This is a genomic window from Sporosarcina sp. BP05 (assembly GCF_014282005.1).
Taxonomy (GTDB): domain Bacteria; phylum Bacillota; class Bacilli; order Bacillales_A; family Planococcaceae; genus Sporosarcina.
This window is the reverse complement of record NZ_JACFTD010000008.1, coordinates 57672-113444: the sequence shown is the minus strand read 5'-3', so window position 1 is coordinate 113444 and position 55773 is coordinate 57672. Positions and strand designations below refer to the sequence as shown.

General features: G+C 43.6%; 68 protein-coding genes and 2 other annotated features (2 of these 70 running past the window's edge). Of the genes, 1 reads left to right on the top strand and 67 read right to left on the bottom strand.

Translation table 11 applies throughout. The annotated features are described in order from the left end of the window. The 67 genes from rpsI to H2672_RS11165 all read right to left on the bottom strand — a co-directional run. A protein-coding gene (gene rpsI, locus H2672_RS11495) for a 30S ribosomal protein S9 (protein ID WP_186671457.1) crosses the window boundary here: on the bottom strand, positions 1-165 show its start. The gene continues 228 nt to the left of window position 1, outside the view; 165 of the gene's 393 nt are visible here — the first part of the coding sequence; the start codon lies at positions 163-165; the stop codon falls past the left edge of the window. 19 nt (positions 166-184) lie between these two features. Beyond that, positions 185-622, bottom strand: coding sequence for a 50S ribosomal protein L13 (gene rplM, locus H2672_RS11490; protein ID WP_067204834.1), 438 nt, complete (start codon positions 620-622; stop codon positions 185-187). Between the two features lie 169 nt (positions 623-791). Next, positions 792-1538 carry a tRNA pseudouridine(38-40) synthase TruA gene (truA, locus tag H2672_RS11485; protein ID WP_186671456.1) on the bottom strand — a complete coding sequence of 249 codons (747 nt, stop codon included), beginning with the start codon at positions 1536-1538 and terminating at the stop codon, positions 792-794. Positions 1539-1551: 13 nt separating this feature from the next. Then, the gene (locus H2672_RS11480; RefSeq protein WP_186671455.1) at positions 1552-2349 is read right to left on the bottom strand and encodes an energy-coupling factor transporter transmembrane component T family protein; all 798 of its coding nucleotides are present in this window, start codon (positions 2347-2349) and stop codon (positions 1552-1554) included. Beyond that, positions 2349-3218, bottom strand: coding sequence for an energy-coupling factor ABC transporter ATP-binding protein (locus tag H2672_RS11475; protein WP_186671454.1), 870 nt, complete (start codon positions 3216-3218; stop codon positions 2349-2351). The genes H2672_RS11480 and H2672_RS11475 overlap by 1 nt, the downstream gene beginning before the upstream one ends. Beyond that, positions 3194-4039, bottom strand: a complete 846-nt coding sequence (locus H2672_RS11470; protein WP_186671453.1) for an energy-coupling factor ABC transporter ATP-binding protein — start codon at positions 4037-4039, stop codon at positions 3194-3196. The genes H2672_RS11475 and H2672_RS11470 overlap by 25 nt, the downstream gene beginning before the upstream one ends. A gap of 557 nt (positions 4040-4596) precedes the next feature. After that, positions 4597-4977, bottom strand: coding sequence for a 50S ribosomal protein L17 (rplQ, locus tag H2672_RS11465; protein WP_186671452.1), 381 nt, complete (start codon positions 4975-4977; stop codon positions 4597-4599). Positions 4978-5009: 32 nt separating this feature from the next. Then, the gene (locus H2672_RS11460; protein WP_186671451.1) at positions 5010-5954 is read right to left on the bottom strand and encodes a DNA-directed RNA polymerase subunit alpha; all 945 of its coding nucleotides are present in this window, start codon (positions 5952-5954) and stop codon (positions 5010-5012) included. A 133-nt stretch (positions 5955-6087) separates the two neighbouring features. Further along, positions 6088-6477, bottom strand: coding sequence for a 30S ribosomal protein S11 (gene rpsK / locus H2672_RS11455; protein ID WP_186671450.1), 390 nt, complete (start codon positions 6475-6477; stop codon positions 6088-6090). A 25-nt stretch (positions 6478-6502) separates the two neighbouring features. Then, positions 6503-6868: a 30S ribosomal protein S13 gene (gene rpsM, locus H2672_RS11450; protein WP_186671449.1), complete on the bottom strand. Its 366-nt coding sequence runs from the start codon at positions 6866-6868 to the stop codon at positions 6503-6505. Between the two features lie 24 nt (positions 6869-6892). Then, positions 6893-7006, bottom strand: coding sequence for a 50S ribosomal protein L36 (rpmJ, locus tag H2672_RS11445; RefSeq protein WP_067204807.1), 114 nt, complete (start codon positions 7004-7006; stop codon positions 6893-6895). A gap of 39 nt (positions 7007-7045) precedes the next feature. After that, positions 7046-7264: a translation initiation factor IF-1 gene (infA, locus tag H2672_RS11440; RefSeq protein WP_067204804.1), complete on the bottom strand. Its 219-nt coding sequence runs from the start codon at positions 7262-7264 to the stop codon at positions 7046-7048. A 422-nt stretch (positions 7265-7686) separates the two neighbouring features. Then, entirely contained in the window at positions 7687-8340 is a 654-nt protein-coding gene (locus H2672_RS11435; protein ID WP_186671448.1) for an adenylate kinase, read from the bottom strand. Between the two features lie 55 nt (positions 8341-8395). Further along, positions 8396-9688 carry a preprotein translocase subunit SecY gene (gene secY, locus H2672_RS11430; protein ID WP_186671447.1) on the bottom strand — a complete coding sequence of 431 codons (1293 nt, stop codon included), beginning with the start codon at positions 9686-9688 and terminating at the stop codon, positions 8396-8398. Continuing rightward, entirely contained in the window at positions 9688-10128 is a 441-nt protein-coding gene (gene rplO / locus H2672_RS11425) for a 50S ribosomal protein L15 (protein ID WP_067204796.1), read from the bottom strand. Before rplO ends, secY begins: the two co-directional genes overlap by 1 nt. Positions 10129-10161: 33 nt before the next feature. Continuing rightward, on the bottom strand, positions 10162-10344 hold the full coding sequence (gene rpmD / locus H2672_RS11420) for a 50S ribosomal protein L30 (RefSeq protein WP_186671446.1): 183 nt from the start codon (positions 10342-10344) through the stop codon (positions 10162-10164). Positions 10345-10358: 14 nt separating this feature from the next. Further along, positions 10359-10859: a 30S ribosomal protein S5 gene (rpsE, locus tag H2672_RS11415; RefSeq protein WP_186671445.1), complete on the bottom strand. Its 501-nt coding sequence runs from the start codon at positions 10857-10859 to the stop codon at positions 10359-10361. A gap of 22 nt (positions 10860-10881) precedes the next feature. Beyond that, the gene (gene rplR, locus H2672_RS11410; RefSeq protein WP_186671444.1) at positions 10882-11244 is read right to left on the bottom strand and encodes a 50S ribosomal protein L18; all 363 of its coding nucleotides are present in this window, start codon (positions 11242-11244) and stop codon (positions 10882-10884) included. 33 nt (positions 11245-11277) lie between these two features. Next, the gene (gene rplF / locus H2672_RS11405) at positions 11278-11817 is read right to left on the bottom strand and encodes a 50S ribosomal protein L6 (RefSeq protein ID WP_186671443.1); all 540 of its coding nucleotides are present in this window, start codon (positions 11815-11817) and stop codon (positions 11278-11280) included. A 30-nt stretch (positions 11818-11847) separates the two neighbouring features. Beyond that, positions 11848-12246 carry a 30S ribosomal protein S8 gene (rpsH, locus tag H2672_RS11400; RefSeq protein ID WP_186671442.1) on the bottom strand — a complete coding sequence of 133 codons (399 nt, stop codon included), beginning with the start codon at positions 12244-12246 and terminating at the stop codon, positions 11848-11850. Between the two features lie 30 nt (positions 12247-12276). Next, positions 12277-12462, bottom strand: a complete 186-nt coding sequence (locus tag H2672_RS11395; protein ID WP_067204781.1) for a type Z 30S ribosomal protein S14 — start codon at positions 12460-12462, stop codon at positions 12277-12279. 19 nt (positions 12463-12481) lie between these two features. Next, the gene (gene rplE / locus H2672_RS11390) at positions 12482-13021 is read right to left on the bottom strand and encodes a 50S ribosomal protein L5 (protein ID WP_186671441.1); all 540 of its coding nucleotides are present in this window, start codon (positions 13019-13021) and stop codon (positions 12482-12484) included. A 26-nt stretch (positions 13022-13047) separates the two neighbouring features. Next, entirely contained in the window at positions 13048-13359 is a 312-nt protein-coding gene (rplX, locus tag H2672_RS11385) for a 50S ribosomal protein L24 (protein ID WP_186671440.1), read from the bottom strand. 36 nt (positions 13360-13395) lie between these two features. Continuing rightward, positions 13396-13764 (bottom strand): 50S ribosomal protein L14, encoded by a 369-nt coding sequence (gene rplN, locus H2672_RS11380; RefSeq protein ID WP_186671439.1) that lies wholly within the window; start codon positions 13762-13764, stop codon positions 13396-13398. A 39-nt stretch (positions 13765-13803) separates the two neighbouring features. Further along, the gene (rpsQ, locus tag H2672_RS11375) at positions 13804-14070 is read right to left on the bottom strand and encodes a 30S ribosomal protein S17 (RefSeq protein ID WP_186671438.1); all 267 of its coding nucleotides are present in this window, start codon (positions 14068-14070) and stop codon (positions 13804-13806) included. A gap of 17 nt (positions 14071-14087) precedes the next feature. Further along, entirely contained in the window at positions 14088-14288 is a 201-nt protein-coding gene (gene rpmC / locus H2672_RS11370) for a 50S ribosomal protein L29 (protein ID WP_025783856.1), read from the bottom strand. Continuing rightward, a complete protein-coding gene (rplP, locus tag H2672_RS11365; protein WP_186671437.1) occupies positions 14278-14712 on the bottom strand; it encodes a 50S ribosomal protein L16 in 435 nt (144 codons plus the stop codon). Before rplP ends, rpmC begins: the two co-directional genes overlap by 11 nt. Before the next feature lie 2 nt (positions 14713-14714). Next, on the bottom strand, positions 14715-15377 hold the full coding sequence (gene rpsC / locus H2672_RS11360) for a 30S ribosomal protein S3 (RefSeq protein WP_186671436.1): 663 nt from the start codon (positions 15375-15377) through the stop codon (positions 14715-14717). Between the two features lie 3 nt (positions 15378-15380). After that, positions 15381-15725 (bottom strand): 50S ribosomal protein L22, encoded by a 345-nt coding sequence (rplV, locus tag H2672_RS11355; RefSeq protein WP_186671435.1) that lies wholly within the window; start codon positions 15723-15725, stop codon positions 15381-15383. A gap of 21 nt (positions 15726-15746) precedes the next feature. After that, complete coding sequence (rpsS, locus tag H2672_RS11350; RefSeq protein WP_186671434.1) at positions 15747-16025, bottom strand: 30S ribosomal protein S19; 279 nt, start codon at positions 16023-16025, stop codon at positions 15747-15749. A 60-nt stretch (positions 16026-16085) separates the two neighbouring features. Beyond that, on the bottom strand, positions 16086-16916 hold the full coding sequence (gene rplB / locus H2672_RS11345) for a 50S ribosomal protein L2 (protein WP_186671433.1): 831 nt from the start codon (positions 16914-16916) through the stop codon (positions 16086-16088). Positions 16917-16962: 46 nt separating this feature from the next. Continuing rightward, a complete protein-coding gene (gene rplW / locus H2672_RS11340; protein ID WP_186671432.1) occupies positions 16963-17247 on the bottom strand; it encodes a 50S ribosomal protein L23 in 285 nt (94 codons plus the stop codon). Continuing rightward, positions 17247-17870, bottom strand: coding sequence for a 50S ribosomal protein L4 (gene rplD, locus H2672_RS11335; RefSeq protein ID WP_186671431.1), 624 nt, complete (start codon positions 17868-17870; stop codon positions 17247-17249). Before rplD ends, rplW begins: the two co-directional genes overlap by 1 nt. 25 nt (positions 17871-17895) lie before the next feature. Further along, a complete protein-coding gene (rplC, locus tag H2672_RS11330; RefSeq protein WP_186671430.1) occupies positions 17896-18525 on the bottom strand; it encodes a 50S ribosomal protein L3 in 630 nt (209 codons plus the stop codon). A gap of 43 nt (positions 18526-18568) precedes the next feature. After that, positions 18569-18877, bottom strand: coding sequence for a 30S ribosomal protein S10 (rpsJ, locus tag H2672_RS11325; protein WP_067204744.1), 309 nt, complete (start codon positions 18875-18877; stop codon positions 18569-18571). Between the two features lie 249 nt (positions 18878-19126). Beyond that, positions 19127-20449: a Na+/H+ antiporter family protein gene (locus H2672_RS11320; RefSeq protein ID WP_186671429.1), complete on the bottom strand. Its 1323-nt coding sequence runs from the start codon at positions 20447-20449 to the stop codon at positions 19127-19129. A gap of 226 nt (positions 20450-20675) precedes the next feature. Next, complete coding sequence (gene tuf / locus H2672_RS11315) at positions 20676-21863, bottom strand: elongation factor Tu (RefSeq protein WP_186671428.1); 1188 nt, start codon at positions 21861-21863, stop codon at positions 20676-20678. 129 nt (positions 21864-21992) lie between these two features. Further along, positions 21993-24071, bottom strand: a complete 2079-nt coding sequence (gene fusA / locus H2672_RS11310; protein ID WP_186671427.1) for an elongation factor G — start codon at positions 24069-24071, stop codon at positions 21993-21995. Positions 24072-24121: 50 nt separating this feature from the next. Continuing rightward, positions 24122-24592, bottom strand: coding sequence for a 30S ribosomal protein S7 (rpsG, locus tag H2672_RS11305; protein ID WP_186671426.1), 471 nt, complete (start codon positions 24590-24592; stop codon positions 24122-24124). Positions 24593-24661: 69 nt separating this feature from the next. Beyond that, complete coding sequence (rpsL, locus tag H2672_RS11300; protein ID WP_186671425.1) at positions 24662-25084, bottom strand: 30S ribosomal protein S12; 423 nt, start codon at positions 25082-25084, stop codon at positions 24662-24664. Between the two features lie 101 nt (positions 25085-25185). Next, positions 25186-25434, bottom strand: coding sequence for a ribosomal L7Ae/L30e/S12e/Gadd45 family protein (locus tag H2672_RS11295; RefSeq protein ID WP_186671424.1), 249 nt, complete (start codon positions 25432-25434; stop codon positions 25186-25188). Between the two features lie 145 nt (positions 25435-25579). Then, positions 25580-29167, bottom strand: a complete 3588-nt coding sequence (gene rpoC / locus H2672_RS11290; RefSeq protein WP_186671423.1) for a DNA-directed RNA polymerase subunit beta' — start codon at positions 29165-29167, stop codon at positions 25580-25582. A gap of 129 nt (positions 29168-29296) precedes the next feature. After that, the gene (rpoB, locus tag H2672_RS11285; RefSeq protein WP_186671422.1) at positions 29297-32830 is read right to left on the bottom strand and encodes a DNA-directed RNA polymerase subunit beta; all 3534 of its coding nucleotides are present in this window, start codon (positions 32828-32830) and stop codon (positions 29297-29299) included. Between the two features lie 230 nt (positions 32831-33060). Further along, positions 33061-33663: a class I SAM-dependent methyltransferase gene (locus H2672_RS11280; RefSeq protein ID WP_186671421.1), complete on the bottom strand. Its 603-nt coding sequence runs from the start codon at positions 33661-33663 to the stop codon at positions 33061-33063. A 151-nt stretch (positions 33664-33814) separates the two neighbouring features. Further along, entirely contained in the window at positions 33815-34174 is a 360-nt protein-coding gene (rplL, locus tag H2672_RS11275; RefSeq protein ID WP_186671420.1) for a 50S ribosomal protein L7/L12, read from the bottom strand. 66 nt (positions 34175-34240) lie between these two features. Further along, on the bottom strand, positions 34241-34741 hold the full coding sequence (rplJ, locus tag H2672_RS11270; RefSeq protein ID WP_186671419.1) for a 50S ribosomal protein L10: 501 nt from the start codon (positions 34739-34741) through the stop codon (positions 34241-34243). 31 nt (positions 34742-34772) lie between these two features. After that, positions 34773-34920 (bottom strand) — a sequence feature (ribosomal protein L10 leader region). Between the two features lie 42 nt (positions 34921-34962). Continuing rightward, the gene (gene rplA / locus H2672_RS11265; protein WP_186671418.1) at positions 34963-35664 is read right to left on the bottom strand and encodes a 50S ribosomal protein L1; all 702 of its coding nucleotides are present in this window, start codon (positions 35662-35664) and stop codon (positions 34963-34965) included. Between the two features lie 120 nt (positions 35665-35784). Continuing rightward, a complete protein-coding gene (rplK, locus tag H2672_RS11260) occupies positions 35785-36210 on the bottom strand; it encodes a 50S ribosomal protein L11 (protein WP_067204710.1) in 426 nt (141 codons plus the stop codon). 168 nt (positions 36211-36378) lie between these two features. Next, entirely contained in the window at positions 36379-36912 is a 534-nt protein-coding gene (gene nusG / locus H2672_RS11255) for a transcription termination/antitermination protein NusG (protein WP_186671417.1), read from the bottom strand. A 161-nt stretch (positions 36913-37073) separates the two neighbouring features. Next, complete coding sequence (gene secE / locus H2672_RS11250) at positions 37074-37259, bottom strand: preprotein translocase subunit SecE (RefSeq protein ID WP_186671416.1); 186 nt, start codon at positions 37257-37259, stop codon at positions 37074-37076. A 52-nt stretch (positions 37260-37311) separates the two neighbouring features. Then, entirely contained in the window at positions 37312-37461 is a 150-nt protein-coding gene (gene rpmG, locus H2672_RS11245) for a 50S ribosomal protein L33 (RefSeq protein ID WP_082786457.1), read from the bottom strand. 198 nt (positions 37462-37659) lie between these two features. After that, complete coding sequence (gene sigH, locus H2672_RS11240; RefSeq protein WP_186671415.1) at positions 37660-38307, bottom strand: RNA polymerase sporulation sigma factor SigH; 648 nt, start codon at positions 38305-38307, stop codon at positions 37660-37662. A gap of 74 nt (positions 38308-38381) precedes the next feature. Further along, positions 38382-38897 (bottom strand): NYN domain-containing protein, encoded by a 516-nt coding sequence (locus H2672_RS11235; protein ID WP_186671414.1) that lies wholly within the window; start codon positions 38895-38897, stop codon positions 38382-38384. Next, complete coding sequence (gene rlmB / locus H2672_RS11230; protein ID WP_186671413.1) at positions 38894-39676, bottom strand: 23S rRNA (guanosine(2251)-2'-O)-methyltransferase RlmB; 783 nt, start codon at positions 39674-39676, stop codon at positions 38894-38896. Before rlmB ends, H2672_RS11235 begins: the two co-directional genes overlap by 4 nt. After that, positions 39673-40104, bottom strand: a complete 432-nt coding sequence (locus tag H2672_RS11225) for a Mini-ribonuclease 3 (RefSeq protein ID WP_186671412.1) — start codon at positions 40102-40104, stop codon at positions 39673-39675. Before H2672_RS11225 ends, rlmB begins: the two co-directional genes overlap by 4 nt. Beyond that, positions 40101-41501 (bottom strand): cysteine--tRNA ligase, encoded by a 1401-nt coding sequence (gene cysS, locus H2672_RS11220; RefSeq protein ID WP_186671411.1) that lies wholly within the window; start codon positions 41499-41501, stop codon positions 40101-40103. Before cysS ends, H2672_RS11225 begins: the two co-directional genes overlap by 4 nt. Next, the gene (gene cysE, locus H2672_RS11215; protein ID WP_186671410.1) at positions 41498-42160 is read right to left on the bottom strand and encodes a serine O-acetyltransferase; all 663 of its coding nucleotides are present in this window, start codon (positions 42158-42160) and stop codon (positions 41498-41500) included. Before cysE ends, cysS begins: the two co-directional genes overlap by 4 nt. A gap of 336 nt (positions 42161-42496) precedes the next feature. Beyond that, positions 42497-42714 (bottom strand) — a binding site (T-box leader). A 122-nt stretch (positions 42715-42836) separates the two neighbouring features. Further along, positions 42837-44300, bottom strand: a complete 1464-nt coding sequence (gene gltX, locus H2672_RS11210; protein WP_186671409.1) for a glutamate--tRNA ligase — start codon at positions 44298-44300, stop codon at positions 42837-42839. A 70-nt stretch (positions 44301-44370) separates the two neighbouring features. Continuing rightward, positions 44371-44847, bottom strand: coding sequence for a 2-C-methyl-D-erythritol 2,4-cyclodiphosphate synthase (ispF, locus tag H2672_RS11205; protein ID WP_186671408.1), 477 nt, complete (start codon positions 44845-44847; stop codon positions 44371-44373). Between the two features lie 162 nt (positions 44848-45009). Then, positions 45010-45693, bottom strand: a complete 684-nt coding sequence (gene ispD, locus H2672_RS11200; protein ID WP_186671613.1) for a 2-C-methyl-D-erythritol 4-phosphate cytidylyltransferase — start codon at positions 45691-45693, stop codon at positions 45010-45012. 37 nt (positions 45694-45730) lie between these two features. Continuing rightward, complete coding sequence (locus H2672_RS11195) at positions 45731-46834, bottom strand: PIN/TRAM domain-containing protein (RefSeq protein ID WP_186671407.1); 1104 nt, start codon at positions 46832-46834, stop codon at positions 45731-45733. A 187-nt stretch (positions 46835-47021) separates the two neighbouring features. Continuing rightward, complete coding sequence (gene radA / locus H2672_RS11190; RefSeq protein WP_186671406.1) at positions 47022-48398, bottom strand: DNA repair protein RadA; 1377 nt, start codon at positions 48396-48398, stop codon at positions 47022-47024. 79 nt (positions 48399-48477) lie between these two features. After that, positions 48478-50952, bottom strand: a complete 2475-nt coding sequence (locus H2672_RS11185) for an ATP-dependent Clp protease ATP-binding subunit (protein ID WP_222439374.1) — start codon at positions 50950-50952, stop codon at positions 48478-48480. A gap of 217 nt (positions 50953-51169) precedes the next feature. Continuing rightward, positions 51170-52258, bottom strand: coding sequence for a protein-arginine kinase McsB (gene mcsB, locus H2672_RS11180; protein WP_186671405.1), 1089 nt, complete (start codon positions 52256-52258; stop codon positions 51170-51172). Beyond that, the gene (locus H2672_RS11175) at positions 52248-52802 is read right to left on the bottom strand and encodes a UvrB/UvrC motif-containing protein (protein ID WP_186671404.1); all 555 of its coding nucleotides are present in this window, start codon (positions 52800-52802) and stop codon (positions 52248-52250) included. Before H2672_RS11175 ends, mcsB begins: the two co-directional genes overlap by 11 nt. A gap of 32 nt (positions 52803-52834) precedes the next feature. Further along, positions 52835-53305, bottom strand: a complete 471-nt coding sequence (locus tag H2672_RS11170; protein WP_186671403.1) for a CtsR family transcriptional regulator — start codon at positions 53303-53305, stop codon at positions 52835-52837. Positions 53306-53496: 191 nt separating this feature from the next. Then, complete coding sequence (locus H2672_RS11165; protein WP_186671402.1) at positions 53497-55203, bottom strand: hypothetical protein; 1707 nt, start codon at positions 55201-55203, stop codon at positions 53497-53499. Between the two features lie 225 nt (positions 55204-55428). On the opposite strand from H2672_RS11165, the gene H2672_RS11160 reads away from it, so the two are divergent. After that, on the top strand, positions 55429-55773 hold the 5' portion of the coding sequence (locus H2672_RS11160; protein ID WP_186671401.1) for a GNAT family N-acetyltransferase. 240 nt of this gene lie beyond the right edge of the window; the window shows 345 of its 585 coding nt (coding positions 1-345); the start codon lies at positions 55429-55431; the stop codon falls past the right edge of the window.

The window sequence follows — 55773 nt, the reverse complement described above, 5'->3', positions numbered from 1 at the left end:
TGTAATTACAAGTGGTTGTTTGATGATTTCGCGAAGTGTCGCGAATGGTACGTAGTCTTCTACGTCGCGTTTGTTGATGATAATTGTGCCATCTCCAGGAACTAGACGTACACGAGCTACTGAGCTTTTACGACGGCCTGTGCCGAGATATTGTACTTGTGCCAAGTTGTTTCCTCCTCTTTAATTAACCGCGAAGTACGAATACTTCTGGTTGTTGTGCTGCGTGCGGGTGATCCGGTCCAGCGTATACGTTAAGTTTTCTGTATGTTTGACGGCCTAAAGGACCTTTTGGAAGCATTCCTTTAATTGCAAGTTCAAGCATTTTTGTTGGGAAGTTTGTACGCATTTCAAGAGCCGTACGTTGTTTCATGCTACCCGTGTAACCTGAGTGACGGTAGTAAATTTTGTCTTTCAATTTGTTACCTGTAAGATGAATTTTCTCTGCATTGATGATGATGACGTGGTCACCTGTATCAACGTGAGGTGTGAACGTTGGTTTATGTTTGCCGCGCAAAAGTGATGCAACTTCAGAAGCAAGACGACCAAGCGTCTGTCCTTCAGCGTCGACAACGAGCCATTTACGCTCTACTTCGTGACCTTTAGCCATGAATGTTGTACGCATAATTTTATCCTCCTAAATGAATCTTTATTAGTTCCCGTTTTCTCTATCCCTAAACACAAGTTTACCTTCCGGGGCTTATTTGTGGGGTTATTGAAATACCATTACTCATCTTATACTGAATTCCACATTAAGTCAAGCGATTCCTCTAAATACGCCAGGAAAAGTTGCCTCAGTTCCTGTAGCTCACTTCTTCTAGATACAAACCGTGTGATGGCGCGGTTTTGACGTTCGCTTTACGGCTGCGAGATTCAAGTATTTGCTTGACGTCTGCCGGCGTTTTCCAGCCATTGCCCACGACAAGAAGCATACCTGCAATGCTTCTAACCATATTATATAAAAAGCCGTTTCCTTCAATTGTCATGATGAGATGATCGCCTTTTTTTTCGAGTGTCAGTTGCCTCACCGTTCTGACTTTATTGGATGTGGCGGTTTTTGATGAACAGAAACTGGTGAAATCATGCGTCCCAATTAAATAGGCAGCAGCTTCCTTCATCGCCTGAATATCAGGGTGCGACCTGCCAAGGTGAACGGAAAAATTACGCTCAAACGGACTATGCACTTCGTTATAGGACCACTTATAGACATATGTCTTACCAGTAGCAGAATAACGAGCATGGAAATCTTCGCTAACATATTCAACTTCAACCAACCGGATATCTGTAGGCAAAAGAACGTTCAACGCGAGCTTCCATCGATCTATTGGCAAGTTTAGTGGTGTATCAAAGTGAATCACTTGGCCATTTGCGTGAACACCCGAATCCGTCCTGCCGCTTGCGACCGAAAAAACCCCGTTATTTTTATGCATCTTCACTAACGCTTTATCAATTTCCAATTGCACCGTTCGCATACCGGGCTGTATCTGGTAACCAGAAAAAAGAGTACCATCATATGACACTATCGCTTTAACACGTTGCATGTGTATTAACCTCCTATGCCCTAAGCAGGAAAAGGACGACAACCAAAGCGGCAAGCAATACCATTATCGTCGTATCACGCCAATGCCACTTCAGCTGTCTGTACCTTGTCCTCCCCTCACCTCCGCGATAGCCACGGACCTCCATGGCGACTGCAAGGTCTTCGGCGCGTTTGAACGCACTCACAAAGAGAGGTACGAGCAAAGGAATCACTGCACGAATTCGTTGCTTAATGGAGCCGGTACTAATGTCCGAACCCCTCGCCAATTGCGCCTTCAATATCTTATCCGTTTCATCCATCAAAGTGGGAATGAAGCGTAGGGAAATTGACATCATTAGCGCAAGCTCATGAACAGGCAATTTCAATCGCTTGAAGGGCCCCAACAAGTCTTCCATCCCATCCGTAATTGATATCGGCGATGTCGTCAACGTCAAGATAGACGTCAGCAAAACCAATACAAGAAAACGAATGGAAATGAAAATCCCTTGCCTTACCCCTTCCTCATATATCTTAATGAACTTCCAATCAACAAGAAGTGCTCCTTCTTTTGTAAAAAAGATATGCATGAGCAGCGTGAAAATAATCAAGAATAGTATTGGTTTCAATCCGTTAAACAAGAAATACAACCGAATCCTTGAACTTAAGATAACGAGTAACGTAAATCCTAATAACACAGCATACGTTATTGTATTATTTGCCAGGAATACTCCAATAATGAAAAGAAAAACAAATGACAGCTTCGAACGAGGGTCGAGCTTGTGGACAAATGAATTGCCAGGAATATAGCGTCCAAAAATCATCTTTTCCAACATTAACGGCCACCTTCTTCCTTAGCGGCAAATGCAATTGCCTTCGCAAGCTGAGCTTCCGTTAATGCCAACCCCTGAAGAGGACGACCAATTAATTTCTCTACGTCACGTTGGAACTTCACCGAGCGTGGTAGGCCTAATCTAAAGGACGTCAGCTTCTTTTCATCAGCAAACACTTCCTGCGGCGTACCGGACATGACGGAACTGCCATTATGCATAACGATAATATTATCCGCATAACGTGCAGCATCCTCCATACTATGTGTCACAAGAATTGTCGTCAGTTTTTCTTCTACATGAAGACGATTGAAAAGCTCCATAATTTCAAGCCGCCCTCGCGGATCAAGTCCCGCTGTCGGCTCGTCCAAAACGAGTACAGACGGTTTAAACGCAAGAACACCCGCAATCGCAACCCGTCGCATCTGCCCTCCTGAAAGGTCGAAAGGTGACTGCTGGGCAACCTCTGGAGGTAGTCCCAGCAATTCTATCAGTCGATGTGCCCGTCTCCTTGCCTCTTCTTCAGGTACACCAAAGTTCATAGGACCGAACATAATATCTTTTTCAACAGTCTCTTCAAAAAGCTGATGCTCCGGAAACTGAAAAACGATACCTACATGCCTTCGGACCTCTTTTAGTCCTTTCGCTTTCGTGCCTGCAGTAATCGTTGTATCTCCGATTTTTACAATACCTTCTGAAGGCTTTAACAAACCATTCAGATGCATAAGAAGTGTCGATTTTCCTGATCCGGTATGTCCAATAATTGCAGAATAAGAGCCGGAACGTATCGTTGCATCCACACCCTGCAATGCCCTTTTCTCAAAAGGAGTATCTTTACCATACAAATACCCTACTTGCTGAAGTGAGATGTCCATAATTCATTCACCAACTCTTCTTCCGTCATATGCTCACCAACAAGCTCCATCCCATTTTCCCGTAACAAACTGGAAACTCTTAAAGCGAATGGCAAGTCCAAACCAATTTCCTCAAGTTCATTTCCCCGAGCAAATATCTGCTCCGGCGTACCAACCGTCAGAACTTTCCCTTTGTTCATGACAATAATACGATCTGCCAACAGCGCCTCTTCCAAATCATGTGTAATCGAAATGACAGTGAGGCCCGTCTTACGCTTTAATTCTTCAACTAAGTGAATGACTTCATTACGTCCCTGTGGATCTAGCATCGACGTCGCCTCATCCATAATAAGAAGCTTAGGATGTAAAGCGAGCGCTCCAGCTATTGCAACTCGTTGCTTTTGTCCGCCTGAGAGATGGTGAGGCTCCTGGTCGAGGAAATCACTCATCTTTACCTGTGCAAGTGCATCATTAACGCGAGTCACCATTTCTTCGAAGGGTACTCCACTGTTCTCTAGCGCAAATGCAACATCATCTTGAACTGTCGAACCAACAAACTGATTATCTGGATTTTGAAAAACAAAACCCATTTGTGAACGAATTTCCCATATATTGTCCTCGGTCAGTTTTTCAATAAACACATTAACGTTCCCTTCTTCCGGGAACAAGAGTCCAATCATCAATTTTGCAAGTGTCGACTTACCGGAACCATTATGGCCAACAATAGCAATCCATTCGTCTTCTTGTACCGTAAACGACACGCCATCGACTGCTTTCTTTGCTACCTCGTCCTCAGAGTCATAAGAATAAGACACATTATCCATCGACAGAATTTCCTTCATCGCCTACCACCTCCAGCTACATTCGCATTATGTATACCACGAAGGATCCCCTGCAAATTGCCAAGGAATCCTTTTTAGAAAAGCCCAAGGCGCCGTTCAGCCCCGACAGGCATAAGACGATTTGCGAGGAGGTGTAATTCAGCCCCCACAGCAAAACGGCTTATGACCCAATAGGTTGGCACCTGGAGCCTAGATATCATATTAAGTAGAAAACTAATACTTAATTATACATTGAAAAGTCTGGACATTATTTTTGGATAAAAAAAAGCGCGCACCTCATCCGAAGAAATGCGCTCATATCTATGACTGGTACCAGGTGCTCAATCCGGTACCGCGGATGAGGTGCGTAGAGCTAGACCAGTGCGGTATTAACCGACGATCATAACACTCAGCTTTTAAAGTTGTCGTATAAATTTTTAAAAAAAGGGTGCGGCTCTGGGTACGCCAGACACACCCCTTGAAGACTTAATCAATTACACCTCGACGAAATTGCGCCCAAACTTTGAATAGAGCGTGCTCAATTCAAAATCCGTGGCATCCACCGGAGGCTTTAATTTTTAAACGAGTTCGATTACAACGACAGGTGCTCCGTCGCCGCGACGAGGTCCCATTTTCATGATACGTGTATATCCACCCTGACGCTCAGTGTAGCGTGGAGCAACATTATCAAAAAGTTTCTGGATTGCGTAGATTTCATTCTCGTTGCCTTCACCGTCTGTCACTGTAACCAGTTCGCGACGGATGAATTGTGCAACTTGACGACGTGCATGCAAGTCTCCACGTTTACCAAGCGTAATCATTTTCTCAACAACTGAACGCAATTCTTTCGCACGAGCTTCTGTCGTTTGAATACGTTCGTGTACGATTAGATCTGTCGCTAGGTCGCGTAGCATTGCTTTACGTTGTGAACTTGTACGTCCAAGTTTTCTGTATCCCATAGAAGTTTCCCTCCTTCACTCTATAAATTCGCTCAATCTTCGGTGCGTAACACTAGGTTCAGCTCGTCCAATTTCGCTTTCACTTCTTCAAGTGATTTACGTCCAAGATTTCGTACTTTCATCATTTCGTCCTCTGACTTGCTAGCAAGTTCAAGAACTGTATTGATGCCTGCACGTTTTAAGCAATTATAAGATCTAACTGAAAGATCAAGTTCCTCAATAGTCATCTCAAGTACTTTCTCTTTCTGATCTTCCTCTTTTTCTACCATGATTTCTGCAGTTTGTGCTTCATCTGTCATACCGACAAATATATTTAGATGTTCAGTTAGGATTTTTGCCCCAAGTGAAACAGCTTCTTTAGGACCGATGCTACCATCTGTCCAAACATCAAGTGTTAACTTATCGAAGTTCGCCATTTGGCCAACCCGAGTGTTCTCCACTTGGAAGTTAACGCGTGAAACCGGAGTGTAAATAGAGTCGATTGGAATAACGCCAATTGCGAGATCCTCACGTTTGTTTTGATCAGAAGGTGCGTAACCACGTCCACGTACTGCATACATGCGCATGCGCAAGTGTCCGTTTTTACCAAGAGTCGCGATAGGGAGTTCAGGATTCAACACTTCTACGTCACTATCATGTGTAATGTCCGCAGCTGTGATGACACCTTCGCCTTTAACGTCTATCTCAATCACTTTCTCTTCATCTGAATAGATTTTGAGAGCCAGTTTTTTTACGTTCAAAATAATTGATGCGACGTCTTCGACGACACCTTCAATTGTAGAGAACTCATGAAGCACACCGTCAATCTGAATAGATGTAACAGCAGCTCCTGGCAGTGAAGATAGAAGAATGCGGCGCAGGGAGTTCCCTAACGTGTTTCCATATCCGCGTTCGAGTGGTTCGATAATAAACTTACCGAACTTGATGTCTTCGCCGATCATAATTGTTTCAATCTTCGGTTTCTCAATCTCGATCATTCATTTACCCTCCTTCAAAACATCAATGTATAGGCCGTTCCATATTGAAATCGATTTTCATAGACGGCAAATTGCAATCGCACAATCATTGTTGACAAAAATTGTGTTTCTCAATCATATGGAGAAGAAGCCATTATACACGACGGCGTTTTGGCGGGCGGCATCCGTTATGTGGAACCGGGGTAACGTCTCTGATTGCAGTAACTTCAAGACCAGCAGCCTGTAATGAACGAATTGCTGCTTCACGTCCAGCACCTGGACCTTTAACAGTAACTTCCAATGTTTTCAGACCGTGCTCCATAGATGTTTTTGCAGCTGTTTCAGCAGCCATCTGTGCAGCAAAAGGAGTTGATTTACGAGAACCCTTAAAGCCTAGTGCTCCTGCACTTGACCAAGATATTGCGTTCCCTTGCATGTCAGTGATTGTAACAATTGTATTATTGAACGTCGAACGGATATGTGCAATACCGGATTCAATATTCTTTTTCACACGACGTTTACGAGTTTGCTGTTTACGTGCCATGTTAAGAAGATACCTCCTTTACCTATTATTTTTTCTTGTTCGCTACCGTCCGTTTAGGACCTTTACGAGTACGTGCGTTGTTTTTCGTGTTTTGTCCACGAACAGGTAGTCCGCGACGATGACGGATACCACGGAAGCTACCGATTTCCATCAAACGTTTGATGTTAAGGGAAGTTTCACGTCGAAGGTCACCTTCAACTTTAAGCGTGTCCATTTGTTCACGGATTTTATCAAGCTCCGCGTCAGTAAGATCGCGAACCCGTGCATCCTCAGATACTCCAGCTGCCGCCAATACTTTTTCAGCAGTAGTTTTTCCGATTCCGAAAATGTAAGTTAATGAAATGACTACGCGCTTATCGCGCGGAACGTCTACACCAGCAATACGTGCCATATATATTGTGCACCTCCTTCAGAATTAGCCTTGTCTTTGTTTATGTTTTGGATTTTCACAGATTACCATTACTCGGCCGCGTCTGCGAATAATTTTACATTTTTCGCACATCGGTTTTACAGATGGTCTAACTTTCATCTTACCCAACCTCCTTCAGTATTCCGGAGTTACAAAAATTTATTTGAAACGGTATGTGATACGACCGCGTGTTAAATCATAAGGCGAGAGTTCCATTGTCACTTTATCGCCAGGTAAAATACGGATAAAGTGCATACGAATTTTGCCAGATACATGCGCAAGAATTGTATGGCCGTTTTCCAGCTCTACTTTAAACATTGCGTTTGGCAGTGTTTCTAGTACGGTTCCTTCAACTTCAATTACATCATCTTTCGCCATCAACCCAGTCTCCCTTCTATATCCAATAAAGGTTCTCACCATCGAGCGGCATCAGTCGCCTTTAAAGCTTCCTTCAACATATGTCCGGATTGCATGAGTGATGTTCGAAAGAGGTCTGCCACATTCCGTTTTCCTTAAGCCCGTCCTCGACTTCTCGTTATGGAAAATCGCGTCGAAATGGAGCCGACTGTCCAGAATGCCGTGGATGAGTTCCCAGTTGCGCTATACAGGACTCTCCACGAAATCCATTATACCTACCTAAGCAAGAAAATGCATTTACTATGTTTCAGATCCTATATGGCAAAAAAACATCTAGTTGTTATACCGGGCATCATATGCTTTTGCAGCTCGTTGAAACGTTTTTCAATACTTCTATGCTATACTGCCCAAAAACTGCGTATAATATCTAAGTTCGAAAAGGATTATTGTCCGCTTCCTTGCAGAATAACGTCCAGGTCCTTGAAAACGTCTTTGATGTCTTTTTGTCCATCGATATTTACCAACACCTCTTTGGAATCGTAAAACGCCAAGAGTGGTGCAGTTTGGTTCATATTTACTTCCAGACGGTTCGTGACAGTTTCCGGATTGTCATCGGCTCGCTGATAAAGCTCTCCGCCATCCTTATCACATTTACCTTCAACCTGTGGAGGATTAAAAAGCAAATGATAGGATGTACCGCAAACTTTACAGATGCGGCGGCCTGTCAGCCTCGCAATAAGTTCTTCTTTTTCGACTTGGATATTGAGAACATGCTCAATTTTCCGACCCATGTCAGCCAAAAGCTGATCAAGTGCTTCAGCTTGTGGAACTGTACGCGGGAAACCATCGAGTAGAAAACCATTATCGCAATCGGATTTGCTTAATCTTTCACGAACAATTCCGATTGTCACTTCATCAGGGACAAGTGCTCCCTGATCCATGAACGATTTTGCTTTGACTCCAAGTTCCGTGCCTTCTTGAATAGCAGCACGGAACATATCGCCTGTAGAAATATGAGGGGTTCCGTACTTTTCGACAATTCTGTCTGCCTGTGTACCTTTACCGGCTCCTGGCAGACCCATTAATACGATATTCATACGTGTTGCACTCCCATTCATATTCATATCCCGAAGAGATGAACCTTCGTGATTATTACTTCATGAACCCTTTATAATGCCTTTTCACAAGTTGTGATTCAAGTTGTTTCATCGTTTCAAGGGCAACCCCGACGACGATGATCAAACTTGTTCCTCCAATTTGCGCAGACTGTGGAAGGTTTGCGATATTGATAAAGAATATCGGCATGACAGCCACTGTAGCGAGGAAAATCGCCCCTACAAATGTCAGTCTATATAAAGTGCTCGTTAGGTAATTTTGTGTATTTTGTCCTGGACGGATGCCCGGGATATATGCGCCTTGCTTCTTCAAATTATCCGCAATATTCTCCGGATTCACCTGGATGAATGCGTAGAAGTATGTGAATGCAATGATCAGTATCAGGTAAAATACCATTCCAATCGGTTTCGTATAATCGAAAACGTTTGTGATTGTAGTTGTTACACTGTTAGTGCCAAAGAAGGTCGCTATTGATTGTGGTGTAATAAAAAATGCAGAAGCAAAGATTACCGGGATAACCCCTGCAGCATTAAGTTTCAATGGCAAGTGTGTCTGTTGGCCTGCAGTCGTTGGACCTCGTCCAGTGACACGTTTCGCATATTGAATCGGAATTTTCCGTAGTGCTTCTTGGAAATAAATAATTCCGACAGTAATCGCAATGACCAAGACAAGTAGAAGAGCCATAACCGCCAGTTTAATAAACAGTGCGTCGCCCGCATCTTGAATCTGTGTTGCGTAAAGTTGGTTGACTGCATTCGGGATTGCTGCGACGATACCTGCAAAGATAATTATGGAAATACCATTCCCAACACCTTTTGCTGTAATCTGTTCACCAAGCCATAAAAGAAATGCAGTTCCTGCCGTCAATACGATCGCGATAATCACATATGTCGAAACACCGTCGTCTTTTATCAGCGTACCACCATACATTTGGTTAAAACCAAATGACATTGCGATTGCTTGAATAAAGGCTAGGATTATTGTGAAATACCTTGTGAACTGTGCAAGTTTCCGTCTTCCAACGTCTCCTTGTTTCGCCCATTCAGTAAATTTAGGTACGACATCCATCTGCAATAATTGCACGATGATAGATGCAGTGATGTAAGGCATGATTCCCATTGCAAGGATTGAGAAATTTGCAAGGGCACCCCCACCAAACACGTTCAGTAGACCAATAAGGTTGTTATCAGTTTGCTGTAGTGCAGTTGCGTCAACGTTTGGGACTGGAATAAAAGTTCCTAGTCTGAAAACAATGAGTACCAGTAGTGTGTAAAAGATTTTAGACCGTATATCTTTTACTCGCATAAAATTGGCGATCGTCTGGAACATTAAACCACCTCGGTCTGTCCGCCCGCTTTCTCGATTGCTTCTTTAGCAGAAGCAGAGAATTTGTGAGCTTTGACAGTGATCTTTTTCTCAAGAATTCCGTTACCCAGAATCTTAATACCTGATTTAGCATTGCTCACGATGCCTGATTCAATTAGTAGCTCAGGCGTAACTTCAGTACCCTCGTCGAAACGATTAAGTGTGTCTAGGTTTACGATTGCATAATCCTTACGGTTGATGTTCGTAAAACCACGTTTAGGAAGTCTTTGGAAAAGTGGAATTTGTCCACCCTCGAATCCAAGACGTACGCCACCACCCGAACGGGAGTTTTGTCCACCGTGACCTCTACCAGAAGTTTTACCAAAACCTGAACCGATTCCGCGACCAATACGCTTACGCTTAGTACGTGAACCTGCAGCAGGCTTCATAGTGTGTAATTTCATCTCATTGGCACCTCCTTATTCAAAAAATCGTAATTATAGTTCTTTAACTGTTACTAGGTGGTCTACTTTGTTGATCATGCCGCGAATTGCAACATTATCTTGGTGTTCGACCATTTGGTGTAATTTGCGAAGTCCAAGGGCTTCGACAGTTTTACGTTGTACTGGCTTAGAGCCGATAACGCTTTTTGTAAGGGTAACTTCAAGTTTATTCGCCATTGTGTTTCCCCCCCTTAACTATACAGTTCTTTCAAGGATATACCGCGCAACTTAGCTACGTCTTCAGCGCGTTTTAAACTTGTTAATCCTTCGATTGTTGCACGAACCATGTTAATTGGTGTGCTTGAACCAAGGGATTTTGAAAGGATATCAGTGATGCCTGCAAGTTCAAGTACCGCACGGACTGGTCCGCCGGCAATTACTCCAGTACCAGGAGCTGCTGGTTTGATGAGGATTTTTCCTGCACCAAAATGTCCAAGAACTTCGTGTGGAGTTGTTCCTTTGACCATTGGCACAACGATCAAATTCTTCTTCGCATCTTCGATAGCTTTACGGATTGCATCCGGAACTTCTTGTGCTTTACCAGTACCGAAACCAACACGGCCATTTTTGTCTCCGACAACAACGAGAGCAGTGAAACGGAAACGACGTCCGCCTTTCACAACTTTAGCTACGCGGTTAATGGTAACTACGCGTTCTTCGAATTCGCTTTTATTCTGATCATTACGACGCATGAAATGTGTACCTCCTTTTTAATTAAAATTCCAGACCGTTTTCACGTGCTGAGTCTGCAAGAGCTTTCACACGGCCGTGAAATAGGTATCCGCCACGGTCAAATACTACTGACTTAACGTCCTTTTCAACAGCTTTTTTTGCGATCATCTCGCCGACTTTTACTGCTGCTGCAGTGTCTGCTTTGGATTCAGATCCGAAATCTTTTTCCATTGAAGAAGCACTTACAATCGTTACTGCATTCACGTCATCAATCAACTGAGCATAGATATGCTTGTTTGAACGGAATACGTTTAGGCGTGGACGAGCTGCAGTCCCGCTAATTTTACGACGTACACGTGCATGACGTTTCTTACGAGTAGCATTCTTATCATTTTTCGTAATCATCGTGATCACTCCTTCCAGATGCCTTAAGCGGCATTATTTACCAGTTTTACCTTCTTTACGACGGACAATTTCACCTTCGTAGCGAATTCCTTTGCCTTTATACGGCTCTGGCGGTCGTACTTGTCTTATGTTCGATGCAAGGGCGCCAACGCGCTCTTTGTTGATACCACGAACAGTAATCTTAGTGTTAGTAGGAACCTCAACTTCGATTCCTTCTTCTGGTGTAAATTCAACTGGGTGAGAGAAACCAATGTTCAACACTAATTTCGGACCTTGAAGTGAAGCACGGTAACCTACACCGACTAGTTCAAGTTTGCGTTCGAAACCTTGAGAAACACCAACCACCATATTGTTGATAAGTGAACGAGTCGTTCCATGAATAGAACGGTGTTCTTTCGATTCAGAAGGACGGATCAAAGTGATCACGTTGTTCTCCTGTTCGATTTTAATATCCTTGTTAAATGTGTTTGTAAGTTCGCCTTTAGGACCTTTAACTGTAATGAAGTTACCTTCTGCGATAGTAACAGTCACGTTTTCAGGTACCTCAATCGGCTTTTTGCCAATACGGGACATTCAATTGCACCTCCATTCATTTGTTACGAATTACCAGACGTAAGCTACTACTTCTCCGCCTACTTGTTTAGCACGCGCTTCTTTGTCTGTAAGTACACCATTTGATGTAGAAACGAGGGCTATACCAAGACCGTTCAAAACTTTAGGAACTTCGCTAGTTTTAGCATAAACACGAAGACCTGGTTTTGATATACGTTTAAGACCAGTAATAACACGCTCGTTATCTTGACCATATTTAAGGAAAATGCGGATGATACCTTGTTTGTTATCTTCTACATATTCAACATCGCGTACGAAACCTTCACGTTTCAAGATTTCTGCAATTTCTTTTTTCATGTTTGAAGCAGGTACTTCAAGCTTCTCGTGACGAACCATATTGGCGTTACGGATGCGTGTAAGCATGTCTGCGATCGGATCACTCATTGTCATTACATTTACCTCCTTCCCAAATTTAGGGGTTTACCAGCTGGCTTTTTTGACGCCAGGAATTTGTCCCTTATACGCTAGTTCGCGGAAACAAATACGGCAAAGCTTGAATTTCCGGTATACAGAATGCGGACGACCACAACGCTCGCAGCGTGTGTATGCCTGAACCGCGAATTTCGGTGTGCGTTTTTGTTTAGCAATCATTGATTTTTTAGCCACGTTTACGCCTCCCTCTTATTTACTTTTGGAACGGCATGCCGAACTGCGTTAATAACTCATGTGCTTCTTCGTCCGAGTTTGCAGTCGTAACGATGACGATATCCATACCACGTATTTTAGAAACTTTATCATAATCAATTTCAGGGAAAATTAGTTGTTCTTTTACGCCTAGCGTATAGTTACCGCGACCGTCGAATGCTTTTTTAGAAACACCACGGAAGTCACGTACACGGGGTAATGAAACCGAAATCAGTTTATCTAGGAATTCATACATACGCTCACCGCGTAGTGTAACTTTCGTTCCGATAGGCATGCCTTCACGGAGACGGAATCCTGCGATTGATTTCTTCGCTTTTGTAACAACAGGCTTTTGACCTGAAATAATTGTTAACTCTTCCACTGCCGCATCTAGTGCTTTCGTGTTTTGAACAGCATCACCAACACCCATGTTAATGACGATTTTGTCGACTTTTGGTACTTGCATAACTGATGTATATTCAAACTTGCTCATAAGAGCAGGAGTGACTTCGCTTTTAAACTTGTCTTTTAAACGGCTCATCTGATGGACCTCCTTTCATCCGTTACTTATTTATCCAGCAATTCTCCGGATTTTTTCGCAACACGAACTTTTTTGCCATTTTCGATCTTGTATCCTACACGAGTAGGCTCGCCTGTCTTAGGATCGATCACCATGACGTTTGATACATGGATAGCTGCCTCTTGGCTGATAATTCCACCTTGAGGATTTTCCTGGTTAGGTTTCGTATGTTTCTTGACGATGTTAACACCTTCAACAAGCACACGGTCCTTTTTAGGGAAAGCAACTAGGATCACACCGGTTTTACCTTTGTCTTTACCTGTGATTACCATAACTTTATCGCCTTTTTTAACATTCATTCTGTCGCACCTCCTTGATTTGGCACTATCATGTGATTAAAGAACTTCAGGAGCAAGTGAAATAATTTTCATGAAGTTGCTATCACGAAGTTCGCGAGCAACCGGTCCGAAAATACGAGTTCCACGTGGGCTCTTGTCGTCACGGATAATAACACAAGCATTTTCATCAAATGTAATGTAAGTTCCGTCTTTACGGCGTACTCCGCTCTTCGTGCGAACGATAACAGCCTTGACAACTTCACCTTTTTTGACAACACCACCTGGCGTTGCTTTTTTAACTGTTACTACAACTACATCACCGATGTTTGCTGTTTTACGGCCTGAACCGCCTAATACCTTAATAGTAAGTACTTCACGAGCGCCTGAGTTGTCGGCGACTTTCATACGACTTTCCTGTTGGATCATTGAGGCTACCTCCTCCCGGATTTATATCTCCGAACGTTATTAAATGATGACCGCTGTTTCGACTACTTCAAGCAGACGAAAACGTTTTGTTGCCGATAATGGACGAGTTTCCATAATGCGAACAACATCACCGATTTTCGCTTCATTCAGTTCATCGTGGGCCTTGAATTTCTTAGAATATTTTACACGTTTACCGTATAGTTTGTGTTTCTTTTGTGTTTCGATCATTACAGTTACTGTTTTATCCATTTTGTCGGATACGACACGGCCTGTATACACCTTGCGCTGGTTACGTTCCTCAGTCATGGCTGCAACCTCCTTCATCAGTTATTTGCACTGATTTCTCTTTGACGTATTACTGTTTTCATGCGCGCAATCGATTTACGTACTTCTCGGATGCGTGCAGTGTTTTCTAATTGACCTGTCGCTAATTGGAAGCGTAGGTTGAAAAGCTCTTCTTTCAGTGATTTCACCTTTTGCTCAATCTCTGCAGTTGTTAAGTCACGGATTTCATTAGCTTTCATTAGATTCACCACCAATTTCTTCACGTTTTACAAACTTAGTTTTAATAGGAAGTTTGTGAGATGCTAGGCGAAGCGCTTCACGCGCAACTTCCTCCGAAACACCTGCTATTTCGAACATAATACGACCAGGTTTAACAACTGCTACCCAGCCTTCTACAGCACCTTTACCGGAACCCATCCGGACTTCAAGAGGCTTCTTCGTATATGGTTTGTGCGGGAATATATTAATCCATACTTTACCGCCACGTTTCATGTAACGTGTCATTGAAATACGTGCTGCTTCGATTTGACGGCTTGTAATCCATGCCGCATCAAGCGCTTGTAGACCGAATTCGCCGAATTGAACTGTTGCTCCGCCTTTTGTAGTACCGCGCATTTTACCACGGAATACACGACGATATTTAACTCGTTTAGGCATTAACATAATTAGTTGCCTCCTTCCTCAGAGTTCTTCTGTTTCTTCACTGGAAGGACTTCTCCACGGTAAATCCATACTTTAACGCCAAGCTTACCAAATGTAGTATCTGCTTCAGCATGCGCATAATCAATATCTGCACGTAATGTATGGAGAGGAACAGTACCTTCACTGTAATGTTCCGACCGAGCGATGTCAGCACCGCCAAGACGTCCCGAAACCTGTGTTTTAATACCTTTAGCGCCTGAACGTATAGTACGTTGAATTGCTTGTTTTTGTGCACGACGGTAAGATACGCGAGTTTCTAATTGACGAGCAATTGACTCTGCAACTAGTTTAGCGTCAAGATCTGCACGTTTAATTTCGATGATGTTGATGTGAACGCGTTTACCAGTAATATCGTTCAGTTGTTTACGAAGTACTTCAACTTCAGTACCACCTTTACCAATAACCATTCCTGGCTTAGCAGTGTGGATGCTGACGTTAACACGCTTTGCAGCACGTTCAATTTCAATTTTAGAAACAGAAGCTTCTAAAAGACGTTTTTCAATAAATTCACGGATTTTGATATCTTCGTGCAAGAAAGTCGCATAGTCTTTTTCTGCAAACCATTTAGACTCCCAGTCGCGAATGATACCGACCCGTAAACCGTTAGGATGTACTTTTTGACCCACGGATTATCCCTCCTTCTTTTCAGATACCACTAATGTGATGTGGCTTGTACGCTTGTTAATCGCACTCGCGCGTCCTTGTGCGCGTGGTCGGAAACGTTTCATAGTCGGGCCTTCGTCAACGAATACTTCGCTTACGAATAGGTTTTCGACATTCATTTCGTAGTTATGTTCAGCATTTGCAATCGCTGATTTCAAAACTTTTTCTACAACCGGAGATGCCGCTTTAGGCGTCAGGCGTAGAATAGCTATTGCTTCACCGATTTTTTTGCCTCGGATAAGATCAACGACCAAACGGACTTTGCGAGAAGCAATACGGACTGTGCGGGCGGTAGCTTTTGCTTGTTGCATCAGAAATAACCTCCTCTCAAATTAACGTTTTGTTTTCTTATCGTCGGCGCCATGACCTCTGTATGTGCGCGTCGGAGCGAATTCACCAAGTTTATGACCTACCATATCTTCAGTTACATAGACAGGAACGTGTTTGCGTCCGTCGTATACAGCAATTGTCATTCCGATGAATGTCGGGAAGATTGTTGAACGGCGTGACCAAGTTTTGATGACCTGTTTTTTCTCGGAATCCTTTTGTGCATCAACCTTCTTCATAAGATGATCGTCTACAAATGGTCCTTTTTTCAAGCTGCGGCCCATGTTGGAACCTCCCTCCGTGTTTGTACTACGGTCCAATCGTTGAACCGCAGTGCATTAAAATTATTTCTTACGGCGACGAACAATAAGTTTGTCGGATTTGTTGTTTTTCTTACGTGTTTTATATCCAAGCGTCGGTTTACCCCATGGAGTAACTGGTGATTTCATACCGATACCAGTTTTACCTTCACCACCACCGTGTGGGTGATCGTTAGGGTTCATTACAGAACCACGAACTGTTGGGCGTTTACCCATCCAACGTGAGCGTCCTGCTTTACCAATATTGATAAGTTCGTGTTGCTCATTACCAACTTGACCAACTGTCGCGCGGCATACTGCAAGAATCATGCGAACTTCTCCAGATTGAAGGCGTATAATAACGTACTTACCTTCACGGCCAAGTAGTTGTGCAGAAGTTCCTGCTGAACGTACTAGTTGTCCGCCTTTTCCTGGTTTCATTTCGATGTTATGAATTGTAGTACCCATTGGAATGTTTTCAAGTGGAAGTGAGTTACCCACTTTAATATCTGATTCAGGGCCTGACATAATTGTTGCTCCAACTACAAGACCTTTTGGAGCGAGAATGTAACGTTTCTCTCCGTCTACGTAATTGATTAGAGCGATGTTAGCTGAACGGTTTGGATCGTATTCGATCGTAGCAACGCGTCCTGGTATGCCATCTTTCCGGCGTTGGAAATCGATGACACGGTATTGGCGCTTGTGGCCTCCACCATGGTGACGAACAGTAATCCTACCAGTGTTGTTACGGCCGCCTTTCCGCTTAAGCGGTGCAAGCAATGATTTTTCCGGTTTGTCAGCAGTAATCTCAGCAAAATCGGATGTAGTCATGTTACGGCGTCCGTTGGAGGTAGGTTTGTATTTCTTAATCGCCATTTGTGTTCCCTCCTTCATATAATTAGATATCTATTAGTTGTTAAACTTAAACTTCGAAAAGTTCGATGTCTTTTGAGTCAGCAGTTAGTGTAATAATCGCTTTACGGCGTTTATTCGTATAACCAGAGTGCTTGCCCATACGCTTAAGTTTACCTTTGTAATTCTGTACGTTCACTTTATCAACTTTAACACCGAAAACTTCTTCGATAGCTTGCTTAATAAATGTTTTATTAGCGCGCGTGTCGACTTCAAAAGTGTACTTTTTGAATTCCATTTGTTCAGAAGTACGCTCGGTAATGACCGGACGTTTTATAATATCACGTGCTTCCATTAACCTAGCACCTCCTCTATTTTTTGAACTGCTGCTTTAGTCATTACAAGTTTGTCGTGACCGATAAGATCAAGTACGTTAATACCTGATGCAGTTACCACACTAATTCCTGGGATGTTACGTGCAGACAAAGCCAAAGTTTCATCAAGGTCAGCAGTTACGATCAACGCTTTTCTGTTAATCGAAAGATTAGCAAGCACTTGAATGAATTCCTTTGTTTTTGGTGCATTGAATGTTAGTCCTTCTAGAACGATTACATCTTCTTCGCGAACTTTCGTAGAAAGAGCTGAAAGAAGAGCCAATCTCCGGACTTTCTTCGGTAATTTGTAGCTATAGCTTCTTGGAGCTGGACCGAATACGATACCGCCTCCACGCCATTGTGGTGATCGAATTGAACCTTGACGGGCACGACCTGTACCTTTTTGGCGCCATGGTTTACGTCCGCCACCAGCTACTTCCGCGCGAGTTTTTACTTTATGGTTACCTTGACGCAATGAAGCACGTTGTTGGACCAATGATTCGAATAAGACAGCTTCGTTCGGCACGATACCAAAGATTGCTTCATTTAGTTCGATTTCTCCGACAGAAGTTCCTGCCTGATTTAATACGGATACTTTAGGCATTCCTGTTTCCTCCTTTCTTTAGTAGTCAGTTTCCTTTGATAGCGCTGCGCACTTGTAGAAGTGATTTGCGTGATCCAGGAACGTTACCTTTAACTAGTAGCAAGTTGCGTTCAAGATCAACTCGTACAATTTCAAGGTTTTGAACTGTTACTGTTTTGCCACCCATACGACCTGGCATTTTTTTACCTTTGAATACACGTTGAGCGTCAACAGATCCAATTGAACCTGGTGCGCGGTGATGACGTGATCCGTGGGTCATAGGTCCGCGTGAATATCCGTGACGCTTGATAACACCCTGGAACCCTTTACCTTTTGATGTACCAGTGATGTCGACGATATCGCCTTCAGCAAAAGTATCAACTTTGACTTCTTGACCAACTTCGTAGCCACTAACGTCTAATTCGCGGAATTCGCGAATGAAGCGCTTAGGTGCAGTATCAGCTTTTGCAACGTGCCCTTTTTCAGGTTTGTTAGCAAGCTTTTCGCGTTTATCTTCAAATCCGATTTGGATTGCTTCATAGCCGTCCGTTTCAGTTGTTTTCTTTTGAAGAACAACGTTTTGTCCAGCTTCAATCACAGTTACCGGGATAAGATCTCCGTTTTCAGCAAAAATTTGCGTCATACCGAGTTTTCTTCCCAAGATTCCTTTGGTCATTTAGTCCACCTCCTGAATTAATGTGTGTTGTATTTAGTATCGATTAAAGTTTGATTTCAATGTCAACGCCTGATGGTAAATCGAGTTTCATTAAAGCGTCGACAGTTTGTGGTGTCGGATTAACGATATCGATTAGACGTTTATGAGTACGCATTTCGAACTGCTCGCGCGAATCTTTGTATTTATGCACCGCACGAAGAATCGTGTAGACAGTTCTTTCAGTCGGTAGTGGAATCGGACCCGATACACTAGCACCCGAACGTTTTGCTGTTTCTACGATTTTTTCAGCTGATTGATCAAGAATTCTATGATCATATGCTTTTAAACGAATACGAATTTTTTGTTTTGCCATTATTTTCCCTCCCTTGCGCCTATTTTGTTATAGACATTCTCCACGAAAATTTCCCACACACATGCCATGGCAAAGCGGCCTGGTGTGTCGGCAACCTCTCGCTTCATCGCAGTCAAAGACCAACATTTAATATTATACCATAAAAAAAGAATAACGCAAGTATTTTGGCGAAATCCTTTTCTCAACTTTATTATTATAATTCTTTTTACCGCTCATTGCAAGTCCGAGACTATAATCCCGGACTATTAATTACTGATTAAAGAGCATTACTGTTGCCCAGCCAAACAGCAACAATGGAATGTTGTAGTGAATGAACGTTGGCACACATGTATCCCATATATGATTATGTTGTCCATCGACAGCAAGTCCCGCGGTTGGTCCAAGTGTAGAATCAGATGCAGGTGAACCAGCGTCACCTAGAGCCGCTGCTGTTCCAACAAGCGCTATGGTGGCTAACGGACTGAATCCAAATGCCATGCTAAGTGGTACAAAAATCGATGCAATAATCGGAATTGTAGCGAATGATGAACCAATGCCCATTGTAACGACCAATCCAATAAGTAACATAACTAAGGCTGCCATTCCTTTATTATCCCCAAGAGCAGAGCTTGCATATTCTACCAACGAAACAATATGACCTGTCTCTTGAAGTACTGCAGCAAATCCATTCGCCGCAATCATAACAAATCCTACAAATGCCATCATACGCATTCCTTCATTGATTAAACCGTCAGCATCTTTCCACTTAAGTGCTCCCGTAATATACAAAATCCCAATACCAGTAACCGCACCTGCAATCATAGACTGCGTCGGTATCTGCACAGTAAGTGTGCCAATAAGCGCTAGTATTGTAAAGACAATATTACGAGTTTTAACAACTACCACTTCTTCAGAGATTTCTACTTGCTTATCCGCATACTCTCTCGGCTTACGATAAGAGAAGAAAATCGCAATAAGAAGACCTACGAACAGGCCAAGTACAGGAAGTGCCATTGCTTTTGGTATGTCCGCCATATCAATTGCCATACCTGCTGCGGCCATTTGATTTGCAAGAATTTCATGAAAGATGAATCCGTATCCATATGGAAGCAAGATATAAGGTGCTGTTAATCCGAATGTAAGAACGGATGCAATAAGACGACGATCTATTTTCAACATATTCAAGACATGTAAAATTGGCGGTACCAATAAAGGTATGAATGCGATATGGATCGGAATAAGGTTTTGTGAGAATAAAGCCATCACAAGAAGTATCAAGACAATCAGGACTTTTCCAAGAGCGGTACGATCAGGCTGTCCTTCTTTCTTCACAATCCGTAACATAGCCGCCACAAGCAGTTGCGGAATGCCCGTCTTCGATATAGCTAATGCAAATCCGCCTAGCAAAGCATAACTAAGCGCAATCGTCGCACCATTACCAAGCCCACCAGTAAACGAAGTAATCGTCTCACTAAACGATAAGCCTCCTGTAAATCCTCCCACAATTGCACCAGCAACGAGCGCTAATACAACGTTCACTCGTAATAAACTTAAAGCCAACATAACGACAATGGCAATAATAACCGCATTCATTTGTATTCCCCCTATAATTTGTTTCTTTAGTCAGCTAAAGTGATGAAGCGCTGTTATTAAGATAGCAGAGGAAAATTCTTCTGTCAATGATTTTTTTCATAGCACCAAAGCCAACGATCGAAATGAGTAACCGCTATGTCGTAGCAAGTCCACATTCCGCAATTTTATTGTTTCCAGAGCAACAAAAAAATCCCGCCACAAAGGGCGGGATTTAAGAAGAAAATTATTATTTAATGATTGTTGCTACAACGCCAGCGCCTACAGTACGTCCACCCTCACGGATAGAGAACTTAGTACCTTCTTCAAGAGCGATTGGAGCAATTAGATCGATTGTCATTTCAATGTTATCCCCAGGCATAACCATTTCTACGCCTTCAGGAAGTTCGATAACACCAGTTACGTCAGTTGTACGGAAGTAGAACTGTGGACGGTAGTTAGAGAAGAATGGAGTATGACGTCCACCCTCTTCTTTTGAAAGAACATAAACTTCAGATGTGAATTTCGTGTGTGGAACGATAGTTCCTGGCTTAGCAAGAACTTGTCCACGTTGGATGTCATCACGTGATACCCCACGAAGTAATGCACCAATGTTGTCGCCAGCTTCTGCATAATCAAGAAGTTTACGGAACATTTCTACACCTGTAACAGTTGTAGCTTTTGGTTCTTCTACGATACCAATGATATCAACAACATCACCGATTTTAACTACTCCACGCTCAACGCGACCAGTAGCAACAGTTCCACGTCCTGTGATTGAGAATACGTCCTCAACAGGCATCATGAATGGTTTTTCAGTATCACGTGGTGGTGTTGGAATATACTCATCAACAGCAGTCATAAGTTCCATAATTTTATCTTCGTATGCTTCGTCGCCTTCAAGCGCTTTAAGAGCAGATCCTTTGATGACAGGAATGTCATCGCCAGGGAAGTCATATTCAGAAAGAAGGTCGCGAATTTCCATTTCAACAAGCTCAAGAAGCTCTTCGTCATCAACCATGTCACATTTGTTCATGAAGACAACTAGATGTGGAACACCTACTTGACGTGAAAGCAAGATGTGCTCACGTGTTTGTGGCATAGGGCCGTCAGCTGCAGAAACAACTAGGATTCCGCCGTCCATTTGTGCTGCACCAGTGATCATGTTTTTAACGTAATCGGCGTGACCTGGGCAGTCAACGTGTGCGTAGTGACGAGTTGCAGTTTCATACTCAACGTGTGAAGTATTGATTGTAATACCGCGTTCTTTTTCTTCAGGTGCGTTATCAACGTCAGCATAAGATGCTGCTGTTCCACCTAGTCTTTTTGCTAGAACTGTTGCGATTGCTGCAGTTAGTGTAGTTTTACCATGGTCGACGTGACCGATTGTACCAACGTTAGCATGCTGCTTGGAGCGGTCGAATTTTTCTTTTCCCATTATGGAAATCCTCCTCGAAATATAAAAGTTTTTTTGTTTTTATATAGATATAGGTGCTAAAGGGGGCCCCCTCTAACATCCGATATCTATCTATTTATTAATTTAATGGATTACAGGCTAAAATAAAAATTATTCGCCTTTGTTTTTCTTAACAATTTCTTCTGCAACTGATTTCGGCACTTCTTCATAGTGATCGAATGTCATTGAGAAGTTTCCACGTCCTTGTGTGTTAGAACGTAGAGATGTTGCATAACCAAACATATTAGCAAGTGGAACCATAGAGCGAACAACTTGCGCGTTACCGCGCGCGTCCATTCCCTCAACGCGGCCGCGTCGGGAAGTGATATCGCCCATGATGTCTCCCATATACTCTTCAGGAATAGTTACTTCTACTTTCATCATTGGTTCAAGTAGAACTGGGTTAACTTTTGATACAGCGTTTTTCAAGGCCATAGATGCAGCGATTTTAAACGCCATTTCATTGGAATCGACATCATGATAAGAACCGTCGAATAGACGAGCTTTAATGTCAATCAAAGGATAACCAGCAATTACACCATTATCAAGTGAATCACGGATACCAGCTTCTACTGCAGGAATATATTCACGTGGAACTGATCCACCGACAACGTTGTTAATGAATTCGAATCCTTTTCCTTCTTCGTTAGGAGAGAATTCAATCCAAACGTGACCAAACTGTCCACGTCCACCGGATTGACGCACGAACTTACCTTCAACTTCCGCCGAAGCGCGGAATGTTTCACGATAAGATACTTGTGGTGCTCCGACGTTAGCTTCTACGTTGAATTCACGGCGCATACGGTCTACAAGAACGTCAAGATGTAATTCACCCATACCAGCGATGATTACTTCTCCAGTTTCTTGGTCTGTATGTGCACGGAATGTCGGGTCTTCCTCTTGAAGCTTAGCAAGAGCCATACCCATTTTATCTTGGTCGGCTTTTGTTTTAGGTTCAACAGAAAGTGAAATTACTGGTTCTGGGAAGTCCATTGACTCAAGAATAATAAGTGCACTAGCTTCACAAAGTGTATCGCCAGTTCCTGTATCTTTAAGTCCAACTGCAGCAGCAATTTCTCCTGAATGTACTTCAGAAATTTCTTCACGAGAGTTAGCATGCATTTGTAGAATACGTCCTACGCGTTCACGCTTACCTTTTGAAGAGTTTTGTACGTATGATCCTGATTGAAGAACACCAGAATACACACGGAAGAATGTTAATTTACCAACATAAGGGTCCGTCATAACTTTGAAAGCAAGTGCCGAGAACGGCTCAGAGTCGTCTGAGTGACGCTCAATAGCTTCGTCAGTATTAGGATCTGTCCCTTTCATAGGCGGGATATCAAGTGGTGATGGAAGGTAATCGATAACAGCATCAAGAACAAGTTGTACACCTTTGTTTTTGAAAGCAGTTCCACATACAACCGGATAGAATTCAACAGCCAATGTCGCTTTACGAATCGCTTGTTTGATTTCTGCGTTTGTAATTTCTTCTTCATCCAAGAATTTGTTCATAAGAGCCTCATCGAATTCAGCAACCGCTTCAATTAGCTTTTCACGGTATTCGTTAGCTTGATCAAGATGTTCTGCTGGAATTTCTTTAATTTCAGCGTTTAGACCCGTATCGTCGCCATAGTAAACTGCATTCATTTCAACTAAATCGATAATCGCTGCAAAAGTATCTTCTGCACCAATTGGCAATTGAATTGGATGAGCGTTTGCTCCAAGACGGTCAACAAGTGTACCTACTGAATAAAGGAAATCAGCACCAGTTTTGTCCATTTTGTTTACGAAAACTAGGCGCGGTACGCCGTAGTTAGTCGCTTGACGCCATACTGTTTCTGTTTGTGGTTCAACGCCCGATTGAGCGTCAAGTACAGTTACAGCTCCATCAAGAACACGAAGTGAACGTTCAACTTCAACAGTGAAGTCTACGTGACCTGGAGTATCAATGATGTTTACGCGGTGGTTTTTCCACTCAGCTGTTGTAGCAGCTGAAGTGATTGTGATTCCGCGCTCTTGCTCCTGTTCCATCCAGTCCATTTGAGATGCACCTTCGTGCGTTTCTCCAATTTTGTGGATTTTACCAGTATAATATAGAATCCGCTCAGTCGTCGTCGTTTTACCAGCGTCGATGTGAGCCATGATACCAATGTTACGTGTATTCTCTAAGGAGAATTTTCTAGCCATGATATGATCTCCTTCCGTCTCGGATTAGAGTAGTAATAAATTGCTGAATCTTACCAGCGATAGTGAGCGAATGCTTTGTTAGCATCAGCCATTTTGTGCATTTCTTCACGGCGTTTCACAGAAGCACCAGTGTTGTTAGAAGCATCAAGGATTTCATTCGCAAGACGTTCTACCATAGTTTTTTCTCCGCGTGTGCGTGAGTAGTTAACAAGGTAACGAAGTCCAAGAGTTGTACGGCGATCAGGACGTACTTCAACTGGCACTTGATAGTTTGCTCCACCTACACGGCGTGCTTTAACCTCAAGAACTGGCATTACGTTAGTAAGTGCCGCTTCGAATACTTCAAGTGCATCTTTCCCAGAACGTTCTTTCACAAGCTCGAACGCACCATAGAGGATTTTCTGAGATGTACCTTTTTTACCGTCCACCATCATTTTATTAATTAGACGTGAAACGAGCTTCGAATTATAAATCGGATCCGGAAGTACGTCACGTTTTGCAACAGGGCCTTTACGTGGCATGTTGTATTCCTCCTTTCAAAGTTTTTAAGCGTTTTTCGCTTAAATAACCATCAATCGTAATTGTATTAATTAGCCTTTTTTAACTTTAGGTCTTTTAGCTCCGTACTTAGAACGGCTTTGCAAACGGCCAGTTACACCAGCTGTATCAAGTGCTCCACGAACGATGTGGTAACGAACACCTGGTAAGTCTTTTACGCGTCCGCCGCGAAGTAGAACAACACTGTGTTCTTGAAGGTTGTGACCTTCACCAGGGATGTATGCATTGACTTCCAATTGGTTAGTCAAGCGTACACGTGCATATTTACGAAGAGCCGAGTTTGGCTTTTTCGGTGTCATTGTACCAACACGCGTACAAACACCTCTTTTTTGTGGTGAGTTTACGTTTGTCATTGACTTTTTAAAGCTGTTATAACTTTTTCCGAGTGCTGGTGATTTAGATCCTGCCACTTTTGACTTACGTGGTTTACGAACCAATTGATTAATTGTAGGCATCGGTATTTCCTCCTTTCGAACTTCTTTTGTAAGACCACACATCCAGGTGGTTCATTTTTGGGGTAAAAACAAAGTTTTTGTGCTTCAATGCACAAAAACTATTAATCAGTAATCACAACCACAGCTGCACCGACTTGAATCCCACATGCATTTCCGAGTCTTTCTCTCGAATCAACATACGTGACTTGAATGTCATGAAGTTTGGCTTCCTCCATTACTGGAGCAATAATCCGTTCTTCTGCATCCTGCGCAATAATAATTTCTATCACTATCCCTGCACGGATTGCTTTCACTGCCTGCTTTGTACCAATGATTGTTTTCTTTGCCTGCTCGACTTTTTCATAAGACATTTCCATATCCTCCAAAGTACAGACATCCAACTATCAACCTTTTGTATTTTATCACCTTTAAGGTGAACTGTCAACACATAAACGAAAAGTCGGGGGAGTTACTTTCGCATTCCCCCGTTTTCAGTTTAAGTTACAGTACCGTAACTTACTTAGTTGTAGCTTTCTCTTTTTCTTGCTCCATTACGATATGACGGTAACGTTGCATTCCTGTTCCAGCTGGAACAAGTTTCCCGATAATAACGTTTTCTTTCAAGCCGAGTAACTCGTCCGTTTTCCCTTTGATAGCTGCATCTGTCAAGACACGAGTTGTCTCTTGGAATGATGCTGCCGATAAGAAGGATTCCGTTTCAAGTGAAGCTTTCGTAATACCGAGAATAACAGGACGACAAGTCGCCGGAATTTTATTAACTTTTAGTACTTCCGCATTTGCATCTGAGAATTGGTGGATGTCGAGTAGTGAACCCGGTAATAGATCCGTGTCCCCTGCTTCGATGATGCGCACCTTACGAAGCATCTGGCGAACCATTACTTCAATGTGCTTATCACCGATTTCAACACCCTGGCTACGGTAAACTTTTTGAACTTCTTTCAATAGATAGACTTGAACGGTAACGACGTCTTTGACAACAATCAGTTCTTTCGGATCGATAGAACCTTCTGTTATAACTTCACCCCGGTCAATCATATCACCGACTTCAACTTTAAGACGGGCGTTGTATGGCGTCAGATATTTACGCGTTTCTACTTCGCCTTCAATCGTAATTTCTTTCTGACCTTCACGTATTTCATCGATTTCAGTGATTTGTCCTTTGATTTCCGAAATAACTGCAACCCCTTTAGGATTACGTGATTCGAAAATTTCCTGGATACGTGGAAGACCCTGTGTTATATCAGACCCCGCAACTCCACCTGTATGGAACGTACGCATTGTAAGCTGTGTACCTGGCTCACCGATAGATTGTGCAGCGATAATACCAACCGCTTCACCAACCTCAACTGTTTCACCAGTAGCCAAGTTAATGCCGTAACATAATTTACAAACGCCGTGTTTCGTATTACATGTGAAAGCAGAACGGATTGTAATTTGTTCAAGTCCCGAATCCAAAATGGCACGAGCTGCATCAGCAGTAATCAAGCCATCTCGCTTAAGAATCAAAGCACCTGTTTCAGGATGATAAATCGTTTTCTTCGTGTGACGGCCTTCGATACGTTCATCCAGACCTTCGATTACTTCCGTTCCATCCATAAGCGCTCCAATATCCAATCCGCGATCTGTACCACAATCATCTTCACGGACAATTACGTCTTGCGCAACATCAACAAGTCGGCGTGTCAAGTAACCTGAGTCAGCCGTCTTAAGTGCCGTATCCGCAAGCCCTTTACGAGCACCGTGTGTCGAGATGAAGTACTCAAGAACTGTCAGACCTTCACGGAATGACGATTTGATTGGTAATTCAATGATTCGGCCGGCCGGATTGGCCATCAGACCACGCATACCAGCAAGCTGCGTAAAGTTAGATGCGTTACCCCGCGCGCCCGAGTCACTCATCATATAAATTGGGTTTGAGTGATCAAGTGAATCCATAAGTTTATCCTGTATTACATCCTTAGCATGGCTCCAGTAAGAGATAACGCGATCATATCGCTCTTCCTCTGTAATAAGACCACGACGGAATTGTTGTAACACTTTATCTACTTTTTCTTGTGCTTCACTCAAGATTGCATCTTTATTCGGCAAGACGACAATATCGGATATACCAATTGTAATTCCGGCACGAGTAGAGTATTTGAATCCAAGATTTTTCATGCGGTCAAGCATTCTTGACGTTTCTGTAATATGGAAACGCTTGAAGATTTCCGCGATGATATTTCCAAGGATTTTTTTCTTAAATGGTTCGATCAGTTCCTGTTCAGCAACATGTTCTTTTATATTGACAGTCCCAGAAACAAAATACTTGTCTGGTGTTTCAATTTGCAAGTTGAAGTCTGACGGCTCGTTAATATACGGGAACGATTTCGGCAAAATCTCGTTGAAAATCACTTTTCCAACTGTCGTTATTAGAAGTTTGGCATTCTGTTCCTCTGTGAAAGTAGGGTTATTCATAGACCTTGCCTGAACAGCGATACGCGAATGAAGGTGCACGTGACCGTTATGATAAGCAATTAGTGCTTCGTCCGCATCACGGAATGAGCTACCTTCTCCTGAAGCGCCTTTACGTTCCAGTGTAAGGTAATAGTTCCCTAAAACCATATCCTGAGAAGGCGTAACGACTGGTTTCCCGTCTTTCGGGTTCAAAATGTTTTGTGCTGCTAGCATTAGTAGACGCGCTTCCGCTTGTGCTTCTGCGGATAACGGAACGTGGACTGCCATTTGGTCACCATCAAAGTCAGCGTTATAAGCTGTACAAACCAGTGGGTGAAGCGTAATCGCACGTCCTTCTACAAGGATCGGCTCGAATGCTTGAATACCAAGTCGGTGAAGCGTCGGGGCACGGTTCAATAAGACCGGATGCTCCTTAATGACTTCTTCAAGAACGTCCCATACTTCTGAATGAAGGCGTTCAATTTTACGTTTGGCACTCTTAATGTTGTGTGCAAGACCTCGTTCAACGAGTTCTTTCATAACAAACGGTTTAAACAGTTCAATCGCCATTTCTTTCGGCAGACCACACTGATACATTTTCAGGTTAGGTCCAACGACGATAACGGAACGACCAGAATAGTCAACACGTTTTCCTAGTAAGTTTTGACGGAAACGTCCTTGCTTACCTTTCAGCATATGAGAAAGGGATTTAAGTGGACGGTTACCAGGTCCTGTAACCGGACGGCCACGACGACCATTATCGATGAGCGCATCGACTGCTTCTTGCAGCATCCGCTTCTCGTTCTGAACAATGATTCCTGGTGCCCCCAAATCTAATAGGCGTTTCAATCTGTTGTTCCGGTTAATGACCCTTCGGTACAGGTCGTTCAAGTCGGATGTTGCAAATCGTCCACCATCAAGTTGTACCATCGGGCGAAGTTCTGGTGGAATAACTGGTAACACTTCAAGAACCATCCATTCAGGCTTATTGCCTGAGTTACGGAATGCTTCAACAACTTCTAGGCGTCTGATTGCACGCGTACGACGTTGTCCTTGAACTGTTTTCAATTCTTCTTTCAAGAACTCCATTTCTTTTTCAAGTTCGATAGCAGCAAGAAGACGTTCAATCGCTTCAGCGCCCATGAGCGCTTGGAATTTAGAACCATACTTTTCACGGTAGATACGGTATTCCCGTTCAGAAAGCAGTTGCTTTCTTTCAAGCGGAGTATCCGCAGGGTCAACGACTACATAAGACGCGAAATAGATAATTTCCTCCAAAGCACGTGGTGTCATATCAAGAATAAGACCCATTCGGCTTGGAATTCCTTTGAAGTACCAAATATGTGTTACTGGAGCTGCTAATTCAATATGTCCCATACGTTCACGGCGGACTTTTTGACGCGTCACTTCTACTCCACAACGGTCACAAACGACGCCTTTATAACGAACGCGTTTATACTTACCACAATGACATTCCCAATCTTTTGTAGGTCCAAAAATACGTTCACAGAACAGACCATCTTTTTCAGGTTTCAGCGTACGGTAGTTAATTGTTTCCGGCTTTTTCACTTCACCATATGACCATGAACGGATCTTATCAGATGAAGCAAGCCCTATTTTCATATACTCAAAATTGTTTACATCTATCAAGGAGCCTACCTCCCTCTAGTCTTATCGCTGCAATTGGCTTTTCCGAGCAAGCGCACACTTTATGTTCAAAAGAGAAAGGGGAAAACGTTAACTTTCCCCTAGATTCATTTATATCATTCACTAGGCTAATCAAACAGGCTGATTTTCTTTTATAAGATTCAAAGCATCTGTTGGTTGCATATCATCGTCTTCATCAAGATCGCGTAATTCGATTTCTTCAAAATCAATCGACAGCATCTTAACATCTAAACCAAGACTTTGAAGTTCTTTTATAAGAACTTTAAAGGATTCTGGAACACCTGGTTGCGGAACACTTTCACCTTTAACAATCGCTTCGTACGTCTTCACACGTCCTACGACGTCATCCGACTTCACAGTCAGAATCTCTTGAAGCGTATAAGCTGCTCCATAGGCTTCAAGTGCCCACACTTCCATCTCACCGAAACGTTGTCCACCGAACTGAGCTTTACCGCCCAGTGGTTGTTGTGTGACGAGTGAGTAAGGTCCTGTTGAACGGGCGTGAAGCTTATCGTCAACCATGTGGGCCAGTTTAATAATATACATGACACCTACTGATACACGGTTATCGAAAGCTTCACCTGAACGACCGTCATATAGTACTGTTTTCCCATCACGGTCCATCCCTGCTTCTTCCATCGTTTCCCAAACATCCGCCTCATTCGCTCCGTCAAATACGGGCGACGCCATATGGATGCCGAGAGTACGAGATGCCATACCAAGGTGCATTTCAAGAACCTGACCGATGTTCATACGTGATGGTACACCTAGCGGGTTAAGCATAAGGTCAATTGGTGTGCCGTCCGGTAAGTAAGGCATATCCGCTTCAGGTAAAATGCGAGAAATAACCCCTTTGTTTCCGTGACGTCCCGCCATTTTGTCCCCAACGGAAATTTTCCGTTTTTGGACGATGTACGCGCGGACTAATTGGTTAACGCCCGGCGGCAATTCATCGCCATCTTCACGATTAAACACTTTCACGTCTAGAACAATCCCACCAGCGCCATGCGGCACTTTAAGGGATGTATCACGGACTTCGCGTGCTTTTTCACCGAAAATAGCATGTAAAAGTCTTTCTTCGGCAGTCAGTTCAGTTACGCCTTTCGGTGTCACTTTCCCGACAAGAATATCGCCATCACGAACTTCCGCTCCAATACGAATGATTCCACGGTCGTCCAAGTTACGAAGCGCATCTTCACCTACGTTCGGAATGTCGCGCGTAATTTCTTCAGGCCCGAGTTTCGTATCTCTCGCTTCAGACTCGTATTCTTCGATATGGACCGAAGTATATACATCATCTTTCACAAGACGTTCGCTCATGATTATTGCATCCTCATAGTTGTAGCCGTCCCATGTCATAAATGCCATCAAGACGTTGCGACCTAGCGCTAGCTCCCCTTGCTCCATCGAAGGACCATCTGCAAGAATATCAAGCGGTTTAACGCGATCCCCTACACTACAAATTGGACGTTGGTTATAACATGTCCCTTGGTTAGAACGAATAAAGTTTTCAAGACGATATATTGTAAGATCGCCTTTTACTTCTTTTTCATCAACCGTTTCTATACGACGAACACGTATTTCTCTAGCCTCGACATGTTCGACAATTCCATCAAACTTCGCAAGTACAGCTGCACCTGAATCGCGTGCTGATATGTGTTCCATACCAGTTCCTACGAAAGGTGATTCCGGATTTAGAAGAGGGACCGCTTGTCGTTGCATGTTCGCTCCCATAAGGGCACGGTTCGAGTCATCATTCTCAAGGAATGGAATACATGCCGTTGCCGCAGAAACTACTTGTTTAGGCGAAACATCCATGTAGTCAATTTGTTCGCGTTTAAAGACAGTGTTATCCCCTTGGAAACGACCGACGACTCCTTCACTAACGAAAGAACCATCTTCTGCAAGAACTGCATTCGCTTGTGCGACGACGTAGTTATCTTCTACATCCGCAGTCAAGTAATCGATCCTAGAAGTGACCCGACCAGAAATAGGATCAACTTTCCGGTATGGTGTTTCAATAAATCCGAACTTATTCACTTTCGCAAACGTAGAAAGCGAGTTAATCAGTCCTATATTCGGTCCCTCTGGTGTTTCAATTGGACACATGCGTCCGTAATGGGAGTAATGTACGTCACGTACTTCCATTCCTGCACGTTCTCTTGTCAAACCACCAGGTCCAAGTGCAGACAGCCTGCGTTTATGTGTTAATTCGGCAAGCGGATTCGTCTGATCCATGAACTGAGAAAGTTGAGAACTACCAAAGAACTCTTTAATAGATGCGATAACGGGGCGAATATTAATCAGCTGTTGCGGTACGATTGACTGCGTATCATTAATGGACATACGTTCTTTTACGACACGTTCCATACGAGAAAGCCCGATACGGAACTGGTTTTGAAGAAGCTCACCCACTGAACGCAGACGACGGTTACCAAGATGATCGATATCATCCGTATTACCCACGCCATGAAGAAGATTGAAGAAATAACTAATTGAAGCAACGATATCGGCCGGCGTTACATGCTTGATAGAATCATCGACATACGCGTTCGATATTACGTTGATTACTTGTTTCTCTTCGCTTTTCGGAGAATATATTTTGATGGACTGGATTGTTATTTTTTCGTCAAGAACGCCACTTGCGTGAGTAATCTCTTCGAAACCGATCCCTTTTTCCAAATGCGGAAGAAGACGGTCTAATGCACGGCGGTCGATGAGTTGATCTTTTTCAAGCAGTATTTCACCAGTTTCAGGGTCGACAAGTGTTTCAGCGACAACCTGGTTGAACAAGCGATTTTGTGCATGAAGCTTCTTATTCATCTTATAGCGACCCACATTCGCTAAATCATACCGTTTTGCATCGAAAAATCGTGAGAATAAAAGGTTTTTCGCACTATCTAGTGTTGGTGGTTCACCCGGGCGAAGACGCTCGTATATCTCAAGCAATGCTTTTTCAGAGCTTTCAGTGTTGTCCTTTTCCAGTGTATTGCGCAGATACTCATTATCACCGATTAAATCAATGATTTCCTGGTCGGATGAGAATCCGAGTGCACGAAGGAGTACTGTAACCGGCAACTTACGTGTCCGATCAATACGGACGTGAACAACATCTTTTGCATCTGTTTCGTACTCAAGCCAAGCACCGCGATTCGGGATAACAGTTGCACCGAAACCACGTTTACCATTTTTGTCCGTTTTGTCGCTGTAATAAACACTTGGAGACCGGACGAGTTGGGAGACAATTACCCTCTCCGCACCATTAATAACAAATGTACCATTTTCCGTCATAAGTGGAAAATCACCCATAAAGACATCTTGCTCTTTTACTTCTTCCGTCTCTTTATTGTGGAGACGTACTTTTACACGGAGCGGTGCTGCAAACGTAACATCACGCTCTTTCGATTCCTCGACGGGGTATTTAGGATCCCCAAGAGTATAATCGATGAACTCCAACGATAGATTTCCCGTAAAGTCTTGAATCGGAGAAATATCGCGGAACATATCCAGCAGTCCTTCTTCTAAGAACCACTCATAAGATGCCGTCTGGATTTCAATCAGATTCGGCAGATCGAGCACTTCGCTGATCCGTGCGAAACTTCTCCGCTGACGGTGTTGACCATACTGAACTAAATGACCTGTCAACTCTTTCACCCCTTATAAAACAATATTAGTTCTTTGCGAAACCACAAAAATAGTGTATGATATCGAAAAAACAAAAAGAAAACGAGTTCTGGCAAGAGCTCATTTTCGGTTTTACCATCTTTTATACATTGTCAGTATGCCTATCATTTCCATTATTCATGCAAAAGGGCATACGACCGCACTATAATAATTTATGCATTTTATAACATTACCATATCATTACTATCGAGTCAATTTTTTTGGACTCTTAAAATATAATAACCCTTCTTCTTAACAACAGTCTCAACGTTGCCAAAAAGCTCTGTCAAGCAATTTATCGTCGAAGGTGCACCTTGCTTCTTTTGAATGACGATCCACAACTCACCGCCAACCTTAAGTTTCAAAAAAGCGCCTTCGTAAAACTTGAATACCGTCTCTTTTCCTGCACGGATAGGCGGATTCGTCAAAATTGCAGCAAACCCCTCTGCCGTGACATCGGATAATGCATCACTTGGATAAATCTCTGCATTTGAAATGCAATTTTGTTTTGCATTATGCGCAGCAAGAGCGAGTGCACGTTCATTCACGTCGACCATGTGAACGCTCCGTTCCGGAAAAGATGCGGCAATCGATAACCCAATTGGACCATACCCACAACCAATGTCGAGAATTAACCCTTCCGTTTCCGGTAAGACAAAAGCATCAGCCAAAAGCTGCGAACCGAAATCCACTTCACCTTTACTAAACACACCAGCATCCGTTTTGAATCGGAATGTTCTTCCGCGTAACTCCGCAGACCACTCTTTCGGATTACTCTTCACTTTCGGATTTCCCGAGTAATAATGTTCAGACATACCAGTCTTCCCCCTCGTATAGAGACTTGTAACACAAAAAGAAGATAGCGCACGTACACTATCGGTTAGTTGACTTGGTTAACACAAGTATAGATAAAAAAACGAAGAAAAGCTCGTCCAAATCTGACGAGCTTTTCTTCATTATTAAAAATTACTTAACTTCGATGCCTGCGCCTACAGCTTCAAGTTTAGCTTTGATTTCTTCAGCTTCGTCTTTAGAAATGCCTTCTTTGATTGCTTTAGGAGCTTCATCAACAAGCGCTTTCGCTTCTTTCAAGCCAAGGCCTGTAATTTCGCGAACTGCTTTGATAACTTTGATTTTTTCTTGTCCAGCAGCAGTAAGAATTACGTCGAATTCAGTTTGCTCTTCTTCAGCAGCAGCACCAGCACCAGCCATTGCAACAGGTGCAGCAGCAGTTACGCCAAATTCTTCTTCAATTGCTTTTACAAGGTCGTTTAGTTCAAGTACTGTCATTTCTTTGATCGCTTCAAGGATGTTTTCTTTAGTCATTATAATTTCCTCCTAATATTCTTTTTTGTCGGGCTTAACCCGCAAGTGGTATTTCAGGCTGCTTTATTAAGCGCCTTGTTCTTCTTTTTGCTCTGCAACTGCTTTTGTTGCAAGCGCAAAGTTGCGCATTGGAGCTTGAAGTACGCTGAGAAGCATAGAAAGTAGACCTTCGCGTGACGGAAGTTCCGCCAATGCTTTAATGTCTTCTTCTGATGCAAGTACACCTTCGATTACGCCAGCTTTAATTTCAAGCTTGTCGTTTTTCTTTGCAAAATCGTTAAGGATTTTTGCAGGAGCAACAACGTCTTCGTTTGAAAATGCAATCGCGTTCGGGCCTGTTAGGTGTTCGTTCAACCCTTCAAGTCCTGCAGCTTCAGCAGCACGACGTGACATCGAGTTTTTGTAAACTTTGAAGTCAATACCCGCTTCACGAAGCTGTTTACGAAGTTCGGTAACTTGACCGACTGTAAGACCACGGTAGTCAACTACTACTACAGATGCAGCTGATTTCAACTTATCTGTAATTTCACCAACCACTGCTTGTTTTGCCTCTAATACTGTGCTCATTTGGACACCTCCTAAAAAGTTTGGGTCACTTATACCGGTATGAAAAGCCCTCAATCTACAAAAGTAGACTGAGGGCTGAAAAGTCGTCATCTTTTAAAAAAAAAAGAGCGTCTTGTCCTCGGCAGGAATATTTAAGCGGCATGCGCTCCTGCTGTCTACGGTACAAATGGTTATATTCACAACAAAAATCATCTTACCAAAAGATTATCTTTTTGTCAATATTATTTATTAACTGCTACGCTTGAAGGATCAACTTTTACAGAAGGACCCATTGTCGTCGTAATGTTAACCGACTTCATGTAAGTTCCTTTTGCAGTAGCTGGTTTCGCTTTAAGAACAGTTTCAAAAACAGTTGCGAAGTTTTCCGCAAGCTTAGTATCGTCGAATGAAACTTTTCCGATTGGAGCGTGGATGATTCCAGCTTTGTCTGCACGGTATTCAACTTTACCTGCCTTGATTTCTGCTACAGCTTTCGCTACATCAAATGTTACTGTTCCTGTTTTCGGGTTAGGCATAAGTCCTTTTGGCCCAAGAACACGACCAATTTTCCCTACTTCACCCATCATGTCAGGTGTTGCAACGATAACGTCAAATTCGAACCAACCTGCTTGAATTTTAGCAATATATTCTGCATCGCCTGCATAGTCTGCACCAGCAGCTTCAGCTTCTTTAAGTTTTTCACCTTTAGCAAAAACAAGAACACGTTGAGTTTTACCAGTACCGTTTGGAAGTACAACTGCCCCACGGATTTGTTGATCATTTTTACGAGTGTCGATTCCAAGACGGAATGCAACTTCGACTGTTGCGTCAAAATTAACTGTGCTCGTTTTTTTCGCAAGTTCGATCGCTTCTGTAGCGCCGTATGCTTTCATGTGTTCAACTAGCTTTGCAGCTTCCGTGAACTTTTTACCTTTTTTAGCCATTTAAAAATTCCTCCTCGATTGTGGTTTTAACGGGTTAAACCTCCCACGAATAAGGGTTGCGTGCTCCGGAGAACAAGCGCAACCCCCACTACAAACAACTATTGATTTATAAAATCATGATCAGTCTTCGATCGTGATTCCCATACTGCGAGCAGTACCTTCAACCATTGCCATCGCTGCTTCAACTGACGCCGCGTTTAAATCTTCCATCTTTTGTTCTGCAATTTCGCGAACTTTATCACGTTTTACAGTAGCAACTTTCTTTTTATTCGGTTCACCTGAACCTTTTGTAAGATTAGCTGCAACCTTCAGCAAAACTGCTGCAGGTGGAGTTTTTGTAATGAAAGTAAATGAACGGTCTTCGAATACAGAGATTTCAACAGGAATTATAAGACCTGCTTGATCTGCAGTACGCGCATTGAATTCTTTACAGAATCCCATGATGTTCACACCTGCTTGTCCTAACGCCGGTCCAACTGGTGGAGCCGGATTCGCTTTCCCTGCAGGAATTTGCAATTTAACAACCTTAATGACTTTTTTAGCCACGAGACACACCTCCTTAAGTCCGTGATGTGGTAATAGGGTTGCCCCTCCCACTCATATGTGCCTGCCGACTTACGCCGGTAGAATTTGATAGTTCGTCCAGACCATTTGTTTACAGTCTGACCTTTGAAATGATACCACTATTTCGCGATATATGCAAGTGGTAAACGTTTATATTTTTCGAACTTGTTCGAAGTCGAGTTCCATATTTGTCTCTCGGCCGAACATATCGACAGATACTTTTACTTTACCTTTATCTTCATCGATTTCTTCCACTTTACCTTGGAAGTTCGCAAATGGTCCTTCAAGTACTTCAACCATTTCGCCAAGCGCGAAGTCAATCTCAACTTTACGCTCTTTCACACCCATTTGTTTGAGGATGAAATCGACTTCTTCAGGAAGTAACGGTGTCGGTTTGGCGCCGCCGCCTGACGAACCGATGAAACCCGTCACGCCCGGTGTATTACGTACAACATACCAGGAGTCGTCCGTCATAATAATTTCCACAAGAACATAACCCGGGAAAGTCTTTTTGAGAAGAACACGTTTCTTACCGTCTTTGAAATCCGTTTCTTCTTCTTCCGGGATGACAACGCGGAAGATTTTGTCAGACATACCCATCGTTTCAACACGTTTTTCCAGATTGGCTTTCACCTTATTCTCATAACCGGAGTACGTATGAACGACATACCAATTTTTCTCCATATCCATAGTGACGAGGACTAAACGTCCGTCCCTCCTTTTTCCCTACAATTAAATAAAAACGCATGCGCCTGAACTAAAGACGTAGGAATTTAGACAATTGAAAAATCCCGTTCATACTGTCAGACGGGATATTTTTCAAGGGGAATATTTATAGTGCTTTATTATAACGCAATGTACCATTCCAACACTCGTGAAATACCAAGGTCAACGAGTCCGAAGTAAACTGCCATGAATAGGACTGTCGAAAGAACAACAATTGTGTAACGCGTTAATTCTTTACGTCTCGGCCAGCTGACTTTTCTCATTTCCGAGACAACGTCTTTGAAAAAACCAGTTAACTTGCTCATTATACCGTAAACCTCCGAATATAAGTATGATCCTGCTTCCTAACTAACCGCTTCACGCCGTTTGCCTATGCAATGTATGTGCATTGCAATGCCTGCAAAATTTCTTAATTGACAAACGTTCTGTCGGCTTATCTTTCCGTGCCGGCACAGAATAGTTTCGTGATCCGCATGTATCGCAACTTAAAATAATTTTTTTAGACATTCCCTCACCCCTTACGACTCAGTGTTCTTACTCGGAAAAGAATCGTGGTAACGCATATTAAAATACGCTAGGAGCGGAGATAAAAGCTGACAAATAGTGCTACAACCTTATGTCCCCGAACTTTTTGAACATCTTCTCATAGTCTCGCTAAAGGTTACCATCTACCATCCAGAATGTCAATACGAGGGAAATCTATGGCTAGCGGACTGCATCAACTTGCATATAACGCTCTAGTTTACGTTTTATCCGCTGAAGTGCATTGTCTACAGACTTAACTTGTCTGTTTAGCTCTTCAGAAATTTCCTGATAAGACTGCCCATCTAAGTACAGTGCCAGCACTTGCTTCTCAAGACTACTTAGAACTTTGTTCATTTCATCTTCCATTTGAACAAAATCTTCCCGGTGAATCATGAGACCTTCCGGGTCATCGAGTACCGGCCCAGCAATTACGTCGAGCAATGTACGGTCAGACTCTTCATCGAATACCGGCTTGTCCAATGACACCGACGTATTAAGGGGGATATGCTTCTGTCTTGTCGCAGTTTTAATAGCCGTGATAATCTGCCGTGTGATGCAAAGTTCCGCAAACGCCTTGAACGAACTCAATCTATCCTCTTTAAAATCACGAATTGCTTTGTATAGGCCAATCATACCTTCTTGAATGATATCTTCCCGGTCACCACCGATAAGGAAGTATGAGCGCGCTTTCAATCTAACAAAAGATTGGTACTTCCTAATAAGGAAATTAAGTGCATCCGTGTTACCTTCATGGATGATTACTATGATTTCCCCGTCGGATAATCCGGCGAAATCCGATATGCTGCCTTCAACGTATGTTTTCTCCACCACCTGGATCACCCCGGTTCGTTATCACTATTATATAACAAGTATACCGTATGGTAATTTTTTACGTCAACCGTTCATTTCATTCCACGCCGCCATTTTTCAAATATTTCTGCAACTTCGTCAGTTAAAGGGATCTTCGAAAGCGGCCGCTGCCCTTGAATAGCCTTCACTTTCACCGAAATAAGATCATCGATTTTATTTACTTCAAGTTCTAGCTCACGAGCCGACTTTCGGAGTGCTCCATGCGCAAAAATGACCCATTGTTCTGTCAGATCCGATGTAGCTACATGAATTTGCACCCGTCGCCCTCCCAATTCAGAAACGAGCTTTTCAATTCTTTCATCAGCTGTTTCTTTTTCCCGAGTAAAGACAATCTCGACATTGTGATGCCGTTTCCTCTTTTCGATCCCCGGCACAAGATGAGCATCAAAAACAATAATAACTCGCCACCCGGTATGCGCCTTGTATTCCGCCATTCGTTCAATCAGACGGTCACGTGCATCCGCTAGTTTTTTCCGCTTCATCCCACCCAGTTCCTCCCACGCGCCGATGATGTTGTACCCATCGACTAGGAGTATATCCGTTTTCATCTGCCAGACGTATGTGGTTGACGCTTGCGCAGCACCTCATACATGAGAAGGGAGGCTGCGACAGACGCGTTCAATGACGTAACATGCCCAACCATCGGTAAATGATAGAGGAAATCGCATTTCTCTTTCAAAATACGTGACATTCCCTTCCCTTCGCTTCCAATAATGATGGCAAGCGGAAGTGTCGCATCCATTAATCTATAATCCACCGATTTAGCAGCGTCTGTACCTGCAATCCAAACACCACGTTTTTTCAGGTCCTCCACTGTTTGCGAAAGATTATTCACACGCACGACAGGAATATGTTCGATCGCACCAGTAGACGACTTCGCAACAACACCCGTCAACCCGACGGCGCGACGTTTTGGAATAATGACCCCGTGCACACCAGTTGCATCAGCAGTTCGTAGTATTGAACCCAGATTATGAGGATCTTCAAGTTCATCAAGTATAAGGAATAATGGGTCTTCTCCACGCTCAGTTGCGACAGTAAATAGGTCTTCAAGTTCTGCATATTCATAAGCCGCAACCGAAGCGACAATCCCTTGGTGATTTATATCAAGCAAACCATCCAATTTTTGTTTCGGGACCGCCTGCACGATAATTCCTGCTTTTTTGGCCAACGATAGAATTTCACCGATGCTTTTCATATTAAGTCCTTCAGCAACCCATATCTTATTTAATTCCCTGCCCGAGCGCAGTGCTTCTACGACGGGATTTTTCCCACCAATTAATTCAGATTCAATTTCATTCTCGTGTTCGTTTTCGTGTTCATTCATTTTGACTCTTCCCCCTTTGGCATTTCGATGAATCGGATTGACTCACCAATAATTTCTTGCACGCGTTCCGTTCTTCCTAATAAGTGTAGATAACCGATGACCGCTTCAAATCCCGAACTGTAATTATACGTTACAACATCCGTATTTTTAGGGACCGAGCCAGACTTCGCATTGCGGCCACGTCTCATGACCGCCTCTTCTTCTTCCGTCAGAAACCCTGATTCCTGCATCACCTTAAGTATAGCCGCCTGCGATTTCGCAGAGACATAATGAGTTGCTTCTCTGTGCAGCACATTTGGTTTTACACGACCCGAACGCAGGAGATGCTCCCTTATCGCCTGTTCGTACACCGCGTCACCCATGTAAGCAAGGGCCAGCGCTTTTAGTTGTTTCACATCTATATCTCTTAAGTTATATACGTTGCTCATCCTCTTTTCCAACGCATGCCTTGTGCTGTATCTTCTAGAATGATACCTTGCGCTTTCAATTCATCTCTAATTTCATCCGACCGTTTAAAGTCTTTGTTACGACGCGCTTCGAGTCGTTCTGCGATTAACGCTTCGACATCTTCATCCAACAATCCCGCTTCTTCGTCCATCGGCAACCCAAGAACCGACAGTAGTCCGTCAAATGTGCGGATGAAATGCTCTAGTACATCGGATTGTGTGTTTTTCTCTACTAAATAGACATTTGCCAGCTTGGATAATTCGAATACCGACGCGATAGCGTTAGCCGTGTTAAAGTCGTCATCCATTGCCAATTCAAAGTCGTTTTTGATTTCATCCACTTTATGAGTCCAGATATCTTTCTGATCACCTAGATCTGCAGACGTCGCGAGTCGGTGTTTCAAATTGTTGTACGCTGTACGAATGCGCGCAAGTCCATTCTCCGCACTACCAACAAGATCTTGCGAGAAATTGACCGGGTGTCTGTAATGAACGGACAATATGAAGAAACGAAGTACTTTTGGATCAATTTGCTTCCTGATATCATTCACAAGAACAAAATTACCGAGTGATTTGGACATTTTTTCGTTGTCGATATTAATATAACCGTTATGCATCCAATAGCGCGCAAATTGCTTGCCTGTCATCGCTTCAGATTGGGCAATTTCGTTTTCATGATGCGGGAATGTTAAGTCTTGACCCCCTGCGTGGATATCTATTGTATCGCCGAGATGTTCTCTCGCCATAACTGAACATTCGATATGCCAACCCGGACGGCCCAATCCCCACGGACTTGCCCATGAAATTTCACCAGTCTTAGCAGCTTTCCATAAGGCAAAGTCAAGTGGATTTTCTTTCTTGATGCCTTCTTCGATACGTGCACCGACCTTCAGCTCATCCGTCGATTGGTGGGACAACTTTCCGTAGCCGTCAAATTTCTGCGTACGATAGTAGACATCCCCTTGCGATTCGTAAGCAAAACCTTTATCAATCAGTACTTTCACGAAATCAACAATGTCTTCGATATGATCCGTCACTCGTGGATGGACGTCCGCTTTACTGCAACCGAGTGCTGAGACGTCTTCGAAGTAAGCATCGATGAAGCGATCTGTTAGTTCACCGACTTCTTCCCCAAGTTCATTAGCCGCTTTAATAATCTTGTCGTCAACGTCCGTGAAATTCGAAACGAATGTAACGTCATACCCACGATATTCAAGATAGCGTCGCACTGTATCAAAAGCGATAACCGGACGTGCATTTCCGATATGAATGTAGTTGTAAACAGTCGGACCGCAGACATACATCTTCACTTTCCCCTCTTCCATTGGAATGAAAGGCTCCTTCTTGCGTGTCAGCGTATTGTAGATTTGAATTGTCATGATAAATCTCCTCCCTTTACTTTGGAAACTTCTAATTGTTTGAACCTATTTTTCAATTCACTAATTTCATCTTCAAGCGTCTGGCATCTGTCTGCCACGGGATCCGGCATATCACGGTGATCATGTTTACTCTTCACTCTAACACCGTTCGAAATAACGACTTTCCCCGGAATACCTACAACCGTCGATTCTGGCGGGACGTCTTTCAGTACAACTGAACCGGCTCCCACTTTACTTCCTTCACCGATTGTGATGGAACCAAGCACTTTCGCACCCGATGCAACAAGTACATTATCATGAAGTGTCGGATGCCGCTTGCCACTTTCTTTACCTGTACCGCCGAGGGTCACACCTTGGTAAATCGTGACGTCATTTCCGATTTCACAGGTTTCCCCAATAACAACACCCATTCCATGATCTATGAAAAACCTACGCCCTATTTTTGCACCAGGATGAATTTCAATACCTGTGAAAAATCGGCTAATTTGTGAAACGAGCCGTGCCAAAAATAACAACTTCCGTTTATATAAAGCATGTGCAATTCGATGAGACCATAAAGCATGTAAACCTGAATAAGTTAGAACAACTTCAAAAATAGTACGCGCCGCCGGATCCTGTTCAAATATGCATCTAACGTCTTCTTTCATCCTCTTAAACAACTCGTTCCCCCCTTAAATTCGGTGTCTAACTCCGTTCATTTGTAAAGGCCACTTCCGCTTTTCCTGTCTAGCTCCAGCGGCCAGATGCTTGGGTCATAAGCCGATCTGGCTATGCGGGAAAGAGCCCCGCTTCGCCAGTCCGTCTTATGCCTGTCGCATCAATGCGGCCGCTTACGCTTTTCCTGTCTAGCTCCAGCGGCCAGATGCTTGGGTCATAAGCCGATCTGGCTATGCGGGAAAGAGCCCCGCTTCGCCAGTCCGTCTTATGCCTGTCGCATCAATGCGGCCGCTTACGCTTTTTTAACAATAAAAAAAATACGTCCCCGTCAAATAAATGACAGAGACGCATTGAATGCGCGGTTCCACTCCGCTTGGAAGGTGTTGGCCTTCCCGCTTGATGCCCATAACGCTGGCAATGCGTCCGGCCTACTTACACTTTCGGCTCGGCACTCAAAGGGGCATTTCCACATTACAGAGGCACAGATCATTTACAGCCGATGATGATCCTCTCTGAAGAGCTTGCAATGTGTACTTATCCTTTTCTACGGTTTAGGCCTACAGGAGGTAGGTCATGCAGTCGTTGCGACAGGACGTCGCGGTTTTAGACTGCGTTCCTAGAAACGCTCTCCCATAGTTATTAACTTTCATTCTACATTTCAAACGATGAAAGTCAACGTTATTGTTTTGCGTATTTAGCGACTCGTTCAATTGATTTTTCTTTCCCAATCAAAGCAATGGATGCCTGCAATTCAGGACCGTGCATTTGCCCCGTTGTCACAACGCGGATCGGCATAAATAAGTTTTTCCCTTTATGACCCGTTTCCTTCTGGACTGCTTTAATCGCGTCTTTGATGGACGGTGCATCGAATGTTTCAAGCGCTTCCAGCTTCTCTTTGAATGAAGCCATTACCTCAGGCACTTGCTCCCCAGCGAGTACAGCTTGGGATTCTTCATCATATTCAATTTCATGATCGAAAAACTGGGCGGATAATTCAACAATTTCTGCACCAAAGCTTAACTGATCTTGATAAAGAGCAATTAAGTCATGTGCCCATGCTGTTTCTGATTCAGTCATCTCTTTATTAAGAAGACCGGCTTCTTGAAGGTGCGGCAATGCGAAATCAATTACTTCTTCAAGACTCATCTTTTTCACGTATTGGTTATTCGTCCACGTCAGTTTTTGTTTATCGAACATGGAAGGTGATTTGGAAAGACGACTTACGTCAAACATCTTAACAAGTTCTTCGTGTGTGAAAATCTCCTCTTCTCCACCCGGCGACCAGCCAAGCAGCGCAAAGAAGTTGAACATTGCTTCAGGTAAATATCCAAGATCTTTATATTGAGAGATGAATTGAATAATCGATTCGTCACGTTTTGAAAGTTTTTTACGGTCTTCATTAACAATCAGTGTCATGTGGCCATATTGTGGATACTGCCAGCCGAAGACATCAAAAACCATCAGTTGTTTTGGTGTATTCGTCAAATGCTCTTCACCGCGGAACACATGGCTGATTTTCATTAAATGATCATCAATAACAACCGCAAAGTTATAAGTTGGAATGCCATTCGCTTTTACAAGAACCCAGTCGCCGACGTCTTTCGATTCGAACGATACTGTGCCACGAACTAGGTCTTCCACTTTATACGTTACGTTCTCTGGTACACGCATGCGAATCGTATGGCTAAGTCCAGCAGCTTCTTTCGCTTCCGCTTCTTCTGCACTTAAATTACGGCATTTACCGCCGTACATTGGTGCTGCAATTCCAGCAATCTTCTGCGTTTCGCGCTCTGCTTCCAGCTCATCTGATGTACAGAAACATTTATAAGCATTACCGCTTTCCAATATCTCTTGACCGTATTTCGTATATAAATCAAGACGTTCCATTTGGCGATATGGACCGTATGGACCGCCAATGTCGACTGATTCATCGTAATCGATGCCAAGCCATTTTAAATTTTCAAGTTGGGAAAGTTCCCCCGCTTCGATATTACGTTCAATATCTGTATCCTCGATTCGAACAATGAATTTCCCACCGTGGTTACGTGCGAAAAGATAATTAAAAAGCGCTGTCCGTGCTCCTCCAATATGTAAATGGCCGGTTGGACTTGGCGCGTAACGTACGCGTACTTCTGAAGTCATATGAATTCTCTCCAATCTAATTTTACTACTGTTTGCTATTTTACCACTTGGCGGGGCTGTTTAAAAGGTGTTACGCCTTAACAAGCAGAATCGTCGCCATGGAAGCAATTCCTTCTTCTCTTCCAGTGAAACCTAATTGTTCCGTTGTCGTAGCTTTAACATTCACTTGTGAGACATCCGCTTTCAATAAATCAGCAACACGTTTACGAATTACTTCAATATAAGGTGCCATCTTCGGCTTTTGTGCGATAATCGTGCAGTCGATATTCCCAAGTTTATAGCCTCTATCTTCTACAAGTGTCCAAATTCTTTCTAATAGCACCGCAGAATCAGCATCTTTGAATTCCGCATCTGTATCCGGGAAATGACGTCCGATATCCCCTTCAGCAATCGCACCAAGTGCTGCGTCAGTAATAGTATGTAAGAGCACATCCGCATCGGAATGCCCCGTCAGACCTCTGTCATGTGGAATCGTTATGCCACCAATAATAAGTGGACGCCCCGCCTCGAATTTATGCACATCAAAACCTTGCCCTATCCGAATCATCAAAAAACCTCCTATTTTCTTTTCACGAAAAGCGCAAGCCCCTGTTCAGGAGTGACAGGCATAAGACGGACCGGCGACGTGGCGTTCTTTGCCGCATAGCTGGGCCGGCTTATGACCCGAACTCCTAGGCGCTGGAGCTAGACACTAGTTCAGGTTAAAAACTTATACTTTCCTTCTTCTCAATAAAACCTCTCCAAACAGGAGATCTTCCTGCGTAGTCATCTTCACGTTGTCATACGTACCTTCGACGATTCTTACAGGTTCACCAAAACGTTCGACCAACATTGATTCATCCGTCCCCAGAAAGCCTTGCGCTTGTGCTTTGTCAGACGCTTCTTTCAGCAATTCATATTGAAATGCCTGAGGCGTCTGGATGATCCATAACCTTCCACGATCCACCGTCTCCTCGACAATACCATCCTCTGCATATTTCATCGTATCTTTTGCCCGCACACCTACGATTGCGGCACCGTGCTCGCCAGCCACTTTTACAAGCTCAGCAATGACTGTTCGACGAATGAACGGCCTTGCAGCGTCATGGACAAGGACAATGCCCCCCTTGCCATGCGCTTTCATGCATGCCGCGACACTATCTTGCCGCTCTCCACCACCATCTACCATCGCTACTACTTTCGTAATGGCAAACTGTTCAAGCATTAACTGGATTTGCGTCCGTTCGTCCGGTTTTACCGCAAGGATGACACCGCCACACGCCGAATCCCCTTCGAACACTTCAAGTGTATGGATAAGAATTGGTTTATCATCTAGTTTCAAAAATAGTTTATTGTAGCCGGCGCCCATTCGCTGACCACTTCCAGCTGCCGGCATCATAACTGTATAGTTCAAGACTTCTCTTCCTTTTCTTTTCATGATTACCTACTACTTAATTTGCCTTTGAAATCTTACCATTTTTAAGCTTCGCAAAAATCATTCGTCCCGCTGATGTCTGTAATACGCTTGTTACGACAACGTCGATCGCATTGCCAATGTGGAACTTCCCATCTTCAACAACAATCATTGTGCCATCATCCAAATAAGCGACACCTTGGTTATGTTCTTTGCCATCTTTGACGATAACAACATGCATATCCTCGCCAGGAATAACAACTGGTTTCACCGCATTTGCAAGGTCATTGATGTTAAGCACTGAGACGCCGTGTAAATCGGCTACTTTATTCAAATTAAAATCATTCGTCACAACGAGTCCACCCATCTTCTTCGCTAGATGGACGAGCTTCATGTCGACTTCAGGAACACCGACAAAATCTTCGTCTGTGATTAAGATAGTCGGACCGTCATCCGTTTGCATACGTTTCAAAACGTCCAGCCCGCGTCTACCTTTTGTCCGCTTTAACGTATCTGAGGAATCTGCAATATGTTGTAATTCTGTCAACACAAACTGCGGTACAACAAGTATACCTTCAAGAAAACCGGTTGCCGAAATATCAGCAATCCGACCATCTATAATAACACTTGTGTCTAATATCTTGTAGAGCTTACCTTTTGTTTGAGTGGCAGTATCCTCCACTTCTTTCTTTTTGAGTCCACTACTTTTTGTGGACTGCAGCGTATTGATGATTTCCTCCCGCTTCTTAAACCCAACTTGAAAACCTAAATAGCCAAGAATAATCGACAACAGTATCGGAAGGACAGACGTGATAACTGGTATCTGGATACCGCTCACGCCAAAACTGGCAAGGAACGCGACACTTAAACCGACAATAAGACCGAGTGTCCCGAATATCAAATCAAAAACTGGCGCTTTCAATAAACGCTCTTCCATCCACTTAATAAAATTAATAATTGGTTCTGTGAGGAAAAAGCTGAGCACAAAGAGCAACATTGCTCCTAAAATTGCTGATACGTACGGATTATTAACCCATGGGCTCGAAGTAAAAGAAAATAATTTAAATAAATGCGGTAAAAATAATACACCCAGTGTTCCACCAATAAGCAGAAATGAAACTTGAACTACCTTTTTCAACATATGAACCACCTCCTTTATTTCTTAATTATACATGTTTCCACTTCAAACCGCCCTGATAAGGTCAGTTAAGTGCGATATTTCCTTCTATTCTGTTAGGACTTCCTCCCTCATATGAAAGTTTCTCATTCACTGCATCTTTAAAGTAGAAAAGTGACAGGACCGCTATAATCGCAGTCCCGTCTTCTAGTCAATCTGTAAAAGCAATTTTCAGCGCATCACTAACTGTTTCTACGCCTATTACACGGATGCCTTTCGGATATTCCCAGCCGCCAATATTAGAAGCAGGAATAATCGCACGCTCAAAACCAAGTTTTGCGGCTTCTGTCACACGTTGCTCAATCCTGGAGACCCGTCTTACTTCACCCGTCAACCCGACTTCACCGATAAAGCAGTCAGACAAACCAGCCGCCAAGTCGCGATAACTGGACACGATGCTCATAAGCACAGCCAAGTCGATTGCCGGCTCATCCAACTTCACGCCGCCCGCCACTTTAATATAGGCATCCTGAGCCTGCAACAGCATCCCCATACGTTTCTCAAGCACGGCCATTAACAAGGACACACGGTTCTGATCGAGCCCCGTAGCCATTCGTTTCGGATAGTTAAAACTAGATGGTGTAACAAGTGCTTGAATTTCAACGAGAATCGGCCGGGTTCCCTCCATAGATGCGACAACCGTTGAACCGGCTCCTCCCTGGGATCTTTCCCGCAGGAATAGCTCGGATGGATTCAGTACTTCTTTCAAACCGGACTGCAACATTTCAAATATCGCAATTTCGTTCGTAGAGCCAAAACGGTTTTTCACGCTGCGTAAAATCCGGTACGTATGATGACGCTCCCCTTCAAAATAGAGAACGGTATCCACCATATGCTCAAGCAAGCGCGGTCCTGCAATCTGTCCGTCTTTCGTTACGTGGCCAACTAGGAAAATAGCGATGTTTTGCGTTTTAGCAATGCGCATCAGCTGCGCTGTACATTCGCGCACTTGAGATACACTTCCTGGTGCTGACGCTACCTCCGGATGATGAACAGTCTGGATGGAGTCAACGACAACAAACGTTGGTTTCACATCGGCTATCGTTTCGTGAATTAAGCCCAAATCCGTTTCTGCATAAATATAAAGTTCATCTGATTTTACGCCAAGTCGTTCTGCACGCAGTTTAGTCTGACGTATTGATTCCTCACCTGAAATGTAAAGTACACGCTGACCTTTATTCGCCAATAGTGAAGATACTTGAAGAAGGAGTGTCGACTTGCCTATCCCCGGATCTCCACCGATTAGAATAAGTGAACCGGGGACAATCCCACCACCTAGAACACGGTTGAACTCCTCCAAGTCTGTGCCAATTCTTGGTTCTTCTATCATTTCAATTGAACTAATTGGCAGCGCCTTTTGACGGACACCCCCTGTATGTTGAAATGCGCCCCGCGGCCCTTTTTGAACGGCTATTTCAACTTCCTCCTCCATTGTATTCCATTCCCCGCAACCTGGGCACCGGCCCATCCACTTCGCTGATTCATAACCACATGATTTACACATAAACTTCGATTTTCTTTTCGCCATGGAATCCTCCGAACACGAAAAGGACAGCCCGTTCCCACCGAAAAGAACTGTCGGTGGGATGGACTATCCAGTTCACACTTTATTTTTCCAGTACTTCTTCTTTTTCCGCAACTTTCAATTGTTCAGCATCTATTCCCGTCTTGACGACGAACTCTCCATCAACCACATCGACAAGTACTTTACCGCCTACCAGAACTGTTCCTTTTAGGAGTTCTTCCGACAACCGGTCTTCGATATGTTTCTGGATTGCGCGGCGTAGTGGCCGAGCACCGTATTCCGGATCATAGCCGACATCAACGATTTTTGTTTTCGCTTCATCTGTCAACTCTAATTCAATATCTTGTTCGCCTAGACGTTTCGTCAATTCATTCGACATAAGCGAGACGATCTTACGTAAATGTTCTTTTTCGAGTGCATGGAACACGATCATTTCATCCACACGGTTTAAGAACTCCGGACGGAAAGCTTTCTTCAACTCTTCAAGCATCGCCGATTTCATGCCTTCGTAATCACGTCCCGCATCTCCCAAATTAAAGCCGACATAGCGATTTTTCCGCAATTCTTGTGCCCCAACGTTGGAAGTCATGATAAGAACTGTATTTCGGAAATCTACTAAGCGTCCTTTTGAATCCGTCAATCTGCCATCTTCCAGCACTTGAAGGAGGATATTAAAGACATCCGGGTGTGCTTTTTCAATTTCATCTAACAAGATGACTGAATAAGGTTTGCGACGGACTTTTTCTGTTAACTGGCCGCCTTCTTCATAGCCGACATACCCTGGAGGTGAACCGACGAGACGAGATGTCGAATGTTTCTCCATGTACTCAGACATGTCTACACGAATCATTGCATCTTCATCGCCGAACATGACTTCCGCAAGTGCTCTTGCCAACTCCGTTTTCCCGATACCTGTTGGACCAAGGAAAATGAACGAGCCAATCGGACGTTTCGGATCTTTCAAACCTGCACGCGCCCGACGTATTGCCCGGGAAATAGCGGTTACTGCCTCACTTTGCCCAATGACGCGTTCGTGTAGCATTTCTTCCATGTTGAGCAGTTTGGCTGATTCTGTTTCAGCTATCTTAGATACCGGTATTCCAGTCCACATCGCTACGACTTCTGCGATATCTTCAACTGTCACTTCGGACTCTTTTTGACCTTGCTTTTCTTTCCAGTCCGTTTTCGTTGCTTCAAGTTCATCTTTCATCTTTTGTTCTTTATCACGGAACGATGCCGCTTTTTCAAATTCTTGACTCTGAACAGCTGCATTCTTTTCAGAACGAATTGCTTCTAGTTTCAATTCAAGCTCTTTCAAGTTCGGTGGTGTCGTGTATGAACGAAGACGTACTTTCGAGCCAGCTTCGTCGATCAAGTCAATCGCTTTATCCGGAAGGAATCTGTCAGAAATATACCGATCCGACATTTTCGCAGCCGCTTCGATTGATGCATCCGTGATTTTCACACGGTGATGAGCTTCATAGCGGTCACGCAAGCCGTAGAGAATTTGGATTGTTTCATCGACAGTTGGCTCGTCGACTTGAATCGGTTGGAAGCGTCGTTCAAGCGCTGCGTCTTTTTCAATATATTTACGGTATTCGTCAAGTGTCGTTGCACCGATACATTGCAATTCACCGCGTGCCAACGAAGGCTTCAGGATATTGGATGCATCGATTGCACCTTCAGCGCCCCCCGCTCCAATCAGTGTATGCAGTTCGTCGATGAACAGGATGATATTGCCCGCTTGACGAATCTCTTCCATTACTTTTTTCATGCGATCTTCAAATTCACCACGGTATTTTGTACCCGCGACGACTGTTCCCATATCAAGTGTCATAACACGCTTGTCACGAAGAATTTCCGGGACTTCGTTATTGATAACTTGCTGCGCGAGACCTTCTGCAATTGCAGTTTTACCAACACCTGGTTCCCCGATAAGTACTGGGTTGTTTTTCGTTCGGCGTGCTAATACTTCAATAACACGTGTGATCTCCTTGCTACGTCCAATAACTGGATCGAGCAAGCCTTCACGCGCCACTTCCGTTAAATCACGTGCCAAACTATCCAATGTCGGCGTCGCGGCAGAATTTGAAACGCCTTGACCTGTGGCAGAGCTATCATTACTGCCCAGTAACTGAAGTACTTGTTGACGCGCTTTATTAAGACTAACGCCGGCGTTATTCAAGACACGCGCTGCGACACCTTCTCCTTCGCGGATAAGTGCTAGCAAGATGTGTTCAGTTCCGATGTAAGAATGACCCAGTTTACGTGACTCATCCACCGATAATTCAATAACCTTTTTTGCTCTAGGCGTGTAATGAACGATTGGACCGACATCCTTTGTTCCAGCCCCTACAAGTTTCTCTACACCTTGTACGATTGTTTCAAAGTTGACACCTATCGCTTCAAGCGCTTTTGCAGCAATGCCTCCGCCTTCGCGAATTAGCCCAAGTAAAATATGTTCTGTACCAATGGACTCGTGTTTCATCCGGATTGCCTCTTCTTGGGCAAGTTGCAATACTTTCTGTGCACGCTGTGTAAATCGATTAAACATCATATTCAGTCCTCTCCTTCTATACTATATATATACAATCAATTCCCCAAAAACCCATACATTACTCAAATGAATTGCTTTTCTAGAAAGGCGTAAGAAAACAACCACCCTTTTATACGTATTCAACCGAGCACGCAGGAACTCCTTTATTGGGAAAATTGACTTTGACTATCTTTGACCTAACTATACCTAAACGATAGGTAATGTGCAAAATACTTGCTCACTCTTCCGAATTAATTTCAGTCGGAGGGGAGGACTTATCCACATTGAGCCGTTCTCGAAACAGTTTCGCCCTGAATATATCCCGTTCTTCTTGTGATAACTCAGTGCTTGCATATTGTTGTAGGAAACCTGCCTGCATAAAAATCATCAGTTCGTTCAAAATCGACATATCAACGTCCTGGATGATACCAAGATCGATACCAAGTCTAACATCCGATAGGCATCGTGCCGCTTCGCCTGATGGCAAAAGCCGAGCATAGCTGATTGTACCCAACGAACGGAATAACCTGTTCTCAAGCGCAATTCGCGATTTTGCCAGTAACAGTTCCCGCGATTTCCGCTCATGCCCAATTAACCGAGATGCAATATTTCCAAGATCCGTAAGAATCTCCTGCTCCGTCTTACCAAGCGTCGTCTGATTCGACACTTGATAGACATTGCCAGGCGCTTCGCTTCCTTCGCCGTAACTTCCTCGGACGATGATTCCAAGCCGCGAGATAGCCGGGATAATACGGTCAATCTGTTTCGTCATTGTAAGTGCCGGTAAATGCATCATCACCGATGCACGCATGCCAGTTCCCGTATTCGATGGACAGCTTGTCAAATAACCGAAGTCTTCATCGAAAGCATAAGGCAGTTCTTTTTCCAAGTAGTCATCGACCTGATCCGCCTGTTTATAGGCGTCCTCAAGTTGTAACCCAGGATAGATGCATTGAATTCGGATATGATCTTCCTCATTCACCATGACACTTACGGTCTCATCTGCTGATAGAAGAACCGCGCCATGCCGATCGGGAATTGCAAGTTGTGGACTAATTAGATGTTTTTCGACAAGTACTTGACGTTCCAATGCAGGGAGATCGGACATCTTGGTGTAGGAATAGCCACTCTGCATGGTATCAAGCAAAACACCTGTAACCGCCCTGTCTACCGCCATCGCTTCTTCTTCAGTGAACGCGATAGGATAACGATACCCTGTCAAGTTGCGAGCAAGCCGAATCCGCGTCGACATAACGATGTCTGAATGCTCTCCATAAGCAGTCATCCAAGGAGTTACCGCGTCACGCATGAATTTTTCAATCGACATCGTTGTCTTCACCTCCATAGGAAAGGTGTTGCTTTAGTGTATTCGCTTCATCACGCAAAGCTGCGGCTTCTTCAAAACGCTCGGCTTCAACAGCCTCTTTCATCTTCACTCGTATCTCTTCGATTTTCTTTTTAACTGCATATAGCTCATTAAATGAAACCGGTACTTTCCCGGTGTGAGTTGAATGGCCATTGTGAAGCTTGCCAAAAACTTGCGGTAAGCTGCCACGAAATGTGTCATAACAGTCGGCACAGCCAAATTTCCCAATGTCGAGGAACTTTGGAAACGTTAAACCACATGCTGGACATTCAGGTCCTTCTAACGGTTCTCCCCGTGTTTGCGGTTGTGCCTGGAAAGGATCAGAACCGCTAAACCAGTGAGATAGGAACTGCTGAATGGACAACGGCTCCTGATTGGGGTCGAAATGGAATGTTTGTGATTGGAAAGCGCACTTCTCACACAAATGACGTTCTAGCGATCCAATCACACTTTCTTGCTTGATCGTAATGGACGCAGGTCGTTCTTTACAATTTTCACAGTTCATCGAAAGCCACCTCATATCAGTTGGATTGTTGATTAGTTAAGCTGTTCGTAAATAAGCGTCAAGAGCATCGCTTGTAAAATGCGTGCACGCATGATATCGCGGTCTGGAAGTGGCTGATGGATAGTCCTTCGATCAACCGCAGCAAGAATGAGCTTTGATTCACGCTCCGTTATAACCTCTTCTTCAATTAGTCTATAAACGACATCCAAAGCCATCGTATAAGAGGCCCCCGATTGGATACCATCCAAAATATGTTCTATCAGTTCTTTACGGGAATTCGCCTGGACGCGGAAAATACGTATGTAGCCGCCGCCTCCCCGCTTCGATTCAACCGCATAACCACGCTCAGCTGTGAAGCGGGTTTTAATGACGTAATTGATTTGAGATGGGACGCATTGGAACTTTTCAGCGACTTCATTACGCTTAATTTCAATGGTGCCACACTGTCCCTCTTCAATTATCGCCTTCAAATATCCTTCAATAATGTCGGAAATGTTTCTCATGCCCTCACCTCTTTCATACGGGGGGTAAGCCGTTGACTTTGACTATCTTTGACTTGATTGTACATGATATTCCGCACGTTCTGCAATCGATACGCACCAGACTAACCCAGTATCGGCATGAGGCAACACCTTTTAACCGTAGCAACTAAAAATGGAGCGCAGGGCAAATTCGCCTTGCACTCCACTCCCCATTAATCCATGCTAACATTCATCAACTCTTTCACAGGCAAGAATAATTCACCCGTCTCTAAATACGTTACAACAAGCTTATCGCCTTGTTGAATATAGATCGAGAGTGGCACAGTTTCCGAAGAAACGATGTAGTTGCGTCCATCATCCGCTAAAAACGAAACAAGTGTAAAATCGCCGACACGCTCTTTAAAAACACGCACGACCGTTACCGCGACTTTCGCCTCTTCCGCGCTCGAACTACCATCTACACTGCTTCCCCCACGTTGCAGAGCTGTCTTATACAATTTCAATGCTTCATTTGGCGAGTTGCCGTAGACCGATATCTCCGGATTGGCAGCTGATACAATGAAGTAGTTTTGCAGGAATCCATTGGAATCGAGCACCGGTGTTAGCCAACTCGCTTCTCCGTAGAAGTTATACAAGACTGGCATTTCACCAGACCATTTCTTTTCGATGAATTTCTTTTCAATAATCTGCAATGCCCCTTGCGAATCCATATATGACTCTTCCAGATTACCTGAATAATACGTTGCTTTTCCTGTCTTACCATCCGTCAACGCATAGCCAAGCATTGAGTCAACGCCTTCTTTCGGGCTTGTGAAATCTGTGAAGTAATACATATGCCCATTTTCATCAAAAATTGGACTGACATTCGCTTCTGTTCCTTCATCTGATGGCAGCTTGACATCTTTCTTCCCAACGACTGAATTCCAGAAACCGTGGATATAGTTCCCGAAATAACTGTTTTGCAAACTTACTGCTTCAGGTGAAACTGCACCATCGATAAATTCAGGTACATCTGCAAGCGAATACTTTTTCACATCGCCAGTTGCAGGATCAACCGTTACAATCCCTTTAACATCAAAGCCGTTACGCGCGGAAATAAAGTCCCCATAAGAACGGATATAATGCGGTTTTCCATCATCAGCAATTTCAAGTTGAACATCCCCGTAAAAAATGAGGTTCGGCATTTCCATTCGTATATGACGTTCCACTTGTTTGTGGAAGAATGACGATGGTGTATACGCCATTTCGGCTTTCACAAATTTCGGGTTATCTGCTGAATCTGTCGCACTCATCGTAAAGTACCCCGGCGTCGTTTTAGCATTCAACCATTTAAAGAAGCCAGAGAACTCGACGGGGGCAATGTAGACGAATTTGCCATCAACTTTTTGAATTTGCAGACTGCCGAGCTCATAGTAACTCGTATTTGGAACTTGCCCGAATGCTTTCTTCATCTTATTGCGCGCAAACTTCGGCGGCACACTTGCAGGCGTCTTTGTTTCATCGAACGCCGTGATTTCCACTTGCTGATCCATTTCAACCGCTTTGTATTTCTTATCGGCGTTGAATAGCGGCGCGCTGAGTATATACGCTCCGAAAGCCAGTGCACCTAAGAATAAAACGATTTTCAGTTGGCGGTCCTTGCCACCCGCTGAAATGGCTCCGAGGAAAGTAACAATTAAAAGCGCCGCCCACAAAGACGTCCAGTTACGGTCCAAGTTGGTTGTGTAGTAAAACATGAACACGATTATGGTGGATAAAATAGCTACGGTTGCAATCGCAGCTCCCCTATTAAAAGGAACTCTTACAGTTGCCTTCGCCTCGTCCACACTGCGTTTCGCTTGCGTACTTAGGATAAACGGGACAATCATTAGACTGAACACGACGCCCACAATAATTGAGAATAATAGTAAGTTAAACATACATACACCCTTTTCCATTAATAAAGTTTTTTGCTGCTAGTTAAGTATACGGATAATCAAGGGAATAGTTTCATTTCCTTGATCGAAAACCAAGCACGTTTATTTAGTTGAAATAAGGGGTATACAATAAAGTAGAGGATTTTTTTAATGCCCTTCTTTTTTCCTCGGTCTCACAATCCAAAACAAAAAACTCCGGGGTAAATAAACCATTGGAGGCAATACATTTTGAATTGGTATGAGAAATTAAATGAATACTTCCCCGTTGAAGAGATGAAGTCAAAGGAACATATGGATGCGTTACTAACAGACAAGAAAAGTGTTTACAAAAAAGATGAAGGACCTCATCATGTCCTCATGTATGTCGAGTTCGAAAAGTTTATATTCGTCGACTACTTGTTCGTTTCAACACAATCACGTGGCATGGGACTTGGCGGCAAATTGTTGACGATGTTAAGGTCCAAGAACAAACCCATTCTACTCGAAGTGGAGCCTGTCGATTATGAAGATACAGATACCGCAAAACGGCTCAAATTTTACTCACGCGAGAACTTCACACATGCACAGCGTATC

What these genes read in the sequence shown, in the direction of transcription:
- rplA (WP_186671418.1), bottom strand. Translation starts at nt 35,664, where the DNA reads ATGGCTAAAAAAGGTAAAAAGTTCACGGAAGCTGCAAAGCTAGTTGAA.
- rplF (WP_186671443.1), bottom strand. Translation starts at nt 11,817, where the DNA reads ATGTCCCGTATTGGCAAAAAGCCGATTGAGGTACCTGAAAACGTGACT.
- rplQ (WP_186671452.1), bottom strand. Translation starts at nt 4,977, where the DNA reads ATGGGATACAGAAAACTTGGACGTACAAGTTCACAACGTAAAGCAATG.
- radA (WP_186671406.1), bottom strand. Translation starts at nt 48,398, where the DNA reads ATGGCGAAAAGAAAATCGAAGTTTATGTGTAAATCATGTGGTTATGAA.
- rplB (WP_186671433.1), bottom strand. Translation starts at nt 16,916, where the DNA reads ATGGCGATTAAGAAATACAAACCTACCTCCAACGGACGCCGTAACATG.
- rpsM (WP_186671449.1), bottom strand. Translation starts at nt 6,868, where the DNA reads ATGGCACGTATTGCTGGTGTAGACGTTCCGCGCGATAAGCGCGTAGTC.
- mcsB (WP_186671405.1), bottom strand. Translation starts at nt 52,258, where the DNA reads ATGTCGATTGAAAAATTCATGCGTGACGCGGTAACTCCTTGGATGACT.
- rplV (WP_186671435.1), bottom strand. Translation starts at nt 15,725, where the DNA reads ATGCAACAAGCAAAAGCTACCGCCCGCACAGTCCGTATTGCTTCTCGC.
- rpsS (WP_186671434.1), bottom strand. Translation starts at nt 16,025, where the DNA reads ATGGGCCGCAGCTTGAAAAAAGGACCATTTGTAGACGATCATCTTATG.
- cysS (WP_186671411.1), bottom strand. Translation starts at nt 41,501, where the DNA reads ATGACAATTCAAATCTACAATACGCTGACACGCAAGAAGGAGCCTTTC.
- tuf (WP_186671428.1), bottom strand. Translation starts at nt 21,863, where the DNA reads ATGGGAAAAGAAAAATTCGACCGCTCCAAGCAGCATGCTAACGTTGGT.
- rpmJ (WP_067204807.1), bottom strand. Translation starts at nt 7,006, where the DNA reads ATGAAAGTTAGACCATCTGTAAAACCGATGTGCGAAAAATGTAAAATT.
- rplC (WP_186671430.1), bottom strand. Translation starts at nt 18,525, where the DNA reads ATGACCAAAGGAATCTTGGGAAGAAAACTCGGTATGACGCAAATTTTT.
- rplN (WP_186671439.1), bottom strand. Translation starts at nt 13,764, where the DNA reads ATGATCCAACAGGAAAGTCGTATGAAAGTCGCCGACAACTCAGGCGCT.
- rplJ (WP_186671419.1), bottom strand. Translation starts at nt 34,741, where the DNA reads ATGAGCACAGTATTAGAGGCAAAACAAGCAGTGGTTGGTGAAATTACA.
- ispF (WP_186671408.1), bottom strand. Translation starts at nt 44,847, where the DNA reads ATGATTCGGATAGGGCAAGGTTTTGATGTGCATAAATTCGAGGCGGGG.
- rplP (WP_186671437.1), bottom strand. Translation starts at nt 14,712, where the DNA reads ATGTTAATGCCTAAACGAGTTAAATATCGTCGTGTATTCCGTGGTAAA.
- rplR (WP_186671444.1), bottom strand. Translation starts at nt 11,244, where the DNA reads ATGATTACGAAAAATGATAAGAATGCTACTCGTAAGAAACGTCATGCA.
- rplW (WP_186671432.1), bottom strand. Translation starts at nt 17,247, where the DNA reads ATGGAAGCACGTGATATTATAAAACGTCCGGTCATTACCGAGCGTACT.
- H2672_RS11175 (WP_186671404.1), bottom strand. Translation starts at nt 52,802, where the DNA reads ATGAACTGTGAAAATTGTAAAGAACGACCTGCGTCCATTACGATCAAG.
- H2672_RS11460 (WP_186671451.1), bottom strand. Translation starts at nt 5,954, where the DNA reads ATGATCGAGATTGAGAAACCGAAGATTGAAACAATTATGATCGGCGAA.
- rplD (WP_186671431.1), bottom strand. Translation starts at nt 17,870, where the DNA reads ATGCCTAAAGTATCCGTATTAAATCAGGCAGGAACTTCTGTCGGAGAA.
- H2672_RS11320 (WP_186671429.1), bottom strand. Translation starts at nt 20,449, where the DNA reads ATGAATGCGGTTATTATTGCCATTGTCGTTATGTTGGCTTTAAGTTTA.
- H2672_RS11225 (WP_186671412.1), bottom strand. Translation starts at nt 40,104, where the DNA reads ATGAGCAACGTATATAACTTAAGAGATATAGATGTGAAACAACTAAAA.
- H2672_RS11480 (WP_186671455.1), bottom strand. Translation starts at nt 2,349, where the DNA reads ATGTTGGAAAAGATGATTTTTGGACGCTATATTCCTGGCAATTCATTT.
- H2672_RS11185 (WP_222439374.1), bottom strand. Translation starts at nt 50,952, where the DNA reads ATGATGTTTAATCGATTTACACAGCGTGCACAGAAAGTATTGCAACTT.
- truA (WP_186671456.1), bottom strand. Translation starts at nt 1,538, where the DNA reads ATGCAACGTGTTAAAGCGATAGTGTCATATGATGGTACTCTTTTTTCT.
- rplE (WP_186671441.1), bottom strand. Translation starts at nt 13,021, where the DNA reads ATGAGCCGTTTAAAAGACAAGTTTAAAAGCGAAGTCACTCCTGCTCTT.
- rpmG (WP_082786457.1), bottom strand. Translation starts at nt 37,461, where the DNA reads ATGTCTAAAAAAATTATTTTAAGTTGCGATACATGCGGATCACGAAAC.
- secY (WP_186671447.1), bottom strand. Translation starts at nt 9,688, where the DNA reads ATGTTCCAGACGATCGCCAATTTTATGCGAGTAAAAGATATACGGTCT.
- rplM (WP_067204834.1), bottom strand. Translation starts at nt 622, where the DNA reads ATGCGTACAACATTCATGGCTAAAGGTCACGAAGTAGAGCGTAAATGG.
- gltX (WP_186671409.1), bottom strand. Translation starts at nt 44,300, where the DNA reads ATGACTTCAGAAGTACGCGTACGTTACGCGCCAAGTCCAACCGGCCAT.
- H2672_RS11280 (WP_186671421.1), bottom strand. Translation starts at nt 33,663, where the DNA reads ATGTCTGAACATTATTACTCGGGAAATCCGAAAGTGAAGAGTAATCCG.
- H2672_RS11475 (WP_186671454.1), bottom strand. Translation starts at nt 3,218, where the DNA reads ATGGACATCTCACTTCAGCAAGTAGGGTATTTGTATGGTAAAGATACT.
- rpsK (WP_186671450.1), bottom strand. Translation starts at nt 6,477, where the DNA reads ATGGCACGTAAACAGCAAACTCGTAAACGTCGTGTGAAAAAGAATATT.
- H2672_RS11170 (WP_186671403.1), bottom strand. Translation starts at nt 53,305, where the DNA reads ATGAGAAACATTTCCGACATTATTGAAGGATATTTGAAGGCGATAATT.
- rpsE (WP_186671445.1), bottom strand. Translation starts at nt 10,859, where the DNA reads ATGCGTCGTAATGATCAGAATAAAAGCGAATTCGAAGAACGCGTAGTT.
- H2672_RS11435 (WP_186671448.1), bottom strand. Translation starts at nt 8,340, where the DNA reads ATGAATATCGTATTAATGGGTCTGCCAGGAGCCGGTAAAGGTACACAG.
- H2672_RS11195 (WP_186671407.1), bottom strand. Translation starts at nt 46,834, where the DNA reads ATGTTGAAAAAGGTAGTTCAAGTTTCATTTCTGCTTATTGGTGGAACA.
- nusG (WP_186671417.1), bottom strand. Translation starts at nt 36,912, where the DNA reads ATGGAGAAAAATTGGTATGTCGTTCATACGTACTCCGGTTATGAGAAT.
- H2672_RS11165 (WP_186671402.1), bottom strand. Translation starts at nt 55,203, where the DNA reads ATGTTTAACTTACTATTATTCTCAATTATTGTGGGCGTCGTGTTCAGT.
- rpmC (WP_025783856.1), bottom strand. Translation starts at nt 14,288, where the DNA reads ATGAAAGCTAATGAAATCCGTGACTTAACAACTGCAGAGATTGAGCAA.
- rpsG (WP_186671426.1), bottom strand. Translation starts at nt 24,592, where the DNA reads ATGCCACGTAAAGGCCCTGTTGCAAAACGTGACGTACTTCCGGATCCG.
- rpsL (WP_186671425.1), bottom strand. Translation starts at nt 25,084, where the DNA reads ATGCCTACAATTAATCAATTGGTTCGTAAACCACGTAAGTCAAAAGTG.
- rlmB (WP_186671413.1), bottom strand. Translation starts at nt 39,676, where the DNA reads ATGAATGAACACGAAAACGAACACGAGAATGAAATTGAATCTGAATTA.
- rplL (WP_186671420.1), bottom strand. Translation starts at nt 34,174, where the DNA reads ATGACTAAAGAAAACATCCTTGAAGCGATCAAAGAAATGACAGTACTT.
- rplO (WP_067204796.1), bottom strand. Translation starts at nt 10,128, where the DNA reads ATGAAATTACACACTATGAAGCCTGCTGCAGGTTCACGTACTAAGCGT.
- H2672_RS11470 (WP_186671453.1), bottom strand. Translation starts at nt 4,039, where the DNA reads ATGAAGGAAATTCTGTCGATGGATAATGTGTCTTATTCTTATGACTCT.
- rpmD (WP_186671446.1), bottom strand. Translation starts at nt 10,344, where the DNA reads ATGGCGAATAAACTTGAAGTTACCCTTACAAAAAGCGTTATCGGCTCT.
- infA (WP_067204804.1), bottom strand. Translation starts at nt 7,264, where the DNA reads ATGGCGAAAGATGATGTAATTGAAGTTGAAGGAACCGTACTAGAAACA.
- rpsQ (WP_186671438.1), bottom strand. Translation starts at nt 14,070, where the DNA reads ATGACTGAGGAACGTAACCAGCGCAAGGTGTATACAGGCCGTGTCGTA.
- rpsH (WP_186671442.1), bottom strand. Translation starts at nt 12,246, where the DNA reads ATGACAATGAGTGATCCGATCGCAGACATGCTTACACGCATCCGTAAC.
- secE (WP_186671416.1), bottom strand. Translation starts at nt 37,259, where the DNA reads ATGAGCAAGTTAACTGGTTTTTTCAAAGACGTTGTCTCGGAAATGAGA.
- rpsJ (WP_067204744.1), bottom strand. Translation starts at nt 18,877, where the DNA reads ATGGCAAAACAAAAAATTCGTATTCGTTTAAAAGCATATGATCATAGA.
- fusA (WP_186671427.1), bottom strand. Translation starts at nt 24,071, where the DNA reads ATGGCTAGAAAATTCTCCTTAGAGAATACACGTAACATTGGTATCATG.
- rplX (WP_186671440.1), bottom strand. Translation starts at nt 13,359, where the DNA reads ATGAATGTTAAAAAAGGCGATAAAGTTATGGTAATCACAGGTAAAGAC.
- H2672_RS11235 (WP_186671414.1), bottom strand. Translation starts at nt 38,897, where the DNA reads ATGAAAACGGATATACTCCTAGTCGATGGGTACAACATCATCGGCGCG.
- H2672_RS11295 (WP_186671424.1), bottom strand. Translation starts at nt 25,434, where the DNA reads ATGTCTTATGAAAAAGTCGAGCAGGCAAAGAAAACAATCATTGGTACA.